General features: G+C 49.5%; 46 protein-coding genes, 1 tRNA gene and 1 riboswitch (1 of these 48 running past the window's edge). Of the genes, 26 read left to right on the top strand and 21 right to left on the bottom strand.

The genetic code is table 11. The features are described 5' to 3' along the window. From gloB to H6G45_RS04840, 3 genes are all read right to left on the bottom strand, one after another. A protein-coding gene (gene gloB, locus H6G45_RS04850) for a hydroxyacylglutathione hydrolase (RefSeq protein WP_190597143.1) crosses the window boundary here: on the bottom strand, window positions 1–300 show its beginning. It extends 474 nt beyond the left edge of the window; 300 of the gene's 774 nt are visible here — the first part of the coding sequence; the start codon lies at window positions 298–300; its stop codon lies beyond the left edge, outside the window. 63 nt (window positions 301–363) lie between these two features. After that, entirely contained in the window at window positions 364–1668 is a 1305-nt protein-coding gene (locus H6G45_RS04845; RefSeq protein ID WP_190597141.1) for a dihydroorotase, read from the bottom strand. A 120-nt stretch (window positions 1669–1788) separates the two neighbouring features. Then, window positions 1789–3117 (bottom strand): ammonium transporter, encoded by a 1329-nt coding sequence (locus H6G45_RS04840; protein WP_190597138.1) that lies wholly within the window; start codon window positions 3115–3117, stop codon window positions 1789–1791. Window positions 3118–3358: 241 nt separating this feature from the next. Here H6G45_RS04840 and H6G45_RS04835 point away from each other — a divergent pair, with 241 nt between their 5' ends. Both H6G45_RS04835 and H6G45_RS04830 read left to right on the top strand, forming a co-directional pair. Then, window positions 3359–4558 (top strand): hybrid sensor histidine kinase/response regulator, encoded by a 1200-nt coding sequence (locus H6G45_RS04835; RefSeq protein ID WP_190597136.1) that lies wholly within the window; start codon window positions 3359–3361, stop codon window positions 4556–4558. Window positions 4559–4611: 53 nt separating this feature from the next. Next, complete coding sequence (locus H6G45_RS04830; protein ID WP_190597135.1) at window positions 4612–5487, top strand: universal stress protein; 876 nt, start codon at window positions 4612–4614, stop codon at window positions 5485–5487. Window positions 5488–5625: 138 nt separating this feature from the next. On the opposite strand, the gene H6G45_RS04825 is transcribed toward H6G45_RS04830, so the two are convergent. Continuing rightward, window positions 5626–6420 (bottom strand): Rpn family recombination-promoting nuclease/putative transposase, encoded by a 795-nt coding sequence (locus H6G45_RS04825; RefSeq protein WP_190597133.1) that lies wholly within the window; start codon window positions 6418–6420, stop codon window positions 5626–5628. 41 nt (window positions 6421–6461) lie between these two features. On the opposite strand from H6G45_RS04825, the gene H6G45_RS04820 reads away from it, so the two are divergent. Then, the gene (locus H6G45_RS04820; RefSeq protein ID WP_242018048.1) at window positions 6462–6629 is read left to right on the top strand and encodes a universal stress protein; all 168 of its coding nucleotides are present in this window, start codon (window positions 6462–6464) and stop codon (window positions 6627–6629) included. Window positions 6630–6747: 118 nt separating this feature from the next. Here the strand turns inward: H6G45_RS04820 and H6G45_RS04815 are convergent, their stop codons facing one another. Then, on the bottom strand, window positions 6748–10950 hold the full coding sequence (locus H6G45_RS04815) for a choice-of-anchor I family protein (RefSeq protein WP_190597131.1): 4203 nt from the start codon (window positions 10948–10950) through the stop codon (window positions 6748–6750). Window positions 10951–11251: 301 nt separating this feature from the next. Here H6G45_RS04815 and cysC point away from each other — a divergent pair, with 301 nt between their 5' ends. From cysC to H6G45_RS04780, 7 genes are all read left to right on the top strand, one after another. Beyond that, the gene (gene cysC / locus H6G45_RS04810; protein WP_190597129.1) at window positions 11252–11785 is read left to right on the top strand and encodes an adenylyl-sulfate kinase; all 534 of its coding nucleotides are present in this window, start codon (window positions 11252–11254) and stop codon (window positions 11783–11785) included. A 311-nt stretch (window positions 11786–12096) separates the two neighbouring features. Next, the gene (locus tag H6G45_RS04805) at window positions 12097–12789 is read left to right on the top strand and encodes a MotA/TolQ/ExbB proton channel family protein (protein ID WP_190597127.1); all 693 of its coding nucleotides are present in this window, start codon (window positions 12097–12099) and stop codon (window positions 12787–12789) included. A gap of 158 nt (window positions 12790–12947) precedes the next feature. Further along, window positions 12948–13757, top strand: coding sequence for a biopolymer transporter ExbD (locus tag H6G45_RS04800; RefSeq protein WP_190597125.1), 810 nt, complete (start codon window positions 12948–12950; stop codon window positions 13755–13757). Between the two features lie 21 nt (window positions 13758–13778). Further along, window positions 13779–15119 carry a 16S rRNA (cytosine(967)-C(5))-methyltransferase gene (locus H6G45_RS04795; RefSeq protein ID WP_190597124.1) on the top strand — a complete coding sequence of 447 codons (1341 nt, stop codon included), beginning with the start codon at window positions 13779–13781 and terminating at the stop codon, window positions 15117–15119. Between the two features lie 161 nt (window positions 15120–15280). After that, on the top strand, window positions 15281–15703 hold the full coding sequence (locus tag H6G45_RS04790; protein WP_190597122.1) for a TerB family tellurite resistance protein: 423 nt from the start codon (window positions 15281–15283) through the stop codon (window positions 15701–15703). Between the two features lie 36 nt (window positions 15704–15739). After that, window positions 15740–16852: a calcium/sodium antiporter gene (locus H6G45_RS04785; protein WP_190597120.1), complete on the top strand. Its 1113-nt coding sequence runs from the start codon at window positions 15740–15742 to the stop codon at window positions 16850–16852. Window positions 16853–17113: 261 nt separating this feature from the next. Beyond that, window positions 17114–18343 (top strand): histidinol dehydrogenase, encoded by a 1230-nt coding sequence (locus tag H6G45_RS04780; RefSeq protein WP_190597118.1) that lies wholly within the window; start codon window positions 17114–17116, stop codon window positions 18341–18343. A gap of 166 nt (window positions 18344–18509) precedes the next feature. Here H6G45_RS04780 and H6G45_RS04775 read toward each other — a convergent pair whose 3' ends face one another. From H6G45_RS04775 to H6G45_RS04750, 6 genes are all read right to left on the bottom strand, one after another. Then, window positions 18510–19217 carry a response regulator transcription factor gene (locus H6G45_RS04775; protein WP_190597115.1) on the bottom strand — a complete coding sequence of 236 codons (708 nt, stop codon included), beginning with the start codon at window positions 19215–19217 and terminating at the stop codon, window positions 18510–18512. Between the two features lie 9 nt (window positions 19218–19226). Then, window positions 19227–20303, bottom strand: coding sequence for an MraY family glycosyltransferase (locus H6G45_RS04770; RefSeq protein WP_190597113.1), 1077 nt, complete (start codon window positions 20301–20303; stop codon window positions 19227–19229). Window positions 20304–20671: 368 nt separating this feature from the next. Further along, window positions 20672–21442 (bottom strand): MBL fold metallo-hydrolase, encoded by a 771-nt coding sequence (locus tag H6G45_RS04765; protein WP_190597112.1) that lies wholly within the window; start codon window positions 21440–21442, stop codon window positions 20672–20674. Between the two features lie 3 nt (window positions 21443–21445). Beyond that, window positions 21446–23710 (bottom strand): adenylate/guanylate cyclase domain-containing protein, encoded by a 2265-nt coding sequence (locus tag H6G45_RS04760; RefSeq protein WP_190597110.1) that lies wholly within the window; start codon window positions 23708–23710, stop codon window positions 21446–21448. Between the two features lie 38 nt (window positions 23711–23748). Next, entirely contained in the window at window positions 23749–24516 is a 768-nt protein-coding gene (locus tag H6G45_RS04755; protein ID WP_190597108.1) for a DUF928 domain-containing protein, read from the bottom strand. A 74-nt stretch (window positions 24517–24590) separates the two neighbouring features. Further along, entirely contained in the window at window positions 24591–25586 is a 996-nt protein-coding gene (locus tag H6G45_RS04750) for an alpha/beta hydrolase (RefSeq protein WP_190597106.1), read from the bottom strand. A gap of 171 nt (window positions 25587–25757) precedes the next feature. On the opposite strand from H6G45_RS04750, the gene H6G45_RS04745 reads away from it, so the two are divergent. Beyond that, window positions 25758–26117, top strand: a complete 360-nt coding sequence (locus tag H6G45_RS04745) for a DUF4870 domain-containing protein (protein ID WP_190597105.1) — start codon at window positions 25758–25760, stop codon at window positions 26115–26117. A gap of 243 nt (window positions 26118–26360) precedes the next feature. Here H6G45_RS04745 and ureG read toward each other — a convergent pair whose 3' ends face one another. Next, a complete protein-coding gene (ureG, locus tag H6G45_RS04740) occupies window positions 26361–26981 on the bottom strand; it encodes an urease accessory protein UreG (protein ID WP_190597103.1) in 621 nt (206 codons plus the stop codon). A gap of 295 nt (window positions 26982–27276) precedes the next feature. Here ureG and rre8 point away from each other — a divergent pair, with 295 nt between their 5' ends. Then, on the top strand, window positions 27277–28722 hold the full coding sequence (gene rre8 / locus H6G45_RS04735; protein WP_190597101.1) for a high salinity-induced biofilm formation responseregulaton Rre8: 1446 nt from the start codon (window positions 27277–27279) through the stop codon (window positions 28720–28722). Here rre8 and H6G45_RS04730 read toward each other — a convergent pair. Both H6G45_RS04730 and H6G45_RS04725 read right to left on the bottom strand, forming a co-directional pair. Then, the gene (locus H6G45_RS04730) at window positions 28706–30235 is read right to left on the bottom strand and encodes a hypothetical protein (RefSeq protein WP_190597099.1); all 1530 of its coding nucleotides are present in this window, start codon (window positions 30233–30235) and stop codon (window positions 28706–28708) included. The genes rre8 and H6G45_RS04730 overlap by 17 nt on opposite strands. 11 nt (window positions 30236–30246) lie before the next feature. Then, a complete protein-coding gene (locus H6G45_RS04725) occupies window positions 30247–32085 on the bottom strand; it encodes an SLC13 family permease (protein ID WP_190597097.1) in 1839 nt (612 codons plus the stop codon). 75 nt (window positions 32086–32160) lie between these two features. Here H6G45_RS04725 and csaB point away from each other — a divergent pair, with 75 nt between their 5' ends. From csaB to H6G45_RS04710, 3 genes are all read left to right on the top strand, one after another. Continuing rightward, on the top strand, window positions 32161–33192 hold the full coding sequence (gene csaB / locus H6G45_RS04720) for a polysaccharide pyruvyl transferase CsaB (RefSeq protein WP_190597095.1): 1032 nt from the start codon (window positions 32161–32163) through the stop codon (window positions 33190–33192). Window positions 33193–33632: 440 nt separating this feature from the next. Next, complete coding sequence (locus H6G45_RS04715; protein WP_190597093.1) at window positions 33633–33836, top strand: DUF2949 domain-containing protein; 204 nt, start codon at window positions 33633–33635, stop codon at window positions 33834–33836. 13 nt (window positions 33837–33849) lie between these two features. Then, entirely contained in the window at window positions 33850–35046 is a 1197-nt protein-coding gene (locus H6G45_RS04710; RefSeq protein WP_190597091.1) for a homocysteine biosynthesis protein, read from the top strand. A gap of 58 nt (window positions 35047–35104) precedes the next feature. Here the strand turns inward: H6G45_RS04710 and H6G45_RS04705 are convergent, their stop codons facing one another. After that, window positions 35105–36352 (bottom strand): bifunctional oligoribonuclease/PAP phosphatase NrnA, encoded by a 1248-nt coding sequence (locus H6G45_RS04705; RefSeq protein ID WP_190597090.1) that lies wholly within the window; start codon window positions 36350–36352, stop codon window positions 35105–35107. Window positions 36353–36501: 149 nt separating this feature from the next. Then, entirely contained in the window at window positions 36502–37884 is a 1383-nt protein-coding gene (locus H6G45_RS04700) for a CHAT domain-containing protein (protein ID WP_190597088.1), read from the bottom strand. Window positions 37885–38061: 177 nt separating this feature from the next. Here H6G45_RS04700 and H6G45_RS04695 point away from each other — a divergent pair, with 177 nt between their 5' ends. After that, window positions 38062–39831, top strand: coding sequence for a R3H domain-containing nucleic acid-binding protein (locus H6G45_RS04695; RefSeq protein WP_190597087.1), 1770 nt, complete (start codon window positions 38062–38064; stop codon window positions 39829–39831). Here H6G45_RS04695 and H6G45_RS04690 read toward each other — a convergent pair. Both H6G45_RS04690 and btpA read right to left on the bottom strand, forming a co-directional pair. Next, a complete protein-coding gene (locus tag H6G45_RS04690; protein WP_190597085.1) occupies window positions 39811–40842 on the bottom strand; it encodes a thiamine phosphate synthase in 1032 nt (343 codons plus the stop codon). The two genes, H6G45_RS04695 and H6G45_RS04690, sit on opposite strands and share 21 nt — an antisense overlap. A gap of 116 nt (window positions 40843–40958) precedes the next feature. Next, window positions 40959–41822 carry a photosystem I biogenesis protein BtpA gene (gene btpA / locus H6G45_RS04685; RefSeq protein WP_190597083.1) on the bottom strand — a complete coding sequence of 288 codons (864 nt, stop codon included), beginning with the start codon at window positions 41820–41822 and terminating at the stop codon, window positions 40959–40961. A gap of 181 nt (window positions 41823–42003) precedes the next feature. On the opposite strand from btpA, the gene H6G45_RS04680 reads away from it, so the two are divergent. The 8 genes from H6G45_RS04680 (at window position 42004) to H6G45_RS04645 (ending at window position 50068) form a co-directional block, all read left to right on the top strand. After that, window positions 42004–42077: transfer RNA gene (locus H6G45_RS04680), tRNA-Arg, on the top strand. Between the two features lie 50 nt (window positions 42078–42127). Beyond that, window positions 42128–42649, top strand: a complete 522-nt coding sequence (locus H6G45_RS04675; protein WP_190597081.1) for a hypothetical protein — start codon at window positions 42128–42130, stop codon at window positions 42647–42649. An 83-nt stretch (window positions 42650–42732) separates the two neighbouring features. Continuing rightward, window positions 42733–43620 (top strand): hypothetical protein, encoded by an 888-nt coding sequence (locus H6G45_RS04670; protein ID WP_190597080.1) that lies wholly within the window; start codon window positions 42733–42735, stop codon window positions 43618–43620. A 33-nt stretch (window positions 43621–43653) separates the two neighbouring features. Next, window positions 43654–44796 (top strand): FAD-dependent oxidoreductase, encoded by a 1143-nt coding sequence (locus H6G45_RS04665; protein WP_190597078.1) that lies wholly within the window; start codon window positions 43654–43656, stop codon window positions 44794–44796. Between the two features lie 124 nt (window positions 44797–44920). Beyond that, a complete protein-coding gene (locus H6G45_RS04660; RefSeq protein WP_190597076.1) occupies window positions 44921–45841 on the top strand; it encodes an RluA family pseudouridine synthase in 921 nt (306 codons plus the stop codon). A gap of 544 nt (window positions 45842–46385) precedes the next feature. Further along, a complete protein-coding gene (locus tag H6G45_RS04655) occupies window positions 46386–47276 on the top strand; it encodes an EAL domain-containing protein (RefSeq protein WP_190597074.1) in 891 nt (296 codons plus the stop codon). A 71-nt stretch (window positions 47277–47347) separates the two neighbouring features. Then, a complete protein-coding gene (locus tag H6G45_RS04650; RefSeq protein ID WP_190597072.1) occupies window positions 47348–48535 on the top strand; it encodes a response regulator in 1188 nt (395 codons plus the stop codon). A 300-nt stretch (window positions 48536–48835) separates the two neighbouring features. Next, window positions 48836–50068 (top strand): cation:proton antiporter, encoded by a 1233-nt coding sequence (locus tag H6G45_RS04645; protein ID WP_190597070.1) that lies wholly within the window; start codon window positions 48836–48838, stop codon window positions 50066–50068. Between the two features lie 99 nt (window positions 50069–50167). Here H6G45_RS04645 and H6G45_RS04640 read toward each other — a convergent pair whose 3' ends face one another. Further along, entirely contained in the window at window positions 50168–52249 is a 2082-nt protein-coding gene (locus H6G45_RS04640) for a hypothetical protein (protein ID WP_242018047.1), read from the bottom strand. 181 nt (window positions 52250–52430) lie between these two features. On the opposite strand from H6G45_RS04640, the gene H6G45_RS04635 reads away from it, so the two are divergent. Continuing rightward, window positions 52431–53753 carry a proton extrusion protein PcxA gene (locus H6G45_RS04635; protein WP_190597068.1) on the top strand — a complete coding sequence of 441 codons (1323 nt, stop codon included), beginning with the start codon at window positions 52431–52433 and terminating at the stop codon, window positions 53751–53753. 110 nt (window positions 53754–53863) lie between these two features. Here H6G45_RS04635 and H6G45_RS04630 read toward each other — a convergent pair whose 3' ends face one another. Continuing rightward, complete coding sequence (locus tag H6G45_RS04630; protein ID WP_190597066.1) at window positions 53864–54313, bottom strand: DUF4278 domain-containing protein; 450 nt, start codon at window positions 54311–54313, stop codon at window positions 53864–53866. 33 nt (window positions 54314–54346) lie between these two features. After that, a riboswitch (Glutamine riboswitch) is annotated at window positions 54347–54408 on the bottom strand. A 94-nt stretch (window positions 54409–54502) separates the two neighbouring features. Between H6G45_RS04630 and H6G45_RS04625 the strand changes: the two genes are divergently transcribed. Continuing rightward, complete coding sequence (locus H6G45_RS04625) at window positions 54503–55627, top strand: ParA family protein (RefSeq protein WP_242018046.1); 1125 nt, start codon at window positions 54503–54505, stop codon at window positions 55625–55627. Between the two features lie 60 nt (window positions 55628–55687). Here the strand turns inward: H6G45_RS04625 and H6G45_RS04620 are convergent, their stop codons facing one another. Beyond that, window positions 55688–57343 (bottom strand): mechanosensitive ion channel, encoded by a 1656-nt coding sequence (locus H6G45_RS04620; protein ID WP_242018045.1) that lies wholly within the window; start codon window positions 57341–57343, stop codon window positions 55688–55690. Between the last annotated feature and the right edge of the window lie 328 nt (window positions 57344–57671).

Here is a 57671-nt window from a genome sequence, read left to right as displayed (position 1 = left end):
AAACTTCAGGCGATCGCCATCTTGGAGAAAAATCGTTTGGCCCGGAATGCGCCCTTCGTCTTCTGCCCCGCCGTAAATTTCTAGGTTTGGATATTGGGCTAATAATTCCCGATTGGCCCCTACATGGTCCCAGTGATGATGGGTGTTGTAAATGGCTACTAAATCAGCCTCCAATTTTTGTAGGTATTCCAATACAGGTTTAGCTACCGCTGGATCTACCACTGCGGCCTGATGCTTCTGGCGATCGTGGAGTAGGAAAATATAGTTATCGGCCAGGACGGATAAGCGATGAATATCCATATAACTTGGGGTTTGCGGACTGAATGGTTATGCCCATCCTAACCGTGCCAAGGCTAACCAAAATTACAATTCCCAAGCCACCACTTTACCCTTGAGGCTGTGGCCCCACCAAGGACTGTTATAGGCAGAAGTTTGCAAAGCCCCCCTCTGTAAAGTCCAAGGCAGACCGGGATCAAACAAAATTCGCGGCGGATTAACCTGGGATAGGCCCAAGCATTGCCGGGGATTGGTGCTCAAGGCCTGCCACAGTTCAGTGGGGGTTACGAGACCCTTTTCCACTAACCCTTGCCACAAACAGGGCAAAACCAATTCGTAGCCGATCGCCCCGGGGGGAGTTTCCGCAAAGGTCTGGGTTTTTTCTTCATAGGTAAAGGCTTGGTGGTCCACCGCAATGGCATCAATGACACCGTTTTTAATCCCGTCAATCAGCGCTAAGCGATCGCCTTCGTTGCCTAGGGGAGGGTCAAAGCGCAAATTAGGATCATAGTGGGGCGTGTGGGGCGGTAAACCATGGGCGATCGCCTCGTTACTGAGCAAAAGATGGTGCCAATTGACGCTGGCAGTGCAGTTTAACCCCTGACTTTTGGCTTGGGCAATTAGTGCTACTCCCCGAGCAGTGGAAATACGCATCAGGTGTACGGGGGTCGGATAATGGGGCAACAATTCCAGCAAACTGGCGATCGCCGCCGCTTCGGACATCACCGGATCCGGTGGCAACCCCAATTGAATCGCCAATGGTCCTTCCCGCATCACCCCATTACCCCGCAGGGAACTATGGAGGGGAACCAGAGCTAGAGGCTTGCCGACCATGGCCCCATATTCCAAAGCCCGCTGTAATAGGCGCCAATCTGCAATGGCCCCCCCATCGCTGAAACCAATTACCCCGGCTTGGCTTAATTCTCCCCACTCAGTTAACTGTTTACCTTGGTTGCCTTGGGTGACGCTTCCCCACCAGTGGCATTGGACTGTGGCCCCATCTTCCCCCTGCTCCTGAGGATGGGCATTTATCCCTGCCATCTGATTTAACCGTTGCTCCAACCACTGCAAAGTTTGGGGTCGGTCCAGGGGGGGATCCATGGTGGGCAAAATGGCAACGTCCCTAAAGCCGCCGGCGATCGCCGTTTGCAGTAATTGGCTGAGGGTTTCCCGGTCTTCGTGGCCAGGCTCACCGCTGTAGCTATACAGGTCTGCCAGACTGGGGGCCAAGAGTAAATTGTCTCCGGGGATCACCACCGCATCCGTTGGTATGGGGTAAGAATCATCCTCTACGGCCACAATGGCCTTGCCCCGTACCATCACCGTCACCCGTGTTTCCGTGCCCTGCATGGGATCTAGGCAACGAACCTGGGGTCGACATTGCGTTTCCATTTAACCTTTTAACCTCGGGGGAACGACGCCACAAAAATCCCCCTAAAATCCTAGCAAAGTTGGGCAACCTTTCCGGATTCTGGGGGTTAACTGTACTTTTTATGCTTGGTCAATCAAAGGCTAGTCTTCAAAGGCGATCTCCACCCCTTTTTCTGTTTGACCATGTTCAACAATATCGAGCCCCACTTTTTCCTGGGACGGTTTTACCCTTAACATGCCCCAAAGGTCTAGTAGGTAGAAAAGGAAAAACATGGTGATGAAGGCCCAAAAGGGGATCACCAAGGAGCCAACGATCTGGGCACTGAGTTTATGTTCAACGTTGGTGCTAAAAATGCCCACGGCAATACCGCCCCAAATGCCGCATAAACCGTGCACAGGCCAAGCTCCCACCCCGTCGTCAATACGTAGACGGTCTAACAGCTTCGTGCCCAGCACTGACAAAACGCCTGCCACCACCCCAATGGCGATCGCCGACCAGTTACTAACGGTGTCACAACTGGCGGTAATGCCCACCAGACCGCCCAAAATGCCATTGAGGGTCACCAGTAAGTTGGCTTTATGTTTAGCTTCCGTAATCCAGTCGAAGGCGAGGGCTGCCAATCCTCCCGCCGCTGCGGACAGGGTGGTGTTCACCGCAATTAACATGGTGGTATTGGTGTTTAGAGCCCCCACAAAGGCCAATTGACTACCGGGATTAAAGCCATACCAGCCCACCCAGAGAATAAACACCCCCAGGGAACTGGAAGTAATCCCCTGGTAACCTAGACTGTTAATTTTGTTGCCCTCAAAACGGCCAATGCGGGGCCCCATCACCACCACGGCGGCCAGGGCAGCAAATCCCCCCACCGCGTGCACCAGAATGGAACCGGCAAAATCATGGAATCCCAATTGATCAAGCCAGCCTCCCCCCCACTTCCAGTGGCCACTAATGGGATAGACCAACCCGGTAATGACAGCGGAGTAAATTAGGTAGGCTTTGAAATACATCCTCCCCATTACCGCCCCGGAGACAATGGTGGCCGCCGTGGCCGCAAAGGCTGCTTGGAACAACCAATCAACTTGGGGGCTGAGGCCTTCAACGTTGTTTGGGGTGTTGGCAATGCCAAAGCCACTCCAGCCAAAAAAGCCACCCAACACTGGGGTTTCTCCGTACATTAGACTGTAACCAAAGAGGAAGTAAAGTAATACTCCTACACAAACATCAAAAGTGTTCTTAAAGAGCACATTAACTGTATTTTTGTGGGAAGACAGTCCCGCCTCCAACATGGCAAAGCCAGCCTGCATGAACAGTACTAAAACCGCTGCGGCCAGTAAGAATAGATTATTAACTGCATAGGTAACTTCTGCAATGGAAATGGTTTCTGTTTGGGCCTGGGCCACCCCGACAAATAAAAATGCCAGCATAGCGCCCAGGGCATAACGGGCAAGGGGAAAAATTTTGAGTTTCATTGCCTGTACTAAATCAACTCCCTGGAAAAAGTGAGATTTTTCTTAAGATTGCATCTTAGGAGGGAATGAATTGTTCACCACCAACTTTTGTCACCGTTTGCCAACAATTTATAAAATCAGGAAAAGCAGTACGCCGATGATATTTGGGTTCCACTCTAGTGAGTAGGGGGAAGTACACGCTAAACTGGGAAGGAGAGGAATTGATCCTCTTCTGCAAAGCTTGCATTGGCAGGAACGCTCTATGGGACCAGCTTCCCTCCTGGTGGTAGATGACGATCCCGATAATTTTGATGTTATTGATGCCCTCCTAGCGGATCGGGGTTATGAGCTTAACTACGCCGACAGTGGCCAACAGGCCATTGACAGTCTAGATACCTTTCAGCCAGACCTCTTGTTGCTCGACGTTATGATGCCGGGGCTGAGTGGCATTGAGGTTTGCCGAGCGGTCCGTGCTTCGGCTCGGTGGCGTGCCCTGCCAATAATTATGGTTACGGCCCTAGACAGTAAACTCAGTTTGGCCAATTGTTTGGCGGCGGGGGCCGATGATTTTATTTCCAAGCCTTTGAATGGTTTGGAATTGCAAGCCCGTATCCAGGCCATGTTGCGCCTGAAGCACCAGTACGATGCCCTAGGGAATTTACTGCAACAACGGGAATCGATGGTGCACATGATTGTCCATGATTTGCGTAACCCCCTCACCAATTTGATTTTGGGGATACAAATTTTGCAGAGGAGCCATTATGATCCTCCCTTGCCCACAGAAAAGCTCGGTCGCCTGCTTCATGCCGGGCAACAAATCCAGCATTTAGTGGACGATATGTTGGTGGTGTCCAAACAGGAGCATGGCAAAATTCGCCTGGACTATCAAGAAGTGGACCTGTTGGCATTGGTTGCAACTGTGCTGGATGATTACGAGGCGATCGCCAGCCAAAAGCAATTGACCCTAGTAAGGGAATGGGAAGACAGACCCCTGGTTGCCAAAATAGACCCCCCCATTTTCCAGCGCATTATCAGCAATTTGCTCAGCAATGCGATTAAGTTTTCCCCTACGGGTGGCAAAGTAGAGGTGGCGATCGTCACGGAGGACAAGAATAAAATCACCATCTGCTTCATTGACCAAGGGCCAGGCATTAAGGACGAACTTAAACTAAAAATTTTTGAGCCCTACGAGGTGGGCACCATCATGCCCAACATTGCCCAAATTGGCTTGGGTCTGGCATTCTGTAAGATGATGAGCGAAGCCCATGGCGGTGCCATCACAGTGCAAGATAATCAACCCAAGGGAGCCATTCTTTCCCTGACATTGCCCCAACATCCTCCGGTGCCGATCGGTTGGGTGCCCCATGGCCAATGGGGGGAAGCGGCGGTCGATAACAGTAAAGAAGGGGGCCACAGGATTACCAAGGTCAACTCCGACCAAGGGCCGGTGGGTTTAGAGTAGATTCACAATTCGACAAACACTAGCAACTATGCCAGCGGAGGGCAGATTTTATTATGTTTAAGCATTGCCTCATTTGTACAGATTTTTCCGATGGACTGCAACGACTAGCGGGCTTTGTGGAAGAACTTTCCCTCTGTGGCATCAGTAAGCTAATTTTTCTCCACACCGTTTCTGTCTGGGAAGATGAGCACCTGGCCAATGTGGATGAAAGTAAGCTCAAGGAAGCCAAAATTTATCTGGAATCCCTAGTGGGTCAGGTGCCGGCAGGGGTGGAAGTGAAGGTGGAAGTATCCTCCGTGCGATACCTAGATTTGGTGAACCAGTTGGTGGAAAGGGAAGCCATTGATGTGATTATTAATGGCATGCCGGTGCGGAGCAATTTGGAGTCAAAGCTTTTCGGTAGCCACACCCTTTCCTTGGCCAAGTCCACCAAGGTACCGGTGATGATCCTACGGCCCCAATTGATCACCACCTACACGGTGGAAGAAATGGCTTTGCGTTGTCAACATCTCTGGCGAAATTTACTGGTGCCCTATGATGCCAGTTCCGCTGGTAACTATCTGGTGGAAAGGTTAAAAACTTCCTTAGAAAAGGCCCCTCCTGGTAAAGTGCAGTCCTGTTATTTTCTCTCTATTTTGGAAGATGGTATCCGTCGTCCAGAACTGATGGAAAATCGTCGTCAGGAAGCTGAGGAAAAATTGGCCATGCTGAAACAGGAATTTAGCTCCCTAGTGCCGGATATTGTCACAGAAGTACGCCATGGTAACCCTGTGCAGGAAATTCTCGACACTGCCTTTGTCAATGATATTACGGCGATCGCCGTGGCTAGTCACCGGACTACGTTGCTGGATTGGACGGTACCTAGTTTGACGGATAACATTTTGAACCGCAGTTGGTTTCCCCTCCTATTTTTTTCCCCTAAAGGTTAGGGAAATGCTCAAAGTTCCCCCTTTAAAAGGGGGATTTTACACTGACCATGTAATTTCCCAAAGAGCATCTAAACAACAACTTCTCCAAATTTCAGACTGGTTTTAAAGAAGAATTGCACTTAAACCAAGCCCCAACCCCTAGTTACCCTGATTAGCAACGAACTGGTTAACCAGAGCTATATCAATGTCTAACTCTTGAGCAATTTCTGTGGTCGTTAGTCCCAGCTTTCTCAGCAGGGGAATAGTTTCCAATTTGCCTTTGAGCAAGCCCCGCTGTTCTCCTTTAAGCAAGCCCTGCTGTTCTCCTTCCTGTAAAATCTCTTGATAAACGGCTGATTCCTTCATAATTTCGCTCCTTAAAATCGTTTTGATAAACTCTGGCGACAGCACAAGTCCTCCAAAAACAGAGGTTGCTGTCATCAGGTTCGCCTTGACTCGACGATCTCTAATCCGGTCCAAAGCCGTTGCCACCTCCTTCAATTTTACTGTCGGGTCAGGGTTTTGGGTCAATATGGCCAGAGGCAATAACCCTAGGCTTTCCATAAATATGTCTGAAGATTGCTCCCAGAGCCGAATAACTTGATAGCGATGTACTGTCTCCCCCAGCTGAAAACTGTCTTGATAAACGAAATCGCTGCTACTAGGTTTTAGATAGACAACAAACTGATACATTGTCTTCCGGGGAAAGCGACGATAAACCCGGACTCGATAGTCCAACATCCGAAAGCCCATATTTTCGTCCGGTTCCGTTTGGAATTCCAAATGCAAAACCAGATCATCAGACTGTTCCAGAATCAGGGAATCAGCCCGAATTGGTTCCAGGGAAAGTTCCGTTGGACTCAGTTTGGTTAATTTGATTGGTCGTCCTAGCAACCAAGCTGCATAGTCTTCGGAAAAAGATTCTGCGAGAAATTTACAGAGGTTGTCAAACACAATCAAGCCAAAACGTCTTTGCCGTTGTCTTCCGGTGTGAGATGGATCCCGTTCAAGAAATACTTGATGCCGCTTTCGTCAATGATATTACGGCGATCGCCGTGGCTAGTCACCGGACTACGTTGTTAGATTGGACGGTACCCAGTTTGACGGATAACATTTTGAACCGCAGTTGGTTTCCCCTCCTGTTTTTCTCCCCCAAAGGTTAACAGTAATTAGAGAAAAACAAAGTCTAGCCAGCTAAATTTTCCTACACACAAATACGAAAAAAAATCCCCACCTCGGCAAAACGAAAGTGGGGATATTACTTGTGGGAAAACTGAGGGATTAAATTGCAGTTGCTCCATTCAGGTCTACACCGAAAATATTAGCTTGGGCGATCGCCTCGGGAGATCCGGCGGCAACAACGCTGGAGGAAAGCCAATTCCAATCGGAACTAGAGTTCCAAATACCAATTTGGTTAGTGTCGAGGTTTTGCCACAGCACTTGATTGATACCCTGTACGGTTTCCGCCGCTAGGGCCTGCCAGTTGCCCAGGTTATTCTCAAAGACTTCCCCTAGGTATTTAATTGGGGTTGTTAAGCCATCCCCGGTTTGGGCGTAGTAATTACCCAGGATGCCTTCCAGCAGACTAACATTGCCCTTGGTTTCCACATTTGTCAGGCGATCGCCTAACAGTCCATCTTCATTAAGGTCAATTTGGAAGGTAACTTCCGCCGCAAGGGTTTTAAAGGAATCAGGAGTCCAGGTTTGAGAGGAAAGCCAGTTCCAATCAGCATCGGCATTCCACAGCCCAAATTGGTCAGTGTCAGAATTTTGCCAGAGGACTTGATTCATTCCGTCCACAGTTTCCGCCTCCAGGATTTGCCAATTACCAAAGGTGCCGGCTACCAAGGGCTGGTCTTCGTACTTCAGGCTCACTTCCATGCCATTGGGCAGTTCAACAAAGAACAAACCATCTTTAGCCACAGTCCCAATCTCGTTGGCGATGGGATCAATTACCGTATCTTCCCGGAAAGCTAGATTTTGAATGCGGGTATCAAATGCCGGGGCAGTGTCCGCTTGGTTGAAAGCAGTGGCGGGGGTATTGAAGTTGGCCGCCAAGTATTCGGCCAGGGCATCCTGTTCAGAGCCATCGGGCGCAAAGGTGGCTAAGCCGGTACGGGGAGCATCGGCAGCTAAGCTCAAATCAACTAAGTTAGCAGATTCGCCACTGGGGAAGGGATAACCATCGCCACCGCCAGCGAGGAAGCCCAGGGTAACCATGCGGAAGGTTCGGCTGGGATCTCCCACCAATTGACCATCTTTAACCACCACATCTAGGTCTTTGCCGGTTTCATCTTCGATCGCCAGGGAAAGAACCCGATTGCCTGGGGCTCGGTTGAGGTCAAAACTGAAAGCAAATCCACTAACTTGGGGAAAACGACCCTGTTGGTTACTACCATCGCTGGCTGCTATGCCGTGTTCCACTAGGGCCAATAACTCAGCGGCGGTTACGGTAATTAGACTTAGTCTATTGTTGAAACTAAGGGCATTGGCAATGTCCGTTTCGGAAATTCCTCCCTCAGGTTTAACCACATTACCATCGCCATCGGTAACCGCTTCGTTGGGTAGTCGCTCCGGTACCCCAGTGCCCCCAGCGGGAACGACAACTCGACCAATATCACCCCGGATGCCGCCGCCATTTTTAAGGGAAATGACCACGGAGGAATCAATGGTTTTGGCGATCGCCAGGTTGGCATCAGCGGTGAGGTTACCGAGGTTGGTTTCCTGTTGGCGAACTGCGGGTCGCAGACCTTCGAGGTAAACATTGGATAGCCCAAAGACATTACTCTCCTTGGCGACGATGACTGTGCGCAATTGGTCCACAATGGCTTGGACTTCTTGATCTATCAGACCGGCGGCATTTAGATCTGCCACCCCTTGGTCATCGGTGGCATAAACTCCACTAATCAGAGGGTCATAGCTTTCGGGAATAATGACCCCCTCCGCATCAAAGTCAATTACGAGGCGGCCGACATATTTATAATTGCCGTCGGTATTAACCACTGCCACAGGGTTACCATCGGCCCCGGTTTTGATGATGGGGTAAATTCCCTGGGCCGTATCCCCCGCCCGCAGGCGATCGTTTTCATCCACCAAGCGGGTATTGGAACCACCGGCCACAATAATGTCCACATGGCTGAGGCGGGAAGCCAATTCCTGCTCAATGGCAATTTGTTGCATGTGGGCCAGCAAAACGACCTTGTTCAGCCCGGGATTAGCCAACAGCAGAGCATCCACATCCGCTTGGATAATAGCCGCGAGGGCATCCAACTCTGCCGCCGTGGGAGTGCCACCAAAGGGACTGGGCAAAACCCCCACATCGCCGGGGCTAGAAATTGTCCTCAGGGTTGGGGTGGTGGCCCCCACAATGCCAATTTTTTCCCCGTTGACAGTGATGACAGTGCTGGCAGCAATTTTGCCAGGGATGGTACTGGCTTCCTGGCCATCCGCTGTGAGCAAAGGGGTTAGATTGCCATCGGTGCTGAAGTCTAGATTACTGCTGAGGTAGGGAAAGTTTGCTCCGGGGAAGTTATCCGCCGGGTCTCCCCCAATCAAGTCGGCGATCAACGCAGTGCCTAGGTCAAATTCGTGGTTGCCAAAGGCGATCGCCTGGAAACCTAACTCGTTTTGAATCAGAATATCCGCCCGACCTACACCGCCAAAGATGTCCTGGGAAGCACTGAAGAACAGACCAGGAATATAGGCATCCCCAGAGGAGAGAATGAGGTTATTGGTAAAACCGGCAATACCGTCATTGTCAATGTCCTGTTGTAGTAAGGCATTGAGCACAGCAGAAAACCGGGGCGCATCATCCAACGCAGGGACTCCCCCTTCCTGGTCAGAGGCATGGAATAACTGCAATTTGAAGGGCTGGGGGGTAGGGACATTAACCTCAAAAATGGCAGTGGTTTGACTCACTTCATTGCTCACCACCAACAGCGGCTTACCGTTGGGACTATCGGCGGCATCGATGAAAATTAACCCTTCTGGGCCGGAATCGGTCAAATTAGACTCCGGATCGACGCTGAAATCCCGGGGATTAATATATTGAATAAACTCGGGGGATTGGGGGTTGGTTACGTCGTAAACCATAACGCCGCCAATGCGTTCTAGTCCCACAAAGGCATAGGTACGGCCGTCGATGGTGCCCACTGTCACCCCTTCTGGCTCAGGCCCTTTATTATCACTGCGGTTATCGAAACTATTGTTGTTGTTGCTGGCATTGAAAAAATCCGGTATGGATTCAGCGACAATCCGTTCAAAATCTTCGCCACTGTCGTAGACCAAATTACCGTTGCTATCCCAAATGGAGAAAGAACGGGCACCAAAAACATAGAGTTCATCAAAATCCCCGTCCCCATCAATATCCCCAAATTTGGTGGTTACGGTCAGACGACCAAGGTTGGCATCTGCCTGTAACTCTACGGCATTGGGAAATGCAGTTGGGTCTAGAATTAAATCCTTAACGCGAGCTTCTTCCAAAAAAATATCCCCTTCTCCATCAAACGGAGAGGGAAAAATATCATCGTCAGAAGGGCGGTTGCGGGCGTCCCCTTCGTTGGCAGTGATGTAATAGGTCTGGCCACCGACGGTAAAGGAAGCAATGCTGTCGGGCATATACATGCCGAAAATGGGCCAATTTTGAATATTAATCCCCCCATCCCGATCGCTCGCATCCAAGCCATTACCAGGCAAGCTGTGGTCCTTGAACCCCAGGGGCAAAATTGCTTCCACTGTGGCACTGGCAATGTCAACCACCGCAATGGCATTATTTTCTTGCAGAGTTACCCAGGCTTTGCTGCCATCTCCGTTGAAAGCAATATATTCCGGCTCCACATCTTCTGCTACGGTGCTATTCCGGACAAAATTACCATTTTCATCAAAAATCTGACCAAAAAGTCTCACCCCAGCGGCCAGTAAGTCGGCTTTTTGGGCATTAAAACTATCAAAAGTAGCAGTCTGGGCAACTAAATTGGTAAAACCACCGGTGATATCGACAATACTTACCGAACCCACGGGGTCCACTGTATAGCCTTCGTTTGGCTCCCCTTCATTGGCGGTTAAAACCTTGGTGCCATCGGGGCTAAAGGTGACCATATCGGGTAAAAAGCCCACCAGCACTTTACCCAGGAAATTGCCAGTGGCTGTATCGAAAAACTGTATTTGACCCGCTTCCTGATTGTTCAAATCATCCCGAATGGCCAAGGATACGGCCACAATCCCTGCGCTGGGGGTACCGGCTTTACCCACCGCCACACTGTTAGGTGCAGGGCTAAAACCGGCGGGTAGGCCGTCGAAATTCAGCGCCAGATCCCCCAGCTTGGTGGGGTTGGTGGGATTGGTTAAATCTAAAATTTCGATCACGGAGCCCGCCACCACAAATAGGCGCTTAGTGCTGGGGTCAAAGGCCGGAATTTCTGCCCCATTACTGCTGGCAAAGCCACCAATTTTGCTTATCAAACTAACGCCGTTGTTAATGGTCATAATTGCTTCGGGAATTTCTCAATCAGGAAAAATGGAGGAAAATTTTGGACTTGGGTTGGCGATCGCCGACGGACAGTTCACCTAGTCCCCGCTACAGTTTTTCACAGACAAATTAAGAAAAACTTATGATTAGGCTATGGAAAGGTTAAGTAAAACGCTTAGTTCAGGATAAGGATTGAAGAAAACCCGCCATTGTCAACGGGGAACGAAAAAGCTAAGCTCAAGGGCGGCGCATTGCCCTGACAATTTGGAGTAAATTCCTCGGCAATATCGATAATTCTGAAAAATCCTTAAACTATCTATGCAACAACGTGGCGTGACAATCTGGTTAACGGGACTGAGTGGAGCAGGCAAAACCACCATCACCCAGGCGTTAGAGAAAAAATTACGGGATAGTGGTTACCGTCTAGAAGTGCTAGATGGAGACGTGGTGCGCACCAATTTGACCAAGGGTCTGGGTTTTAGTAAGGAAGACCGGGATACCAACATTCGCCGCATCGGTTTTGTTTCCCATTTGCTTACCCGCAACGGTGTGATTGTGCTGGTTTCTGCCATTTCCCCCTACGAAGCCATCCGCCAGGAAGTGAAACAGACCATTGGTGACTTTTTAGAAGTGTTTGTTAATGCGCCCTTGGCCGTTTGTGAACAACGGGACGTTAAGGGTTTATATGCCAAAGCCCGCAGTGGGGAAATTAAAGGCTTCACCGGCATTGATGACCCCTATGACCCCCCCAGCAATCCCGATGTGGAATGCCGCACCGATCTAGAAGAACTGGATGAAAGCGTCAACAAGATCTGGCAAAAGTTGGTCGATTTACAATACATCGAAGGTTGAACCAATTGGCCTTTATTTGGGGAACAGGGGACTGGGAATCGATGGGCAATAATCAATTTTTTTCTGAAACAGGGGCCCGTTGCCAAGATGGACTCCCTAATTGTGCTGGCCAAGCTCCCATAGCCCTGGGGGAAATGTGTTGATGGGTTCCGGTGGCAAGGCAATCTTTCTAGGTGGGGGATTCCTTGCGCTAGGATTAACTTTGGTTAATATCGATCGCCAGGGGATTAGGTCTGATTAACCAGACTAGTCCCCCATAAAGTTGAATAATTTCCTAGTCGCAAATCTTGCAATGGAGGCAATGAATAGCAGTGAATCCCATTGAGTTGATTCAAAAGGGCGGCGTGGCCATGTGGCCCCTGATTCTCTTATCGGTGTTGTCCGTCAGTACGATCATCGAAAGGTTGTGGTTTTGGGGGCAAATTCTCCTCAAAAGTTCCCAGACTGCTTCCCGCATTTTGGACACGGCGGCCCGGGATTGGGACACGGCCATTCGGGTAGCCCAGGATAATCGGCGTTTCCCCATTGCTAAATACCTACTGGCACCGTTGCGCTTGCCCCACCCAGACCCGGAGGTTTTTCACTTGGCCCTGGAGTCGGCGGCCGATGACCAACTGGCCCTCATGCGGCGGGGAGACAAAATCCTGGAAGCGATCATTGCCCTTGCGCCCCTGTTAGGTTTGTTAGGAACGGTGTTGGGGCTAATCCAGTCCCTCAGTTCCATCCAAATTAGTGATTTGGGAACCGCTTCCACCGCTGGGGTTACCCTGGGGATTGGGGAGTCCTTGATTTCCACGGCGACGGGGTTAATCGTGGCGATCGTCAGCTTGGCTTTTTATCGACTCTTTCAGGGTTTATGGTTCAACCAAATGCGAGTGTTTCGCAAGGCCGGCAGTGAACTGGAAGTGCTCTATCGTCAACGTTGGTTTGAGGAAGAAATGGCCTACGACGAAAGCATGGCCCCCACCTCGGAAGCGGAAAGCATGCCCCAGGAATCCTACTAGTTTTCCTTGCTGGAGTTGTATCCTTTCCCCATCTGAGGTTGCACAACTTAGTTTCGGTTCCCATTTTGCAGTCGTTAGTATGGTTACGGAGTTCCCCCACCGTTGTGAATCTGTAATCAAAGCCTGTTCTGCCCCTCTCCCCTTTCTCTAAAATCCCCATGGCATCTTCCCCTAAAGTTCCCCGGTCTACCCGTCGGCTCCAGGCCTTGCACCATCCCACCAGGCCCCTTTCCCTCTGGCAAGATAGTCAACATGACCAGGGGGAAGTGCGCATTGAGATCATTCCTTTAATTGATGTAATTTTCTGTATTCTCACTTTCTTCATCCTGGGGGCGGTGGGGCTATCCCGGCAACAGGCGATTAGTTTGGACCTGCCCAGGGCCAGCACCGGGGCCCCGCAGATGCGGGAAATGTTTATGGTGAGCTTGGATGATCTGGGGCAACTGTATGTGGAAAAACAGCCAGTGAGCCAGGAGCAGATGGTCAGTGCCCTGCAAAATTACCACCAATACAATCCCAGCGGTTTGATTGTGCTGCATGCTTCCCGCAATGCTAGTTATAACGATGTGGTGCAGTTACTAGATATTCTCCGCACTGTAGGTGGCGATCGGGTGGCCCTGGCTACCTTACCCGGCGATGGCCAAACTCCCCCAGGCATGAGTCCCAATGGTTTTAATGATCCCAACTTGGGAATGCCGGGCATGACTCCGGGCAATGCTTTCCCCAATAGTCCCACCCCTGGAATGCCCAATTTCAATAATCTAAATCCTGGTGGTTCCGGTGCAGGCACCCCTAATTTTAGTAATACTCCCCTGCCCGGTATGCCCGATGCCAATGGCAATATGTCCCCCAACCCCGGCATGAATCCCGGTTTTCCCGGTGGAGGCACCATGAACCCTGCCCCCAATTCCCAGTCCCCCAATTTACCTGGGATGGGTAACACTACCCCCAATGCCCCCCAACAGTAATTGGTTGAAACTGCATTGTCCATGATTTCGGCTCGACAATTGGCCTTTTTAGTTCTGCGGGACATTGATCGCCGGGATAGTTACACTGATGTGGCCATTGACCGGGCTCTGCAAAAACATTCATTGTCTCCTCCCGATCGCCGTTTATGTACGGAATTGGTGTACGGAGTGGTACGCCGGCAGAGAACTTTGGATTGCTTGATAGAATCCCTTGGCGATCGCCCGATTAGTAAACAACCCCCGGATTTAAGACGGATTGTGCACCTGGGGCTATATCAATTGGGTTATTTGGATCAGATTCCGGCTTCGGCGGCGGTCAATACCAGTGTGGATTTGGCTAAGGCCAATGGTTTAAAGGGATTGAGCAAAGTTGTTAACGGTATGTTGCGGCGTTACCAACGGGGGCAGGAAGGGGGAGAAGAAGTTTTAGACCAGGGAAAAATCAGTTTAGGCGAAAAATATAGTTTCCCTGATTGGTTGGTGGATTTATTTGTACAAACCTGGGGCCAGGAAGAAACGGAAGCTCTGTGTGCTTATTTCAATCACAACCCCTCTTTAGATATCCGCATCAACCCCTTGCAAACCAGTCGGGAAGCAGTGGCCCAGATGTTGGAGTCCATGGACATTACCGCCACCGCCATGGCCGGTTTACCCCAGGGGTTAAGGTTGACCGGAAAAACCGGGGCCATCACCCAACTGCCAGGTTTTACAGAAGGTCTCTGGACTGTGCAGGATGCTAGTGCCCAATGGGTGGCCCAAATCCTCAATCCCCAACCGGGGGAAACTATTTTTGATGTTTGTGCAGCCCCCGGCGGTAAAACTACCCATATGGCTGAGTTGATGGGGGACCAGGGACAAATTTATGCCGGCGATCGCCATGGTTGGCGCTTACAAAAGTTGGCCGTTACCCAACAAAGATTAGGACTAACCAGCATCAAAACCTGGGAGGGGGATTTGATTCAACCAGGGACAAAACCTCCCATGGAGTTAGTAGACCGGGCCTTGCTAGATGTACCCTGCTCCGGGCTAGGAACTCTGCATCGCAATCCGGATCTACGTTGGCGACAAAATCCAGATACCATTGCCACCCTTTTACCCCTGCAACAATCTCTATTAACGGCGATCGCCCCTTTGGTGAAATCCGGCGGCACCCTGGTTTATTCCACCTGCACCTTGAACCCAGCGGAAAATGAAGCGCAAATTAAACAGTTTTTGCGAGACCATGAAGATTGGCGGGCGGAAAACTTTACCTGGATTAGTCCATCGGGAGATCCCCAGGCCATTACTGACGGTATGCTGACTATTCTTCCCCACCAACATCAGCAAGACGGATTTTTCATCGCAAATTTAAAGAAAGCTTAACAATCCTAACGGCGATCGGCCCTTCCCCCCACAATAGGAATAGTGAATCAAAATTCTGGTTAGGGAGTTAATGTCCTAAAAACAATACATGGGACTTATTGCTTGACCGGAAACTTTAGCTGAGTTAACTGTACCATTCCATCCCTGGGGGGTAATGCGCCATGACGAAAACCGCTAAAACTAAACAACTACTCAAAATTCTGATTGGGGCCGCCTGGCTAGATGGGGTAATCCAAGTGGAAGAAAGGCAATATCTACGTCGCTTAGCAGCGGAATACAAAGTAGAAAATGATCCGGAATTACAGGCCCTTTTATCAGAACTAAAATCCGTGGAAGCGCCCCAATGCTATGCCTGGGTGAATGAATATTTGGGGGATTATCCCAGTGAAGAGGAATATTCCGAATTGCTAGAAGCATTGAGTGGCTTGCTCTACAGCGACGGTGATATTCAAACCCAAGAAGCCCAGTTACTAGCTTCCCTGCAGGAATCCGATCCTGGCCATGGCCCCCCCAAATCATCCCTGGATAAATTTCTCGGCAAGGTTCAGCGGCTTTACCGTCGTGCCCTCCAAAAAGCTAGCTAAATTTTTGCAACTCTGGGATTTTCGGGAGAAAACATGATGACTTGGATGACGATCCCAAGCTTGGTTCTGGGGTTGGGAGTTTTGGTGGTGGGGGCAGAAATATTAGTTAAAGGGGCTTCCCGCATTGCCCTAATGTTCGGCATTTCCCCTTTGATCATTGGCCTCACCATTGTGGCCTATGGCACCAGTGCTCCGGAGTTAGTGGTGAGTTTGCAGGCGGTCTTTGCCGGCCAGGCCGATATTTCCATCGGCAATGTGGTGGGTAGTAATATCTTCAACATTTTGCTGATTTTGGGTGTCTGTGCCACCATTACTCCCCTGGTGGTGGCCCAACAACTGATTCGCTTAGACGTACCCATTTTAATTGCCGTCTCCGCCCTCTTAATGTTCTTTGCCCAGGATGGTCGAGTTAACCGTTTGGATGGATCAATTTTTGTCCTGGGGGCAATTCTCTACACCACTTTTTTGATTTTCCAGAGTCGGCGGGAAAAAAATCCGGAAATTGCCGAAGAATATGCCCAGGAGTTTGGCGAACCTGTGCCCAAAACTGGCCAGCAAATTATCAAGCAAGCTGCTTACATTGGGGCAGGCATGGGGCTATTGATCTTTGGTTCCCGTTGGTTAGTGGAAAGCTCCGTGGACATTGCCCGGGCCCTGGGCATTAGTGAGTTGGTCATTGGGCTAACTTTAGTTTCCTTGGGCACATCTCTGCCGGAGTTAGCTACTTCCGTGGTGGCCAGTTATCGGGGGGAGCGGGACATTGCTGTGGGGAATGTGGTCGGCAGTAATATTTTTAACATTCTGGCGGTGCTGGGTTTTGCGGCTAGCCTTTCCCCCACGGGGGTGGCCATTGCCCCGGCGGTGATTAAATTTGATTTGCCTGTGATGTTTGCAGTGGCGGTGATCTGTTTGCCGGTTTTTCTGACCGGAAGACTAATTTCCCGTTGGGAGGGAATCCTCTTTTTGGGCTATTACTTCTCCTATGCCACCTATTTAGTGTTAAGTGCCACTAGCAACGAAAATCTCTCCCTCTTCACCGATATCATCCTGTTTATTGTCATTCCAGCAACGGCGATCGCCTTGGGGCTGTCCATTATTCCCAATCTGTTCAAGGGCACCAAAACGGCACCGAAATCAGATAGCGACTGAAGTTTGTTGAGTGTCAGACAAATTAAGAAAAAACACTACATTGCTGGCTAGCAATCATACCAGTGGGGGCAAAAATTACCCCATAGACAAAATTGGCTTGCCAGGGAAAATAATTTACCTTGGGCGAGATGCTCCCATTCCTTTAAGCAAATAGATTAGGGGGAATGTTCAACACAGGGAACTTCATGGGTAAAAACGTTAAGCTAAAACAGAACTGGGCGCTCTGCCTGGGGTTGGCTGTTTGGGAGCAAATTGTTTGCCATGTTACGTCTCATCACCCAGTCCGGTGACATTGTTCAGGAGTTGCGACGTTTACATCATCGTCCCGTCCTTTCCCCCTGGCCGGTGATGGCAAAGGTGGTGGCGGCGATGGAACATTGGGCTACCGTTAGCCAGGATTCTCCCCCCAGGGTTAGTGGGGCTGAGTTGGATGCGGCCTATCAACGTATTAGCCAGGAAAAATTGTTGGTGATTCGCCAGGCTTGCAACGCCCTAGAGCAGGTTTACCGTCCGCAATTGCCCAAGGCCCAAGTGAGCTTTCCGGAAGATGGCACAGTGCGGGGGCAAAGGTTTTACCCGGTGAGAAGGGCTGGTTTTTATCTGGAGACCAAAAGGGGTGATGCCCTGGGCAATTTACTCCGCCAAGGAATTTTGGCCAAGACTGTGGGGGTAGGGGAACGGGTTTTGGTGACGGAAACCATTAGCCCGACTATTTTGGTGGCGGCCCAGGAAATGGGCATTGAAGAAATTTATCTAGCTGCCGGGGTGCCGGCGATCGCCATGTTGACCTGGGGGGCAAAAAATATTGCTCCGGTGGAGTCCATTACGGGGGCAGGATCTCCAGAGGTAATGGCGGCCAAACAATTGGTGAGTGGTGTGGTGACCATTGACCAAACCCTAGTCAGGACAAATTTGATGGTGCTAGCGGACGGTGAAGCCAACGGGCAATGGCTAGCCCTAGATTTGTTGGCCCATGCCGAACAATATCCCAATGCCAGCGCAGTGCTACTAACCGATCGCCTGGAGTTGGGGGAAGAAGTCATCCAATCGGTGAATCGCTATTGTCGGGAGCAGGAACATTCTGTGCATACGGAAAAGGCCCTGGCCCATTATGGCCTAGTGGCGATCGTGGAAGACCTGGAAGCCTGTGGAAATTGGGTCAATGAGTTCAGCCCCCATATTTTACTGTTGGCCATGGTGGACCCCTGGACCATGGTGGAAAAAGTCCAGCGAGCCAGGGAAATTTACATCGGCCACCACAGTCCGAGCATTTTGGGTCATTACCTAAGTGGGGCTGCCCGTCTGCAAACCCAGGATGGGGGCGTGGCCTCAGCTAGTGAACTGGCTTTCCATTGTTTTCTGCGCTCCAGTCAACTACTAGACTACGGCAATACTCTGCCACCTCCGTGGTTGAAGGATTTAGTTAATTGGCAGGGTCTAACGGCGATCGAAGAACGTTTGGGGCAACTGGATCGACTCAATGAGGATTAGGTAAAGCAAATTTTACCTAGACTTTTTCAGTTCTGGAACCATAAATTCCATCTATTGCCCTGCGCCAAGACGGAGTAGTAAAGACTGCAAACCTTGCCCTGCTTGGCAGTTTTTGGGAAAGGAAACCTACTTGCCCAAGTTTAACCATAGGAACCATACTGCTTGATTAGCCAGGATCTTCAAACTTATAGCCCAAACCGATCACCGTTTTAATAAAACTAGGATTAGCGGGGTCCGGTTCAATTTTCTTACGCAGTCTGCGGATATGGGTATCCACCACCCGTTCATCGCCAAAAAAATCATCGCCCCACAACTTTTCAATTAATTGGGCCCGATTCCAGACCCGCCCCGGATAACTCATAAACGTGGCCAATAAATTAAATTCCAACCCTGTCAACTCCAACTCTTCCTGGCGATCGCCTTGATAGCGACTAGCCTGATGTTGGTCTAAATCCACCTGAAAATGGCTTGTACGATAAATTTGTCCCACTGGTTGCCCCTGGCGCAATTGCCGCCGCAATAGGGCCCGCACCCTGGCTACCAATTCCCTGGGACTGAAGGGTTTAACCAAGTAATCATCGGCCCCAGTGGAAAGGCCAATAATGCGGTCTATTTCCTCCCCTTTGGCGGTCAACATTAGAATATAGGGGTCCTTATTGCCTGGTTGCTGGCGAATGCGGGTACATACTTCCAGCCCATCCAATTTAGGTAACATCAAATCCAACACAATGAGGTCCGGGGCCTGTTCCTGAAAAATTCTTAGACCCGTTTCCCCGTCATTGGCGACAGCGCAGGTAAACTGTTCCCGTTCTAGGGTTTCCCTAATTAACTGGGCTATTTCCTGGTCATCTTCTACAATCAAAATATTGGGCATGGCAATGAATCAATCCTGTTCCTCCACACTGCGACTATTGCGCCACACCTGCCAACCCAAATAAATCAACAGCAGAGTGGCACCAATGGCAAAGCCCCAACCACTGGGAATATTGGAAAATCCCAAAGCTAAGCTACCGGCCCAGAGGGTCAGGGCATAGATAAACAGCACCGTTAGACGGTGGGAAATGCCAGCATTGATCAAGCGGTGGTGCAGATGACCCTTATCAGCCTTAAAGGGAGATTTCCCCTTAATGACCCGGGAGAGAATAACCACCGACATGTCCAAAATGGGCACCGCCAGCACCAGATAGGGCAATAAAACCGCTGTCACCGCCACCGTTGCCATGGCTGCTACTTTAACCAGGCCAATCACCGCTACGGCCCCCAGGGTAAAGCCCATAAAGTAAGCTCCCCCATCCCCCATAAAAATCTGGGCCGGATTGAAGTTGTAGCGCAAAAATCCCAATGCTCCCCCGGCCATGGCCGCCGCAATTAAGGCCGCCTCCGACTGTTCCATAAATAAGCAGAGCACAAACAGCACCACCGCCGCAATGCCACACACCCCCGCTGCTAAACCATCCAAACCATCAATCCAGTTAATGGCGTTAGCCAAACCCACCAACCAAATCACCGTGATGGGCAAACTTAAAATGTCTAGGTACACCAAGTTTCCCAGGAAAGGTAGGGTAAAAAAATCAATTCTCACCCCCATATTCCACACCACCGAGGCGATCGCCACCTGGGCCAATAAACGGGAAAAAGGACTCAGATCGAACAGGTCATCAAATAAACCAATGCCAAAAAAAGCTAAACCCCCCAGCACTACGCCCCAGACTTCCCATTCTCCCTTGGTGCTCATGGTACCGAAGGCCCCAAGGTTCCACACCACCAACAGAGCCACCAAGCTACCGAGGAAAATGGATACTCCCCCCAGGCGCACCATGGGTCGATGATGCATTTTTCGAGCACTGGGCTGGTCTACATAGCCGGCCCGTCGCCCCCAATGATTGATTAACGGTGTCGTGAACCAAACCACAATCACCGCCAAAATAAATGCAATGAGATAATATTGACCGCCGAGCATGGGCAAAGATGGGATTGGGAAGGGTTCATGGTAAAGTTTACCCCATATTTGTAGGGTGCTTAGTCACTGTTACCCAGGCAGTGGAGGCCGCAGGCCAAAACCCGATGGTCTAAGGTCACGGCGAACTATTTCAAGCTGACTTAGTGTGCAGAATCGGTTTACGAATCCATTGGTAATGGGCGGGGGGAAGACTATCAGGTTCCCCTATGACAAGCACCTTGCTTTCACCTTATTTTCTTCACCTTTCCTTGGGCAATTAACCGTGACGTACCCGTGCTGCATCAAAGATGATAGCGTGGGTTTTTCCCTTCACTTAAGCTAAAACTCCCCAAAACGGACTCTAGAATTTTCCTCCGGTGCTGGAGGTGTCAAACTAGATCAAACCTTTGACCCCGCTTCACAAAGCCGAGAAAACCATCTTCCACTGCTGGAGGTAAGGGGCCCGGCTGGTAGCCATAGAGCCACATTTTTGCTTTGATGGCGGCGGGCAGTTTCCGCAGCTCGTTGTAATGGGCGTGGACAGGGCTGGGATAGGGAGAAATTTCGCAATCATGGAAAATAACATCGGCCCGATGGAAATAGTCCTGCAGGCGATCGTAGCTAAATTTAGTGTCGTTGCTAAAGAAAACTTGGGAGTGATTGACCGTGAAAAAAAGACCATAGGCAGGCATTAACATTGCCCCCGTATCCACATGGTTGAGCTTGATCAACTGAAAAGTGATCTTCTCCCAGGTAAACGTTTCCCCTGGCCCTAAAGCATGGACTTGAAAATAATTATCAACTTTGGTCATTCCCCCTTCAATGGCTTCCATACCTCCAGCGAGGGATCTTTCCCATAAATCCGCCGCAATGTCCTGGCTCAAATATAAATTTGGTTTACCACAGGTGGGATCAAACATAGTGGTAAAGCCGACGTACTCCAACCCCCCCACGTGGTCTGAGTGGAGATGGCTAACGTAAATATCTGTGATATCCCGGTGGTTAAGACCAAGGGCATGGAGGGAAAAACGAATGTCGGTGCCACAGTCAATCAGGAATTTTCTGCCGTTATCGAGGGTGAGAATGGCATTGGATTGAAAATTATCCGCCCCCACCGTGAAGGCAGAACCGGAGCCAAGAAAGGTTAGGTTAGCAGCCACGATCTAGCCCCCCTGAGCGGCAGCAATGGCGGTGGGCTGGGCCAGTGCTCCTTGATAAAGTTGACGAAAACGCTGGGCGATGTCGGTGGGCATTGCAGAAAAGTGGACGTAAAAACCGTGGCTCTCCCCCGGAACTGAGTCTAATACTTTGGCGTAGAGTGCCGTCGATGGCAACCCTGGCCCCCTCAGGTTAATTTTAATATTGGTTAGACTGTCTGGACAGTGTTGATCTGGAGAAATCTGGATAAACCCACCTTTAGCGGAGATTTCCCGCAATGTACCGGGAATTACTGCATCGGTAATGTGTTTTCCTTCTAGGCAGACGTATTCTAATGATAATGGTTCTGGAATGGGTAGATATTTTTGTTCTTCTACAGCAAGGGAAAGATTATAGGGGTCTCCCACGCCCGCCACGTCCCAAATGACCACTGGGTCTTTAACTCCTTTGGGTTGCACTGTTCTGTGACCGTTGACTTGGACTTGATCGCCAGCGGCCTCTAGGGTAGTGGCGGAAATAAAAATTTGTCCCCCGGTGGTGTAGGACTCAATGCGATAGGTGAGGTTGACCTGGGCCCCCACCACGCCATACTTGGTGCGCTTTTCAGAGCCGATGTTTCCCACCACCACTTCGCCGGTATTGATGCCAATACCCATTTCCAGGGGTTGTAAGCCCAGCCCTGTCACCTGTTGATTGACTTCCCGTAGGGCCAGTTGCATTTCCACCCCACAGGCCACCGCCCGCAGAGCATCACCATCCTGGGAAGTGGGGGCTCCGAACAAAACGAGAATACCATCACCCATGAATTCGTCAATGGTGCCGCCATGGTTGGTGATGACATCAGCCATTTTGCCAAAGTAGATGTTGAGCACCTTAACCACTTCTTCGGGGTTGAGACCTTCGGAGGTGCTAGTAAATCCCCTTAGATCTGAGGTGAGGATGGTGATTGGACGGCGATCGCCACCCATTTTGAGACCTTCGGGGTTTTCCAGTAGGGTGGCCACCACCTGATCGGTTAGGTAACGGCCAAAGGTGTTGCGCACCTGCACCCCCGCCCGGGCCATCCAGGTGACAATAAATACTCCTGACCCCAATAAGCCCAACATCGGTGGAATAAACGGCAGCCACCATCCCATCACCAAGGCCCCATAGGTAATGGCCAGTAACGCCCCTAAACTACCCACAATGGCGGCGATCGGCAGCCACTGCCCTCCGGAACGCCGAGTGGCATAGCGCAACTGCCAGGTAATCACCGCCCCCAGGAAAGACCAGAGCCCGACCCAAAGCCATTCCAGCGGCTCAGACCAACTTTTGAGCAACGGTTGACCATCAAGCCCTGCACTAATGATTTGGCTAATAATATTGCCATGGATCTCCACCCCTGGTATGGCACGAGATAGCCCAAACGTATTGCTATTGGGGGTGAAATATAGGTCCTTGAAGCTTTCCCCCACCTTACCCAGTAGGATGATTTTGCCTTTGCCCCAGTCCGGCGGCAATTTATCGGTCAACACATCGGTGAGGGATACTTGGGGAAAATTAGATTGGTAATCAATCAGTAATTGAAAGCCCCCGTCATCAGCCCGGATATAACCACCGCTATCGGCGTGGAGAGGGGAAAATACCACCTGATTTAAACGGAAGTCGTCACTGCCTTCACTGATGGTCTCCGGCGCAATTCCGACGTTATCAAGGAAGCGTAAAGCCAAATGTAGCCCAAAGCTGTAGTGGGGCTCCCCGTCTCTTACTAGATAAATAAAACCCCGGCGGACAATGTTATCAGCGTCGATAATTAAATCATTGGCGCCCACCTGGTTATTTTCCTTTAATAACGGGGGGGGATTGACGGTTTCAATGCCTGGTTTGCCCGCTACTTTTTCAATGCCTACTAAATTGGGAGTGCTGGTGAATACCTCTGCCAACTCTTCTGTACCCGGTGGCAGGGGCAAGTCTCGATAGAGGTCCAGCCCGATCGCCGCTGGTTGTTGTTGCTTCAGCTTGGTGAGGATTTTTGCTAGCAATTGGTCGTCAATGATCGGAGTGTTGAGGTAGGTAACGTCCTGTTCATCAATGCCCACAATGACAATGCGATCATCTTCGTGCCTTGGTAAAAGCCTTACCCCCGCATCGTAGCTCTGCCATTCCAACACCTGTAAAATGCCGGTGAAGCGGAACAAAATTACCAGGGCCGTCACCGTGGGGGTCGCAATCCAAATCCCCCGAGACTGCCAAAGAAACTTTTTCCAAGCTGACGGTATGGTCCAACCCATTAATATTCTCTGGTATTTCCTTTGATTTTCCCCTGGGGTCAGTTAGCCAAGGCGGACGTATTGACCATTTGGCAACATTCCACCACCGGAGCTTCCGCCCAGGCCGCAAATCCCCCCGATTCTAGAAATTCCTGCCATTCCTGGGGTTCCTCCTTGGCGATCGCCGCTAGGGCATTGAGGGCATCTAACCATAGACCCTGTTCGGCATAAAAGGCTGCCTCTGCTAGGGAGGAATCGGCATTGGTGGGGGCTTGGTCCAGGGGAGTGTAGTTCACCGTCAACTCCACTGTGAGATTGTCTTCGGTGTTCTTAGCATCACAAATTAGGGTCAAGGTAACGTTATAAAAATCGTCCTCCATGGCATTATCCGGCAAGCTAACGGGAAAACGAACAATGCCCCCTTCCTTGGGCACAGTGAAAGTTGTTTGGTTTTGCTCCTTGGTAATGGGATCCGCCAACTGCACCTGGGCTGTCAGTCCTGGTTGGGGCGGCAGATAGGCGTAAATAAAAGTTTCTTTGCTAGCGGTGTTGTGGAAACCGCTCCCTTGGTTATAGTCGCCAGGAATTAAAAGCTGAAAGGGTAATTTAGCCTTGGTTAAACAACTGCCACCGCTAGTTTGCCTGACTCCCCCACCGCCACTGGTGGCCGTTTGTCCCCGGTCACTATTAGCCTGGGGAAATTTTAGGGCGATTAACTGGGCAGAAGATTTGGGCGTGGAGCCATGGGAGGGGGAGATGCCAAAGGGAAAAGCGAGGGCCAAACCCATCAAACCGGCAAAAAGCAACTTTCCTGGGCGGTTAGACATAATTAACGCTTCCTGGGCAGGGCAAAGGGCAAAAACGGAGTTATTTTCCCCCAAGATAACAAATTATTTTCCGCTTACTGTTGTAAATGCCGGTTAAAAAATTGGCTCAGTTCCCCAAAAACTTCTGCCGATTCCGGTGTGTCAAATTGGTAGAGATATTCAGCATGGGAAAGTCCTTCAAATAGTTGTAAATCTACTACCCCATTGTTTTGCCGCAGTTTTCTTTGCAGTCTAGCGGTATCGCTCAAGATTAAATCCCTGGTGCCACTAATGAGCAGAGTGGGGGGCAAGGCTTCTAAATCGTTATAAAGGGGGGAAATAAATGGATGATCAAGGGGCAATTTTCCCGCATAGAGTTGAGCTAAACCTGCCAGTAAACCGCCGTAGCTAATGGCGGTGCGGTCAACATATTCATTGGTGAAGTAGGTATCTCCAGTTTTGGTCAAATCCACCCAGGGGGACAGGGGGGCGATCGCCGCTGGTAGAGGTAAATTAAGTTGCCGCAGTTGACAAACCAAGGCTAGCAATAGGCCGCCTCCAGCAGAAGTACCAAACAGACCCATGCGACTAACTTCGTAGGTTGTTACCAACTCCCGCCACACAGCCAAAGCATCCTCCAGGGCAGCAGGAAAAGGATGGTCTGGGGGTCGACGATAATCGATGCTAATCACTTCAATCTGGCCATAATGGGCCGCTAAAATTGCTTCCCCGCTCCCCAACTCCCCTCCAGCGAAAGCATAGCCCCCGCCATGGAGATGCACCAAAATTCTTTGGCCATTGGTCGGACTAATTACCGGGGGAATCACTCGATAAACATTTACCCCGGCGATGTTTTCCTGGGTCAAGGTCACTGGAAATTGTTGCCTTAGTTGTTGAAATAAAACTTCGCTGGCTTGGTCATAGCTATTAATCAAGTCCTGCCAAGCTTGCCTATCTTCCAGGGCCGGCACTTGTTTGATCGCTTCCATGGCTCCCTGCAACGGTTGGGCGATCGCCTCTTTCAATGCTGGGCTAACGGTGGCTGGTACGGGGAGTGAACGAGGGGGCAAGGGGCGGGAAGAGTAGGCCATAGTCTGGGAAAGGGGGGATGGGAACAATAAGGCTTTTGTGCTTAGTCAAATCGATAATTAGTGGGAAATGATGGAGAAATTTAGGCTCTGGGCAGACTTAACCTTTACCATCAAAAAATCTCTGTATACTGGACTTGATCTTAGCCGACTATACGCAGTGGGGTACTAATCATGACCAATCAACCTAACCAAGTCGATCCAGAAAGCAGAAACTGGGCCATGATTGCCCATTTGAGCACCTTTGCGGGTTACCTGGTGCCATTCGGTAACATCATTGCCCCGTTGGTGGTGTGGCTGATGAAGAAAGATGAGCTGGAATTTGTAAATGATCAAGCTAAGGAAGCGTTAAATTTCCAGATTAGTATTTTGATTTATGTGATTGTTTCCGGCATTTTAATCCTGTTATTAATTGGTATCCCTCTTTTGATTGCCGTTTTAGTTTTTGATTTGGTAGTAACGATTATGGCGGCAGTGAAAGCTAATGAAGGAATTCGATACCGCTATCCGCTCAAAATCACATTTATCAAATAAGAATTTAGCGGACTAATAAAACTATTTGTTAATTGGTCAAGATCATCTATATTTCTTGTAAATTAGTTTGAAGTCAGCAAATAAAAATAGTATTTTACCCAACAATCATTTCTTCTGAGCCGAGGCGACTCCGGTTAGCAATCAGTTTGTCCAGTGGATTAAATGGTCGTTAATTCTCGCTAATTTCCTTGGGCAAAGGAATCGGTTTGTGTGTGCAAAAAATTATTTTCAATTAAACTTTGATTAACTTACTAACACTTTGCTTGGCAAATAATGTTCAATAAAATTCACCACTGTGCTTAGTCCTGTAGCTGTTTTTAAATTAGTAAATACGAAGGGTTTTTCCCCGCGCATTTTTTTTGCGTCCCGGTCCATCACCTGCAAATCTGCTCCCACCATGGGTGCTAAATCTATTTTATTAATCACCAATAAATCTGATTTGGTAATTCCTGGGCCGCCCTTACGGGGAATTTTATCCCCCGCCGCCACGTCAATCACATATAGGGTTAAATCTACCAATTCTGGGCTAAACGTAGCCGCTAAATTATCTCCCCCACTCTCCAAAAACACCATATCCAGGGGCATAAAACGGGCTTCTAAATCAGCGATCGCCGCTAAATTAAGGCTGGCATCTTCCCGAATCGCCGTGTGGGGACAGCCCCCCGTTTCCACCCCCAGGATGCGATCGGGGGTAAGGGCTTCTGCCCGGACTAGAAATTGGGCATCTTCCTGGGTATAAATGTCGTTAGTGACCACAGCTAACTGGTATTTTTGCCTTAAGGCTTTGCAGAGAGCTTCCAAAAGGGCCGTTTTGCCAGAGCCCACAGGGCCAGCAATGCCAATGCGGAGGGGAGTTTGAGCCATGGTACTAACAGGAAAAAAAGATCAAGGGCGATTTTCAGTGTAACGCCTAATTTATTTTTCCTTCCGTTAATTTACTGGGGCGGAACCGGTTTGGCCGGTGTTAGAATTTGTCCATCAGCAAAAGTTCTGCGGCTCTCTCAATGCTTGATCTGATGGGCTTTTAGCCCCTGGGAGAACCCCGGCAATATTGAACTCTCTAAGCCCAAGCATCAGATAATGTCAGCGCACTTAGGAAGTTCTCCGCCCGCCACCATTGTCTTAGTTAATCTCTACCTCAGAATATCTGTGAATTTTTGTGACTTTTTGCCAGCGAAGACTGCAAATTTTACTGATTGAAGATCAGCAATGCCAGGTAGAATTGCTCAAGATTTTGCTGGAAAGTCAATCTTTTTTTGCGGTACAGCTCCAGGTGGCCCGGACCCTGGCTCAGGGTATTAATCGACTCCAGAGTGGTATTTTCGACACCGTTTTGCTGGATTTATTTTTACCGGATGGTCAGGGCATTCCCGCTTTAACCACCATACAAAAATTTGCTCCCCATATTCCCATTATTGTACTGACGACGGCCACAGATTTAAATATGGGTTTAGCGGCACTACAAAAGGGGGCGGAAGATTATTTAGTGAAAGAATACCTGCGGGAAAGTCAGATCGCCAAAGCAATTATCTATGGCTTGGAAAGAAAGAAAACTAAACGGCAATTGCAGACACAAATTGAGCGGGAACGACTAATGGGTCGTATTTTGGAAGAAATTCGGCAGTCATTGGATTTATCGGTTATTTTGCAGACCACTGTGGACGAAGTTCGCAAATTTCTCCAGGTTGATCAAGTGGTTATTTACCGTTGCTATTCCCCCACTGCGAGCAGAATTCTAGTAGCAGCACCTAGTTCATCTCTGCTAACCAGTGGCGATCGCCGTCATAGTCCCCAGCGGGGGCCGGATTCCAACGGGGAACCCACGGAGCCGATTCCCTGCCAAACCATTAACTCTCTCCACCCACTTCCCATTGCTCCAATCACCCTAGGACCGAGGGCTAAGGATGGAGTGCTCTTAGTCCCCATCTGGCAGAAAAAGCCCCATCAAGAAGATCGTCTCTGGGGGCAACTGGTGGTCCGGGTCGGAGACCAACAACGGTCATGGTTACCCTGGGAGATAGAATTTTTGTGCCATCTCAGCAGTCAAGTGGCGATCGCCATTCAACAATCGGCCTTATTCGCCCAGGTGCATTACCTGGCTAACATGGATGGGCTGACGGGCATTGGCAACCGCCGTTATTTGGATCATTTCTTGGAACAACAATGGCAAAAATTAGCTAAAAGCCATCAATATCTCAGCCTAGTATTGTGTGACATCGACTTTTTTAAACAATACAATGACACCTATGGCCATCTCCAGGGGGACGAATGCCTCAAACAAGTGGCTAAGTTGATGGAAAGAGTGATCAGGCGGGGTACTGATTTAGTGGCCCGTTATGGCGGGGAAGAATTTGCCTTGGTGTTACCCCAAACTAATCATCAGGGTTGCCAGGTCTTGGTAGCCCATCTGCAGACAATTTTTAAGCAGGCTCAAATCCCCCACCGTGGTTCCATCATTCAACCCCATCTCACCTTGAGCATTGGCAGCACCACCATGGTGCCATCCCCAAATATGGTGCCTACAGAATTAATTAACCAGGCAGATCGGGCCCTATTTAAAGCGAAAAAGGCCGGTCGTAACCGTCACTTTAGTTTTGCCGATTAATTTGGTAAAGATAATACTGCTCCTCTTGGATAAAACTATGACGAAATTCTGCCAAGGGAGTGATGGTTAAGCCAGGCTGGGTTACCCCTAAAGGATAGTTTAAAATCAGAATTACCGGTGGAGCGAGCTTAAGCCCTAATTGTTGATCAATTTGTTGCAAAATTTGCTGTTGATCCACTTCCTGTCTTTGGGCTGTAAAAATCACAAAACTGCCCAAGGCCTGGCTTTCTGGATAATAAATCTTTCTATTGAGGTGGGCGGCAATGGGGCTAACCATAAAATCATTACTCCCCACTAAAGTTGCTTCTTGAAGTCCTTGATTGACTAAATAATCTGCCACTGCCCGACTGGCGGAATAGGGTAAAAGTAAATCCCTGGTATATCCCACTAAACCCCCAATTAATTGACAAACTAAAATTAAACTAAATAAATAGGGGACTAATTTCTGACTCCATTGCTTCAGTCCCAACCAAAATTTTTCTCGCAACAGGGGCGTGGGAGATAGGTAAAATTTTAACCAATAGCTAGCAATTAGAACCAAATAAAGGCTACCGAAATGTCTGGGGGCACCTAAAAATCTGCCGTAGGTGAACAATAAAATTCCCCCACTACCTAACAAATAAAAAAGGAAAATCAGCGGATAATCACTGAAATATAATGACCAAATCAGCAAAAAAATCAGGGAAAACAGACTAAAAATTCCTAAGTCCAAAGGTCGGCGATCGGAAGGAACTAAAATTGTGATGTAACCATTCCAAACTCGGCTCAAAGCCTGCCCTAAACGATACCAATCCCATTGCAAAATCCATTGATCCGCCCCGCCATGGAGGGTGCTGTCCCCTGGTTGCACCATTACCATCACCGACAGGGCCACGGCCGCAGTGAAGAACAAAACACTTACTGCCCTGTCCCACCAAGGAGCCTGGAGCGTAACCCCCAACGGTTTTCGGCAAATCCATTCTATCCCCAAGGCGATCGCCAGGCAGACACTGATCATTAAGGCATAGGCGTTGCTGTTGGCCATGAAGGCTAAACAAAAAGCCAGGGGGAGATAGGTCTGTTGGCGGCGGGGAAACAGGGCACAAAAGGCGAACAGTCCCAGTATGCCCAACGCATAGTTACGACTAATGAGGAGATATTCATAAAAAGGCAAATAACCGAGACAGAAGATTAACTTTTGCCAGCGGGGAAAGGGACTATAACGCAAAAAAATGGCGATCGCCACCATGGCCAGAGCGAGGTGAAATAACTGCATGGCCAGCAGGTTAGGGGTCAATTGGTTTAATAACCAGAGCAACCCGTACCACAGCAGGGGATGACCTTCGTAGCGCACATTGCGCCAAAAATCAGCAAAATCAACACTATCCCGGCCAATTAACCAGCCATTGACCTCATCTCGCCAAGGAGCATGGTTTAAAGTTCCTATCAAACCCAGACAAAAAATGCCCAACCAGAGCCACCATTCAAAGTGCGGCAGGCGATCGAGACGGCGGGCAAGGTTCAGTTTGGCCATGGAAAAGGGGTTTAATTTGTTTGCTGGACACCGTAAATCAGCATGACCAATAGGGGCGTAGCCAGGGTGAGAATAACGGTCAAGGGGGCACCAATGCGGGCAAAATCTGTGAAGCGATAGCCACCGGGGCCATAAACCATGGTGTTGGTTTGGTAGCCAATGGGAGACATAAAGCTATTGGAAGCGGCAAAGGTAACCACAAACATAAACGCCAAAGGGTTTAAGGCCAAACTTTGGGCCACCTGGAAAGCAATGGGGAGCATGAGTACCACGGTGGCATTATTGGACAAAATTTCCGTTAGCAGGGCCGTAGCTAGGTAAAACAAAAGTAGCAGAGCGTAGCCGGAAAGGTGCCCCCCTGTGTCGGCCAAAAAACTAGCGAACCAGGCGGTGGTGCCGGAATTTTCCATGGCGGTGCCCAAGGGAATTAAACCTGCTAAGAGAAAGATCACATCCCAACGAATGGCCCCGTAAATTTCCCCCGGCTTCAGGCAACCGCTAATCACCATGGCCATTACTCCAGCCCAACTGGTGACGCTAATGGGCAAAATATCTAACCCCGCTGTGATAATTACCAAAGCGACAATGGCGATCGCCGTTTTGGCCTTATCTAGGCGGAGATTATCCAGGGGTTTTTCCTCCAACACCAATAGCTCCCTGGTGGTCTGCAAACCAAGAAAACTTTCCCTAGGGCCCTGGAGCAGTAATAAATCTCCAAACTTTAGGCGCACTTTCCCTAAACGCTGGCGGATTAATTCTTCCCCCCGACGAATGGCAATGACCGTAGCGTTATAGCGTTGCCGGAAACGTAAATCTTTCAGGGTGGAACCAATGAGGCGGGAGTTGGACAGAATCAGTACCTCCGCCACCTTTTCCTCCGAGGATTCCAGGGGCCCTGCCTGGCTAGTTTCAGCACCGACAAATTGCACATCGGCCAGGATTTCAATGCTCCGTTCATCCTTAATTCTGAGTAAATCTTCCCGTCCAGCCCGCACCAATAAAATATCCCCCATGGTCAAAACCCGGTCCGCCAAGGGTTGGGGGAAATGGGTGTCGTTGTGGATAATTTCCAGCACGTCAATGTCAAATTTGCGTTGAATTTCACTCTGTCTGAGGGTTTGGCCAATCAGGCTAGAACGGGGGGGAATAATAATTTCGCTGACGTAATCCTTAATTTGATACTCCGCCGCCACATTGCCATCGGACACACTGCGCCTTGCTGGTAACAGGGCCGGGGCCGCCAGCACAACATAGGTCATACCAAGGCTAAAGGTAAGTAAGCCCAGGGGAGTGAACTGGAAAATGCTGAACCCCTGCCCGGTGAGTTTCTCCGCCAAACCACTGGCCAAAATACTAGTGGACGTTCCCAGGAGGGTAATCATGCCGCCCAAAATAGTGGCATAGGAAAGGGGAATTAATAACTTGGAAACGGAAATCTGTCTTTGCCGAGCCCACTCTTCCACAATGGGCAAAAAAATGGCGACGATCGCCGTGTTGTTCAGAAAGGCGGAACTAGGCCCGACGATCAGCCCCATCAGTAGCAGTTGCCGCCGTAAACTATTGCCCCCAAATTTGATTAAACTATCCCGAATAACCTGGATGATGCCGGTGCGGGTGATGCCGTAACTTAAAATGAACATGGCCATGATGGTGACGGTGGCGGAACTGCTAAACCCCGCTAAACCCTCCGTGGGGGTGACTAAACCCAACACCATTAAAATCACAGCCACGAGAATGGCGGTGGTGTCGATGGGCAACCACTCCAGCACAAACATCACCAACGCAAAAACAATAACTGCCAGAGTGAGGGGAATTTGATAGTCTGCCAGCCAGGTTTGCAAAAAGGCCATAGTTATCCCAAAAGGTAATTAAACAAATTCTTCCCCATTGCCAGCGAGTTCACAAGAGGAAATAGTCCGATAACAATGCGTGTCATTCTGTGCGGTTACTACGGTCAAGATAATGCCGGGGATGAAGCCCTTTTGGTCTGTTTACTGCAAATGCTTCCTGCTACGGTGGAGCCAGTGGTGCTATCTGCCAATCCCCAGGTCACTAAGGAGAGATACGGCGTTGAAGCCCACTACAACCGAGATTGGGGTAAAATTTGGCAACTTTTAGGACAATGTGACGGTTTTGTCTGGGGGGGAGGCAGTTTAATGCAAGATGTGACCAGTGTGGTTAGTCCCCTCTATTACGGTGGTTTGATGGCGATCGCCCAGATGCGGGGTTTAAAGACCATTGCCTGGGCCCAGGGCATTGGCCCCCTCCAAAGGCCACCGTTGCGCTGGTTTACCCAACAGGTACTGCGGGGTTGTAACGGCATCAGCGTGCGGGATGAGGCCTCTCTCCGGCTGGTGGAAAGATGGGACTTAAAGGCTTTTTTAGCTGCAGACCCTGTGTGGTCTCTAGCCGCTGAAAATGCGTCTCCTTCCCCTAGTCCTTTGCCCATGGTGGCGGTGAATTTGCGAGCCCATCGTCTATTGACCTTGGAACGTTTGGCGATAATCACCCAGGCCCTCAAAGACTTTCAACAACAGACCCAAACCCATTTGCGGCTCATTCCCCTGCAAAAATCCCAGGATTTAGCCATTGCCGAGGCGATCGCCGTGGAACTGCCGGGGAGTTATGAAATTCTTTACCACCCAGACCCCAGGGAATGTAAGGGATTATTCCGGGGGGCGGAATTCACCATTGGGATGCGACTCCACAGTTTAATTATGGCGGCAGCTGAAGGCAGTGCCTGCTTTGCCCTTAGTTATGACCCCAAAGTTAGTCGTTTGATGGCAGAGGTGGAAATACCGGGTTGGGAACTGGCTAATTTACCCATGGATAGCAACGAACTCAGTCAAATTTGGCAGAATCATTTCCAGCAACGGCAACCTTGGAAAGGGGCGGAGCCATTACAAAAATCTGCCCTCCAACATCAAGCTTTATTGCAAAAAATTTTTGTCGGCTAGCTTTTGGGGTGGGAGTGTGGTAAGAATAGTAGCCCGAGGGAAACGATTCCTTGTTTCGCCAACGTCATTGCGGAACCTTAAGCTTTATTTAACTATTGCCCCGGTTCCAAAGCCCAAATATATCGCAAGATAGATTGCAAGCAGACAAGACTGTCCTAGGCTGGTACATAATCTGTGGCCTGCCTAAATTTGTCTACAGGACTTCAGTCCTAGAATGGTTGCAAAGTTTTGGCTGTTTGGGCTGTGTCCCATTGTTGCCCCCTGGCCAAAACCTCCAATATTTGGGTGTGTGGAATAAAAATTTAGTCCTTCTGTCCATTATCATTTAGCGACGATGGAGCCGGGAGGATTGTTGCAATGGCCGTAGCGAAAATTTTGGTTGCATCCAGCCAGCCAAGCCGAAATAGAGACCAAATTTTATAAAATTTTTTCCGTCCCCCATGAGTCAACCCAACTATTATCAAAATCTTTTAAATTTTCTCCGCCAAGACCTTTCCCTGCCGGCCGAATCCCTGGCGATCGCCGAGCGCACCGCCTGTAACGCCATCGACAACAGCAACAATTTACCCATCATTCTTTGGCAGTATGGGTTGATCAGTTTGGAAGAATTAGACCGAATTTTTGACTGGCTAGAAAAGTTTTAGTAGGGCCATCGCCATGCGGACGATCGCCGAAATTAACGATAAACTCAGCCGGGGACAAGCAACGGTTTGGACAGCGGAGCAGGTCAAAGCTCAAGTGGGGGAACTGGGGATTGCCAAGGTAGCAGCACAGGTAGATGTGGTCTGCACTGGAACTTTTGAGCCAATGGAATCCTCCGGGGCGGTGATTAACCTCGGACAAACGGATCCCCCCATTAAAATTCGTCAATGCTGGCTAGATGGCATTCCGGCCTATGCAGGCTTTGGAGCGGTGGATTTATATTTAGGCGCAACGGCGGCGGCGGACATTACCAACACTGGCGATAACCTCAACGAAGGAGAAGGTCTGGCGGAAAGGGGCGGTGGCCATATTATTGAAGACTTAATTGCTGGTAAAAGTCTGCCCCTGCGGGCTGTGGGCCAGGGCACCGACTGTTACCCACGTACTACCTTGGAAACGGTAATTAGCACCGACCGCATCAATCAGTTTTACCTCTACAACCCCCGCAATCTTTATCAGAATTTCATTGTGGGTGTGAACGGTGGCGATCGCCTACTTTATACCTACCTAGGCCCTCTGCAACCCCGCTTGGGTAATGCGGTGTACTCCAACCCCGGCGCCATTGGCCCCCTGTTTAACGACCCCCTCCTCCAGGCGATCGGCATTGGCACCAAAATCTTCCTGGGGGGTGGCGTGGGTTACATTGCCTGGGAAGGCACCCAACATTTTCCTCTGCAGAAACGTCTGCCCAACCACACTCCCATTGGCCCGGCAGCCACCCTAGCCCTAATTGGTGATGCCAAACAAATGGATGCTTATTGGGTAAGGGGTTGTTATCTGAAAAACTATGGTCCCTCTTTGATGTTGGGGGTGGGGGTGCCCATTCCTGTGTTGAATGAACAGGTAATTGAGCAATGTGCCGTCACGGATGAAGACATTGTGGCTCCGGTGGTGGATTTTTCCATTCCCCGTCGGGTCAGGCCCACCTTTGGTTTAGTTACCTACGGCCAGCTCAAAAGCGGCAAAATTACCATTGAAGGCAAAACCGTGCGGGTGGCGCCCCTGGCCAGCATTGCCCGTTCCAGGGAAGTGGCGGAAACCCTCAAAGCTTGGCTGGAGGCTGGCACCTTTTCCCTCACGGAACCAGTGGCTTCCCTGCCTACTGATCGCATGTTCCTTGCCCAGGATCCCGTCGGGAATCTGTCAATTTAGGTTAAGCCTGGTTCGATGAAACCCAATTTTTCCTAGGCCATACAAATCCTAGTCGGCATTAGGAATGGACCACCCGATGGTCGGGGTTAATGAGGCGGAAAAATTTCTGCTTCAACTGGCGATCGAACACTTCCCATTTCAGCTTGGTATATTCCGCTTGGTCATTACATCCCGTTAGGAAACCGACGGGAATTTCAAACCCCCCGGCCATGTCCCGGCCACCACCGTAGTAACGTCCAGCGCCGTCCATCCCCAAGCTATCTTTTAAAAATTCATCGGGGTCTAAAGTCAGCTTATTGGTACGGAGGGAACCAATGACCAACTCAATATCATTGGCCCGGTCATGGACAATGCCGTAAACCAAAGCGGTGTGTACGTTTTCCTCCGTAGCTAAAAAGTCCGCGGCCTGGGGAATGGCATCCCGTTCCTCGTAGCGGAGATAACCCACCCCTGCCAAGGAAAAGTTATTTTGTACGACTCGATTTTGTAAAGACCGCTCAATCACTTCCATCACCCGTTTGGATCGGGCCGATTGCAGGACTGCATTGAGTAACTGGGCATCATAGATGCGACTGAGGTAGGCCGCCGCCATGAACTCCGCTTCCTGGGCCTGGAGCAAGTTAATGGTGTCGGAGCGCAGGCCATGCATCAAAGCGGTGGCGCATTTAACGTGGGTGGGGTTACTGCTATTGAAATCTAACGTGCCCCCCTGGAGATATTCAGTCAAAATGGTGGCGGTGGAACGACTGCCTGGACGGATATCCACAAAAGCATTTTCCGCTTCTACTTCCTCTTGCTGGCTATGGTGGTCGATAATCACCACAACGGGAATATCTGCTTCTTGTACTAAAGGCATCAGTTGACTATTGGTGCCCTGGCTATCAACCAATACACAGCCTTGGTAATCGGAGAGGTCAATATCCTTGAGCATTTGCGGGCCCCAGCGTTTGGCGGGCAGGCCGGTCAGCTTCACCAAAGCAATATTTTCCTGGTGGGAAAGGGTGCCAGCATAAACAATTTCACACTGGATTTCGTACTGGGCCGCAATCAGTTGAAATGCCCAGGCACTGGAGAGGGCATCGGGGTCAGGAAAATCTTGAATTACCAAAATAAACCGTTGGCCCCGGTGTCCTTCCAGATGGTGCTGGAGTTTGATGATTTGAGCTGTGTTAGCAGCGGGAATACGGGGAGAAATGGCGTCCGGAGAGGCAATACTCCTCTGGGCACTGATCTGTTGGGGGGAGGGAACAGTGCTGGATTCTGGGGCGGAAAGACCGTTACTGGGCCGGGAGGAAACAGAAGCCATTGCCAAAAAATAGGATAGGAGAGGGTGTTAAATAGATCATAACATTGAGTCTAAGCGCACCCCTCTATGGGTGGAATTTACCAAGCTTCCACCTGGAGTAACAAAGGGTACTGCCAAGAACTTAATGGATTACCGGTGCTCACCAACGCTTACCAAGGACTACTAAGCATCGTGAAAGATGCCCAGTAGTAGGGAGCCGAAAAATCCGTTTGCCCCAGATCAATTAGGGATGGTGGCAGGGCGATCGCCCCCCGAGAAATGCCCGACTGTTCCAGTTCAGAGGTCAATTCTCCCCGGAGCATTTTTAGTTGGGCCTGGCGTAGGGCTTCGGCTTTAGTGGTGGTTTGACCCAATTGTCGGTAGAACTCAGTCATCAGTACCAATGTCGCCCCGTCATCCACATTCCAAAAGCTAGCTAAGGCCGATTTAACCCCAGCCTTGAGGGCTAGGCCAGCAAAACCTAGTTCTGCTTCGTCATCCCCCAGAGCAGTTTGGCAAGCACTCAGTACCAATAACTCTAAAGTTGAGGACGGCCAATTTATTTGGCTCATTTTGTCCAAATTCAACTTATCGTCCCAAAACTCAATGTAGGAGTTACTGGGTTTACCGGAACGAAAAAAAGAATGGGTGGCCAGGTGAACTATGTTTGGTTGCCTTTCGGCCAACTCTGTCTGGAAACGATCAATGGTGAAATCCTGGTTAAGAAAAGTTTCCCCCTGCCAACGTTTTTCGTCTGTACGATCCATGGTCATTGCCCAAAGAACATTGTCCAATTCCACTGGCACTGCTGGCAAAGGACTTTGGTCAGCAAACTCCGATGCCCCCATGGCCAAAATATTGCCCGGGTGAAGTGGTTTGTAGTTACTATCAATCAAATTAAAAGCAGGGATATTGGTCAGACTATATTTCTCCAGGAGATATTCTTGGCCATCAAATAGGGCGGCCATGGGTAAACCCCGCACCCCATTACCCAAGCAAAAGAGCAAGGTGTCGATGCCTTGGGCTTCTAAGGTTTCAGCATAGGGGGCAATAATCCATTGGTACAATTGCTGGGCCGATTCCCGGCGATTGACGTTGACGGTTTGGGATAGTTGTAATTCCCGCTGAAAGGTGGCCACTACCGGTCTTAACACCGCCTCCGGTACGTCATGTAAATCCACCACAATGGGGTCTAGGTCAGGGGTAACTAGTACCAAATGTAGAAATTCCTTTTCGGGAATGATCCATAACACGGCGGGTTTTTTGCCCGTTTCTGCAGCAATTTTTTGCAGGGTGAGGGCAATATCCTCTGGGGTTTGGGTCACTTCGGCCAGACTTTCGCCAAAATAGGCGGCGAATTCCTGTTCCCGGGCCTTTTCCATGGCGACAATTTTTTCGCTCATGGTTTGGGCAAAGGCAGGGGCCACACCGAAACTAGCCAAGGTCAATCCCAGGCCCACTGCCATCATTTTTTTAACTAAAGACCTGGACAAACTCCGGCGATCGCCGAGGGATAATGGGCGGATAACTCTGCTGTATATGGTGGTTGTCATTTTTAGTCCCCTTGGTTTGGGGCGATTCCCGGTCAAGAATTTCTCTGATTGCGGTGGGAACCGCTGCCCTTCAACGTTACTAGTCGATTTTGGCAGAAATCATCCCAGTTTTGCAGATTACTTTGTTATCTTCGTAGGTAATTAGAAAATTTTATAAACTCAGCCCTTACCACCATAATGTCGGAACTTAGCCTGGCCCATCAGGATTACCCCGTTGACGACCTCGAACAGCTATTAACCATTCTGCCCCGTTCTATTCAAGCCATCATCGCTGATCACCCCCAGCGGCAACAGTTAGTGGAAGTGGTCATGGACCTAGGGCGATTACCGGAGGCCCGCTTCCCCGGCACCGCCGTCTATTTGGGGGATAGTCCGATCGCCAGGGAAGATTTGCAATATGCCATCGACCGAGTGGGGCTGTTCAGTAGTGATAACCGAGCGGGTATTGAAAGAACCTTGCACCGCATCAGCGCCATCCGTAACCGCACCAACGAAATTATCGGCTTGACCTGTCGGGTAGGCCGGGCGGTCTTTGGCACCATTAACCTCATCCAAGACCTGGTGGAAACTGGCGAATCGCTACTGCTGCTGGGGCGACCTGGGGTAGGCAAAACCACTGCTCTGCGGGAAATTGCCCGGGTGCTGGCAGATGATTTGCATAAACGGGTGGTGATCATCGACACCTCCAACGAAATTGCCGGGGACGGGGACATTCCCCATCCGGCGATCGGTAGGGCCCGGAGAATGCAGGTGGCCAGGCCGGAATTGCAACATCAGGTGATGATTGAGGCAGTGGAAAACCATATGCCCGAAGTGATTGTCATTGACGAAATTGGCACGGAGTTGGAAGCTTTGGCCGCCCGCACCATTGCCGAACGGGGAGTGCAGTTGGTCGGTACAGCCCACGGTAATCGTTTGGAGAATTTAATCAAAAATCCTACCCTCTCAGACCTAGTGGGCGGCATTCAAGCGGTCACATTGGGGGATGACGAAGCCCGGCGACGGGGTTCCCAAAAGACTGTGCTGGAAAGGAAAGCTCCCCCCACCTTTGCCATGGCAGTGGAAATGTTGGAGCGGCAAAAATGGACTATCCATAGTGATGTGGCCCAAACCATCGATAATCTGTTGCGGGGCCGCCCTCCGGTGGAACAGTTACGGTATATGAATGAGCAAGGGGAGCTACAAATCGAAACGGTGGAAGCCCAATCCCAGGAAAAAACGCCCCAACCGCCCCCCTATTTTTCTTTGGGGTTAGTGGACGATCGCCAGTTGCGGCCAAGACCCACAGGTTTACGTTCCACTGGGCGGATGAAACCCCAAGCCCCCCTCCATGCCAACGCCGATCAAGTGCGGGATTTTGAGCGGTTACTGGAACAGTCCTGGCAACAGTGGGAGGGGGATGATGAACCCAAAGTCAGGGTACCAGGGCCCAACGGTGAAGATTTGCCGGTTTATGTTTACCCCTACGGCGTCGGGCGATCACAGTTAGACCAGGTGATTGAAATTTTGCAGTTACCAGTGGCTGTCACCAAAGATGTCCACCAAGCCGATGCGGTGTTGGCCCTGCGCTCCCATGTCAAAGGCAACCAAAAATTACGACAGATGGCCAAGGGTATCCAGGTGCCCGTCTATGGGGTTAAATCCAACACCATTCCCCAAATTAGCCGGGCTCTGAAACGGATTTTGGGCATGGACGAACCCCACAAAGCTGAGGCGGCCGATCTGCGTTTATTTACCCGCAGTGGCAGTAACGATGAGTTAGAAGCCCTGGAGGAAGCCCGTTTAGCTGTGGAGCAGATTGTTATTCCCACAGGGCAACCGGTGGAACTGTTACCCCGATCGCCCCATGTACGGAAGATGCAACACGAACTGGTGGAACATTACCGTTTGCAGTCGGATAGCTTTGGGGATGAGCCGAACCGTCGCCTAAGGATTTATCCCGCCTAGCTGGGTCAACAATTGGGCTGTGGCCTGGGTGGGATCTGGGGCTTCCATAATGGCCCGGACGATCGCCACCTGGTTGGCACCGGCTTCCATAACATTCCCCAGATTTGTCCCATCAATCCCCCCAATGGCAAACCAGGGCAGCGGGGAGTTGGCGGCCGCATACTGTACATAATCCAAACCAGCGGGCTTTTTCCCGGCTTTAGTGGGAGTGGCATACACGGGGCCCACACCAATGTAATCCGCTCCCTCGGCGATCGCCTTGGCCATTTCCTCTGGGTTAGTGGTGGAACGGCCAATGATTTTATCGGGGCCCAGTAGATGACGGGCCACAGCAATGGATAAATCTTGCTGTCCTAAATGGACTCCATCAGCATCCACTGCTAAAGCTAAATCCACCCGGTCATTGACCAAAAATAAAGCTCCGTACTGGGTACATAATTGCCGCAAATCCTTCGCCCGTTGCCACCGTAACTGGTCTTCCGTGTCTTTATCTCGATACTGGACTAGCTTCAATCCCCCTTGGAGGGCCGCTTCCACTGTAGCCAGTAAGTTTTCCTGGGGAGAAGTGACCAAGTAAAGGGAACATTGCCTTAATTTTTGCACTAGTTTAGCCCCCAACAACCCGCTTTCCAGGGCATAAACCCGGTAGCGTAACTGTTTACAACAGGCTCCCATGGCCGGATCTCGCAGTTTACCGTATTCCTCCAGCACCCTTAACGCTTCTTGCACCCGACAGAGATTGGCCTGCAACAGCGCCCGCACATCAGTCCGTTGGCTTTCCTGGGGATGGGTCAACCGGGTGCCCACATCATTGGGGGTGTCCCTCGCCGCCCGCAGATCGTCTTGATGCCAGGGAGCCAGGGCTTGCCGCAGTTGTTTACATTCCTCTGCCCAATGCTGATGGTTCAGACCAAAACGACACCATTCTTCCACCGTCCGTAACCCTTCCCGGGCCCGGTTTAAATTGGCATCCAAAATTCTGGCGATCGCCATGGGGGAAGATTGTTGCATCTGTTTAGCTCAGATAGGAAAAAACGGGTTTTTCGCCACATTTACTCCCCAAGTTGATGCTAGGGAAACTCATTTGGCTAAATCCAGCAAAATTTTGTAATTAAACGACAACATCCTCAACAAACCACTGATTTTGTCCCCGTGGGAGCATCCACCCCTGTCGACTTAGTGGGCTTGGCCTTTAACCCCTCGGCCATGGCTTCAATGAAAGCGGAGACTCGGATGGGGTCAATGGCTTCGTTAATATTGCCGTGGCGCTTGAGGGAACTGGCCACAATTACCCCGTTGGCCGCTTGGATCAACTGGCCAATATTGTCTTCGTCTGCCCCACTGCCAATGAACACTGGAGTGCCTTTGGCGGCGTTGGTGGCCAGTTCCAAGTCTTCTAGATTGGGGGGACTGCCCGTGGCCCAACCAGACAGGATAATACCATCGGCCAAACCCCGCTCAATGGTATCCGTTACAGCGGTGGTCAAATTGGGGGTACCCAAGGGTCGGGCATGCTTGACTAGCACATCGGCCAGGATGGCCACGTCACTGCCCAATTCCCGCCGATAGCGCAACAGTTCGTGGGCATTGCCTTCAATCAAGCCCTGATCCGTGGCCATGACCCCCGTGAGCACATTAACCCGGATAAATTTTGCCCCCACGCAACTGGCGATCGCCAAAGCACTATGGGCATCGTTACGCAGGACATTGATCCCCACCGGGGCCACCACCAAATTTTGCAGGCGATCAACAATTAAGGTCATGGCGCTGACCACTGCCGGATCTACCCTTTGTTTGGGGAAAGGGGCATCGAAAAAGTTTTCCACAATAATGCCATCCACCCCCCCAGCGGCAAGGGCCGTGGCTTCTTGTTCTGCCCGTTCAATGACGGCGGTGAGATTGCCCCCCCAACGGGCCGACGTTGGCAATGGTAGGAGGTGTACAACGCCAATAACAGGATTATGGGTCTGAAAAGTTTGAAATAAATCCACTGCACTCGATCCTAAACGCCCCTGGGTACCGGTCGGGCCCTCGTTGTCCAAGACAGGCGGGTTGTAAATTAAACAAAGCTAAGCCAATTAAGAATTGTACCCTACCAGGGAAATTGACCGGGGGCCGGTTTCACCGCTCAGGGTATGATTTAGGGGATATGGCAGAATAAGTTGTTGACCTGAGGTTGTAGCTCAGACGGATAGAGCAAGCGCCTCCTAAGCGCTGGGCCGCCGGTTCGACTCCGGCCAACCTCGCTTCCTATCTACCATTTTTCCCTTTGCTGTCAACACTCACCCCCCTAACCATGAGAAAAAGACTCACCCGCTTCCTTTCCCTCACCCTGGTGCTGGGCCTACTCTGGTTTGGCACCGCCGCCTGCGCTAGTCAACCCCCTTCCCAGTTTGACCAGGCCCAACAGGAAAGCACCCAACGGGGCGCTGAGGCAGTCACCAAGGAATCCTCCAAAGGGGGAGAGTTCAATGTCTTTTTCCCCCAAGCTGAAGGGGAGTATGAACGGGTCTTTGCCCAGGAAAAGCAGGGCTTTGCGGAAATTAAACTCAAACAAAATGGTCAAGATGTGGCGGTAATGTCCATCAATGACGTCAAAAATAATCCCACCGCAGCGGATAAATTTAAGGCCAGCACCCAAGCGATTGATGGTTTTCCCGTAGTGCAACAGGGTACCACTGGCACGGCTTTGTTAGTGGGCGATCGTTATCAGGTCAAGGTTTTATCCCGATCGCCGTCTTTCACTCCCCAGGAGCGGGAAGCTTGGCTGGCTAAGTTTGATCTCAAGGGGCTAGAAAATTTGAGCGCCAGGAATTAACAGGAAATTAGAAAAAAAGTTAAAACCGTTTAGTTACCAAAGTTCCCAACCCATAGTCCACCGATCAAACAGGAGTTTTTTGCGTGAGTAAGCCAATTTTTAAGTTAGTGGATGACCTACCTACGGGCGGGTTGACGGTGATGTTGCTCAATTCCCTGGATTTTGTTGTGCCGGGGCAATGGGAAAATTTGGTTGGTTTTGAAAATACAATCAAAAAAGTGACTGGGGAAACCGATCCTGCCTTGGTGAAACAAATTGGCGATCGGGCAGTGTGGTTGTTTAACGATAAGTCCCAGGGTTATCAAAATGCCCTCTGGCTCTACCAAACCGTGGACTCCACCGACAGTGCTCTGGGAGCGGCGGCCCTGGCCAATAAGGTGGGAGAAAGTATTAATTTCCTCGGTTTTTTAAATAAAATTACCCCCAATCCCCAAAAAGCCCAGGCCATTGACCTGTCCATTAAATTGGTGGCGGAATTGGTGGCTTTCTGCCAAATTAACGGCATTCCCGGCAATAGCATTGGGGATTTTGTCCGTTCCCTGACGGATTACAGCGGTGAGTCCTTGATGCGCATGGCCGCCCTGATCAGTTTTGACGGCATCATTCCCTTTGGTCCCAGTTTTGTCCTGACCACCATGGATTTTTTGGAAAAGTTGACCCCCAAGGAGTTGGAAGAAAACAAGACTTTTAACAAAATTAAGCCCCTCATTCCCGGCAATAGCACCAGCAGTCAACTGGATTTTATCGGTGAAAGTTTTGGTTCTGTGCAGGGCTGGATGACCGGCTTTGTCGGCGATCGCCAGCTTACTAGGGAGAAAGTGTTGGGCAAATTGCGGAATTTCATGGAGGTGACGGAGGATAAAATGGATTATCTGGCCGCCTTCATTGACATGTCCACCAATTACTACGAGCACACGGGCATCCAAACCCTAGCCCACCGCTTAATCGAACGGGCTGTGGCGGAAATTTAATGCGCCTAATGCTGATCTGGTTGATCAACAAAAATGGCCAAGAAACTACTGCTGGTGGGGGGAGGCCATAGCCATGCCTTGGTGCTCAAACATTGGCGTCGCCATCCCCTGGCCGCTGTGGACCTAACGTTAATCAGCGATGTTAGCCAAACTCCCTATTCCGGTATGTTACCGGGGCATGTGGCGGGCTTTTATTCCCATGCTGAAAGTCATATTGATTTACCCAGGCTGTGTGCTTCAGCGGGGGTTAACTTTGGGGAAGATAAGGCGATCGCCATTGACCCAGAACGCAATTTACTAACTACCCAGGAGCGGGGACAGTGGAGGTTTGATTACCTTTCCCTTGACATTGGCAGCACCCCCTTTATTGACGATATTGCCGGGGCAGAATATGGCATTCCCGCTAAGCCGGTGCCCCAATTTTTGGCCGCTTGGCAAGCCCTGTTGCAGAACATTGACCAAAACCGACCGGAAAAATTCACCTTGGCGATCACCGGGGGAGGGGCCGGGGGCTTGGAGTTGGCTTTTAATGTGCAAGCTCGTTTAGTGAAGCTTTTCCCCGCCATGGCTTTGGATGTGCAAATTTGGCAACGGGGCGCAACCCTGTTATCGCACCATAGTGCCCAGGGCAGAAAACTGATTGAGAGATTGTTGGCGAAGCGAAATATTACCGTGGCACTAAATCGTCCTCTCACCACCATTGAGCGCGAGCTTTCCCCCGATGATAGTCGATTAACCTGTTACAAACTTGGGAGTAATGACCATTGGCGATCGGTTAACGCTGTGTTTTTAGTAACCCAAGCCAGCCCGGCCCCTTGGTTCGCCCAATCCGGCTTAAGTCTAGATGGCCGGGGCTTTATCTCGGTCAAACCAACCTTACAGAGCTATTCCCATCCCCATATTTTTGCGGCGGGGGATGTGGCCACCATGGTAGACCAGCCTCGACCCAAGGCGGGGGTATTTGCTGTGCGCCAAGGAAAGCCACTGTTCGACAATCTGTGCAGATTTGGCCTAGGCAAAGACCTAAAACCATTTATCCCCCAGTCCCAATACCTGAGTTTGCTGGGCACCGGAGATGGCAAGGCGATCGCCCTTTGGGGGCCTTGGGCTAGTTGCGGCCAGTGTTGGTGGAGGCTTAAGGACTACATTGACCGTCAATTTATGGAACAGTTTTGACCCAAAATGGGCAGTTAGTAGAATTAAAGTTACCCAGTCATATGTCAATGATCAATAAAATATCAATAGACTTTATTCAATGCTACTGGGTGACACTATGTTGAGCAAAATGAGGAGCAATTGATTGGGAAATAAGCTTAATCAAGGTTGGCTTTACACTGACCGGATCAATGCCAAAGGAGCAGGTCAAACAGTGTTGGATTTCTACAGTCAACGCTATGGCCACTCCGATCGCCAAACTTGGCAAGAACGCATTGAACGGGGACAAATTCAGCTCAATGGTCAGCCCATCAATCCCCATCACCCTCTGCAATCAGGACAAATTCTCACCTATTGGCGATCGCCCTGGGCTGAGCCGGATGTGCCCCTAAGCTTGTCGGTGTTGTACCAGGATGAAGACATCTGGGCCATTGATAAGCCAGCGGGATTACCGGTGTTACCGGGGGGAGATTTTGTTTACCACACCGTCTTAGAACAATTAAAAATTCAGTTTCCCCAGGAATCATTGTTTCCCCTGCATCGCTTGGGCACCGGCACTTCAGGGCTTTTATTGCTTGGTCGTTCTGCTCTGGGGAGGCGGGAACTCAGCCGTCAATTTCGGGAACGTCGTTGCCGCAAAATTTACCGCACTCTCATCGGTCCCTGTACTTTGCCGGAACAATTTGAATGTCACCAGGTGATCGGGAAAATTCCCTATGCTCCCCTCGGTTATCTCTATGGGGCCACCGTCCATGGCAAATCAGCCCACAGTTACGGCCGCATTTTAGCCCGATCCCCCGAAAAAACCTGGCTAGAAGTGGAAATTACCACAGGCCGACCCCACCAAATTCGCATTCATCTGGCCAGCTTGGGCTACCCTTTGCTTGGCGATCGCCTCTACGACCCCGGCGGTGTCCCTTTCAACCATCAAACCAACGCCCGGCCAAGTGACAGTGGCTATATTCTCCACAGCTACCAACTGGGTTTTCTCCATCCCCGTACCCAAAAAAACATCACTCTAACGGCTCCACTCCCCCCCGACTTAAGGCTCAAAGGTGATAGTTGATACCGACCATTGCGAACCGCAGTGAATAGAATAAACTCAATTCAACTTTCTAAAACCATTACCTAAACAAATACAACGGCCCAACCCCACTCCAGCTTTGACATTAATGACCCTCTGTTCGTGTTTTGCGGTCGAAGTCAACCCTTAAATGCAAATAACGCAATTTTAAAGTAACTTTTGTGCATGTTACTCCCCTTTCAAAGGGCAAAGGTGCTGAATGTTACGGACTATCGATCGCCAGGCTAGCTACCATCTGCTCCAGTTAATTTAGATTTATCCACAAAGCTTGGATTCTGTCTGGCCTGGCAAGAGGATTAAATCGATTGGCTGATTGTTTCTATCCTGAGACTCTGTTACAATTCTTAACACTGGCTTAACAATCCCTTAAGAATCTTAGTGTAAAGTCTTAAGAAAATCTTAAGATTTCCCTTCCTGAATCCCATGTATTGATTCTGTCCTGTGCCTAGACCTAGACCTCCAAAGAGAGTCCGCCGGTCGCCAAGTTCCTCCCCTGGAGCCATCCCTATTGAATCCTGGAAAATCTATGTTTATATTTCCACGCTTTCCCCTGTCCTTGGCTGAGAATAGTTTTTCTCAGGCTGAGATTGCCACCCCAGCCTCCACTGATCGCAAGCAATATATTAAGCAGGCCCTAGCTAAGGCGGTAACAGAGCGTGGATTCAGGCTGGATTTTCAACCCCAATGGGATGGGCAGGGAATTAATTTGGTGGGGGTAGAGGCCCTGGTCCGTTGGCAAGATCCTAGGTTGGGTAATGTTTCCCCGACAGAATTCATTCCCATAGCGGAGGAAGCGGGACTGGTAACGGCCATTGGCGAGTGGGTCCTAGGGGCCGCTTGTCGTCAATATAAAATGTGGCAAGCCCAGGGAGTGCCTCCTTTTTTGTTGGGAGTGAATTTATCCTTGCAGCAGTTGCAGAAAGCTGATTTTGCCCAGACGGTCCAGCGGATTCTGGAGGAAACTGACATGCCCCCAGCCCAACTACAGTTGGAGGTGACCGAGGGATTAATTTTTAAAGATTTACAGCACACCATTGGGGTTCTCCGGGACCTACAACGATTGGGGGTATATTTGGCGATCGATGATTTTGGCACTGGTTACTCTTCCCTATCAGTGCTGAAGGAACTACCCGTCCACACATTAAAAATTGACAAATCTTTTTTAGCGGATTTGGAGACGCACCAAAAGGCGGAAGTTATCCTCGAAAGCATTATCAACCTTGGTCAACGTTTGCAATTGATTGTGGTGGCAGAAGGTGTGGAAACAGAAAGCCAACTCCATTTACTTCAATCTTTGCAGTGTGATGTGCTCCAGGGTTTTTTCTTCAGTTGCCCCCTGAACGAAGACAAGATGACCCATTATCTCCACCATTGTTGTTCCACCAAAACTTCGAGCAAGGCGATCGACGCCCATTAGGTTTTTAAAATTGCGGGCATCGGCTCCGTTGTTTATCTTTAGCTAAATCAATAACTAAATCAAAAATTTTTATGACCGCTTTGACCCTGCCCTTTTCCGAGGATCGTGCCATGGCTAATCAATTGCAGCTCCCTAGGCTCCAAAAATCTCAAGATAATGAGATTAAACGGGCGATTCCTCGGGAGCTATTGGAGCAGTTAATGGCCGAGCAGTTCACCGGTCAACTGGTTATCCGCAATCCCTTTGATGAATTTGTTGATTGGCAAATTTACCTGGGTAACGGCAAAATTCACTTCGCTAACAGCGCGGTGGGTAATGGGAAGCGTCTGAATTATATGTTGGGCAAGTTGTTCCAGCAGGGTCATCTGCAACTGCCCGCCCAGTTGGATAGTGACTATAACTATATCTGTGAGCTATGGAAAAAAAAGTATTTTTCCTTTCAGCAAACTCGGTCAGTATTAACCCAGTTTACCCAAGAGGCTCTAGTCCAGGCCCTTTCCCTACCTAAAACTGAATATCGCCTAGATCCTAACAACAAATTAAGACATCTTTTCTTGAATCTGAATTTGGAGCAGGCGGTGGGCCCCATTGAGAAGAAAGTAAATTACTGGTGGGAATTACGTTCAGAAATTAATTCTCCCTTTCAACGGCCTTTGGTGCAGGATGTCCGGAAGTTGCAGGGGACTTTAGCAAAGGCTAATTTCGAGACCACAGAAGAGTTCTGGAAAGCTTTTCAACAGAGTTTGGAGAATTTGAATTGTCTTTATGACATTGCCAGTGCCACCAAATTGAGCACTCTCCAATTGGCGATCGCCATGCGAAATTTAATCAAAGCTGGGGATATTACCATGCTCCCCTACCAGGAAATTGCCATTGATAACCGTCCTTTGGTGGTTAGTGTGGACGAAAACCAAACCCATCAGCACGTTGTCGAATATACCCTAGAAAAAGGTGGCTATCGAGTTAACACCATTACCGACCCATTTAAGGCTTTGGCTTCCCTCCAAGGTCAAAGTCCTGATTTAATTTTGATTAATGCTGACATGGAAAAAATGGATGGCTACCAGTTAGCTTCTCTATGTCGTAAATCGCCCCAGCTTAAACAGGTGCCCATTATGTTAATGGTGGAGAATGACAATTTAGTCCATAGCATCAAGGCCAAAATGTCTGGGGTGAATGATAATCTGCAAAAGCCTTTTTTACCCCAGGATTTATTACTAAAAGTCAAAACTAATTTGCGGGAAGTGGCCCCCGCCTAGGGGTGGGCATGATCATAAAATCACTAAGTTGTTTTTGATATTTTAGCCTGGCCAGAAGTCCCGTTTTTCTATCACTAGAATCCCAGTTTACACAAAATTAAAGGGACTACCTATAACCTGTTGTAACTGATGTCAAAGGGAGTTACTGCTCTTTACTGAACAGACTTGATCTGATAAACCTGGGGCAGTAGTTAGTAGTTCATCATCTACCTTGGTATCTGGTATATTGTGCTTTTCGCAGGATATTGTTTTTCCCAATCAAACTTTGGGAAATCAAGGCCTGGATGGGTCACAACAACCATGGACACCAATACTCTACTGCTAATTCTTGCCAATATCGTTGTGATTATTGGCTTGGCTCGCCTGATCGGTCTGCTGTTTGCCCGCTTTCAACAGCCCCCTGTGATCGGGGAAATTATTGCGGGGATTATGTTGGGGCCTTCTCTCCTCGGTCTGTTGTCCCCTACCCTAGAAAAAAGTTTTTTCCCCGCCACTACCCAGCCATTTCTATATTTGCTCTCGGAAATTGGCTTAATTTTTTATATGTTCTTAGTGGGTTTGGAGCTTAATCCCCAACATCTGCGGCAAAAATTAAAAGTTGCCATTGTCACTTCTAATGTCAGTATTTTCTTTCCATTTGTGCTGGGGGTAGTGCTGTCTTTTTTTGTCCTCTACTCCCTCAATCAACCCAATAAAACCAGCTTTATTCCCTTCGCCCTCTTCATTGGAGCCGCCATGTCGATTACGGCATTTCCGGTGCTGGCGCGTATTTTAAAGGACACCGGCCTGGATAAAACCCCCCTCGGGACCCTGGGTTTAACCTGTGCTTCGGTGGATGATATCAGTGCTTGGTGTTTATTGGCGATCGCCATTGCGGTGACCCGTACGGACAATATTTTCGGTGCCTTACCCACCCTATTGGGCATCGCTGTTTATACCGTTTTTATGGTGACCCTGGGACAAAAATTATTTAAATATATTCTTCGTAATTATGGCCAAACTAATTACCTCAACAAAGGATTATTAACTTTTATTTATATTATGGTTGTTCTCTCAGCTATGATCACGCAGTGGATTGGCATTGATGTGATTTTTGGTGGCTTTATTCTGGGGGCAATCTTACCTAAAAATACAAACCTAAACGCAGAATTAACCACTAAAACTGAAGATTTTGTTTCCACATTTCTTTTACCTATTTTCTTCGCCTATAGTGGATTAAGTACAGATCTTGGTTTGCTAAATAAACCCTATCTCTGGGCAGTGTGCGCCTTAGTGGTGGCGGCGGCGATCGCCGGTAAATATTGGGGGGTTTATGTGACTACCAGGGTAATGGGAGTGGAAAAACAAGAGGCTAAAGCCTTGGGCTGGCTAATGAATACAAGGGGTTTGACGGAATTGATTATTCTCAACGTGGGTCTAACACTAGGTGTAATTTCTCCGGTAATTTTTACCATGTTTGTGATCATGGCAATTATTACTACCATTATTACCTCTCCTTTGGTAGTCAGAATTTATCCTGCACCAGCCCGCTAAAAGCTTTGATTGCCTTTGCTTTAATCCAGCTCAAGTATTGATGATTCTTCCACAAGCAATGGTTTAAGTTTTGAAACTGTTCTGTTGCCATGGCTATTGCTAAATGGATAAATTTTCCGCCCGTTGAATAATATTTAAGAGCCTACCCACCTGTTCTGTGCCCCGCACGCTAATTTCACTGTGACAGAGTACTAATTTTTCCGTTACCCTGGCTAATAAATCCCGCACGATGCGCTCAAAGCGTTCCTGGTCCCACTGTAATTGTTCTGGTTCCGTCCAGGGCTTTGGTTCTCGATGGCGTAGTAACAGTGGCGATCCAAATAGCTGGGATGCTCCCCCCATTTCCCAGAGGCGATCGCCAGCATCCAGCCAAAAGTGCCAGCGGTGTTGGCTACGGAGGGAACGGTATTGGTAAATGGTGGCCAGGGTAATGGCCGGTGGTGGGGGTAGCCAATCGGGAATATCCGGTCGGGGTTGGGCTGTGACCGTGCCTTGACTAAGCAGTTGCAAAAATAGGGCCAGCTTTTCCCGTATCTGGGGCAGGTTTTCCCCGTTGGGGTAGGAATTACCCTGGAGTTTGCTTTGTACGCGCCAAAAGTGCTGGAGAGTTTCCATCAATTCCCGCAAAGAAGTCAATTCCCCATAGGTGAGGTGATGTTCCGGGGGCAGTTGCTCACGGATAGCTCTATCCAGCATGGTGACTGGTGATAGTGTCTCCTGGGCCAAGGCTTGTTTTTGCTGGCTTAACCAATCCCGTAAAGCGCCATAGGCTTGGCTAGCTTGGTAGCCGAAACGGTCCCAGCGGGGATATTGCTCTATGGGCATCAAAGCCGGGGCTTGGGGATTAATGGCGTAGCAGGTATCCGCCAATAGCCCTGCTCGCACGGGATCGATCGCCAGAGTGGTGTGGGTTCCAGAGCGTCGTTCACTCAGCATTACCAACATTTCCGCCACCTGTTCTCGGCGGGCCCATTCCCCCAGGTCATACACCAAGGCCAACAGGGTTAATAAACTGCGAATTAAGGGGGCACTACTAAGGGGGCGTTGCTCATTGAGGGCGATGGTGTCAATGCCAGCTTTACTAAAAATTTCCAAAAAACTGTAGCGGGCAATTTCGTCCAGACCGGGGGCGATGATGGCAATGTCCTGGGGCCTAATTTCCCCTTGGTGCACTGCCGCAATAATCTGATCTGCCGTTTGTCGCAACAGTTGGGCCCGGGAAAAGGTTTGCAGAGTCTGCACTTGAGGCGGCAATATATCCGGCGATCGGGGGTCTTTGAGCAGAGTCAACACCTGGGCCGATAATTGGGGCACAATGCCCGTTGGTCTTTCTAACCGTTCCACCTTAGCCCCCTGGGCCAGCACCGTCAAAGCATCGGGATCGGCATTTAACCCCAAACGCACCTGACCGTCTGGATTAAAGCTAAAGACAGCCCAGGAACAATGGGACCGCAACTGACTAAATAAATCCACGGCGATCGCCGGATAGTCGTCCACGTCATCAGCAAAAATTGCGTCGTAGCGTTGTCGTAAATATTGCTGATATTGAGGTTTTTTCAGTAAATATTGTCCATAACAGTGAAAAATCAGCCCGTAGGTCAAAAATCCTTTTTCCAAACACCATTGCCGCCAATGTTGCCAAAAGGCGATCGCCTCTTCTGGGGTAATTTCCCCTGGGGTTACCCTGATTTCCCCTGCTGTTAATCGTTCCCACACCTGGCGATCTTGCCAACCCGCCGCCCCCGCCAACTGACCCAAATCCAACAAATTACGGACTAACCTAGACCTCTGGGCTGCATTTAAGGAGCTATCCCGCCCTGGATATTGACTCTGCCATTGCTCCACCGCCAACCATTGTTCCGTTTCCGGTCGCAACTGGGTAGGGAAAAGTTGCCGGGTAATCCCTTCCTCTAGCAATAGTGGCCAAAATAAATGCACATCCTCCCTCATCAGTCCCAGGGGGGTTTTGCCCATTACCGGTGCGTCGCCGCCGATTTCCCGCTCCAAACTACGGCTTAAGCGCCGTCGGGTTTGGCCATTGGCCGCCAATACCAAAGCCAATGTCGGTTGATCCAGACCCCGGTGAAATTCTAAACTTTGCCACCACTGGCCATATAACTGGGTTAATTGATGGGTTTTGCCGCTGAGCGATCGCCCTTCTAGCCAGATTATTTCTGCCAAATCTTTTACCCCTGATAGTTCCCGTTGGTTCTGCTAAGATTCCCTGTATTGCTCAATCCCAAAACCTTACGGGTCAAACCCTAGGCCACCGTAGTTTGGGCAGCTTGAACGGAAACCAAAACTTTATCAGACAACCTTATCAAACAACATCTTAGCTGTTTTTTCACCCAATCATCAGTCAATGGATTTAACAAATTGGTGGCAAGGGGCAACCCAGTGGTTTGGCAGATCTTCACAAAAATCCCTGGAGCAAGCCTTCCGGTCTGCACTAAAAATAAAGGAAATTGAAGATCAATACTTTCAAGGCAAAAAAATAGGGCCAGAAAATTGCGATTACAGTGCCGACACCGTCACTTATTTTGCCAACCAAATTCAACGGCATCTGAGGAAAATAGAGCAGGAAATTTACCACCTCAACAGTGACCAAGAATTTGTCAAAATTCTGAGTCTAGATCCGGCGGTTAAACAGGATCCAGAAACGGAATATATTCTTGACCGACTGCAATTTATTGATGACATATTACAGCGCTACGATGGCGAACTCCCCCAGATTCATCCCCCCAAGCAAATTGCCAATGGTGGGGTGCTAGATTTACCTGCCATAGCTGTTAACAAACAACGACAAGTCAGCAAAAAACGTCGGGAAGGTTTTCAATACATTCGGCGGGAAGATACCCAACAAAAGGTCGACACTGCTACCCAGAAGTCGGGTGTTTTACCCCGTTCCTTTTTACGTACCATCGACCGTTTGAAGCAGGAAATGGACCCCCAGTCCAGCGACACAGAGCAAAAGGTGCTCAAACAGTATCGCAATTCCCGCTATAAAACTGCCCTCTCCATTAAATTTATTTTAACTTTAATTATTGTGCCTCTTTTGGCCCACCAATTAACTAAAACATTTTTTCTTTTGCCTTCAGTGGAATCATTTTTTGAGCGCAATAATGAAATTGTGTTCATTAACCAGAGTATGGAAGCAGAAGCCTATCAGGAATTGAGTCATTTTGAAGAATCCCTCCGCTTTCGAGAACTGTTGGGCTTTGGCAACAAACTTTCACCGGCAGAGAAAGAGGAAAAGCTAGCGGAAAAAGCCAAGGAAATTTCCGAAACCTACCGCCAGGTTAGCACTAATGCGATCGCCAACATTTTTGCTGATATTTTTTCCCTGGTGGCCTTTTCGGTTGTTTTGATTAATAGTCAACGGGAAATCGAAGTTTTAAAAGAATTTATTGACGAAATTGTCTATGGCTTGAGCGACTCAGCTAAAGCATTTTTGATTATTCTCTTTACGGATATGTTTGTTGGTTTCCACTCTCCCCACGGTTGGGAAGTGATTTTGGCTAGTATTGCCCGTCATTTTGGCTTGCCGGAAAATCAAGATTTTAACTTTCTTTTCATTGCTACTTTTCCGGTAATTTTAGACACAGTCTTTAAATATTGGATCTTCCGTTATTTGAACGGCATTTCTCCCTCCGCCGTGGCGACTTATCGCAACATGAATGAGTAACTTGGCAAAACAATTCCCCCAAGCGCAGTGCCCAAGGGGGAAATAGAATAATTGAGGCGACTAATTAGTAGGTAAGAGTAACTAACTTGGGCCCCGAAAGTCAAATTAAACTAGCTCATGGCCACGCCTTGACTGGCATAGTCGGAACGAAAATTAGCCAAAACTTTACCTTGGATGCGGACAGCACTGTTGACAGCTTGGTCGGTGTTCAAACCAATTTCCTCAGCTAAACGTACCAACAAAGATTGCTGGCGTTTTTTAATGGCCTGGGTTTTGCTGTGCAGACGGGCCCGGACCCGGTCCTGGAAAGAAATTTGGCTGGGGGCCGCAGCAACTTCCACTTTTTTGGTGGCAGTGTACAGTTCGGGCTGCAAATCCCGAGCGGGGTTAAAGGAAACTCCCCGGTAGGTTAGATTGACGTTAGGTTGAATGACGTTTTTGGCGGTGGTGCGACGGAAACGATAGTCCAAACCACGGTAACTGCCGGCCAGCCCCAAAACTTCGGTTTCCACTTTGGGGGGATTGTAGTCGTAACTGACTCCACGGTAACTTAATTGCATAGTGCGCTCCTAATTGTTGTTGAAGGTAGAGGAGGCGCGTTCCTTCAGGAATATATCCCTACTTCCGTCTTCTTCAAAAAGAGAAGATGAACGATTTACTTTCTGTATCCATTTTTACGTTTTTGCAAAATTATGTCAAGGTTTACCGAGTTAAGTGAGGACTTCTTAACATTTGCTTAAGGGTTGTCCATGGCACGCCTAACAGCCATTGGCCAAGGTTTGGTCCAACTTCATCGTCTTTATGGCGGCTCGGCTTGGCATAGCTTCCACCTATGGGATCAAAGAAATCCATTGATTTTTTATTTGATTGCTGGGCTGGAACCTCGGACCGGGAGTGCCCTGTCTGCTAGAAGGGCTACCTACCATGGCTCCCCTTGCCTGTACCATTGCCAAAGTTTTTCATTACTCCTATTGCCCATGGCCAAAATCATCAGCACCGTCAATATGAAGGGAGGAGTTGGCAAGACCACTTTGACCGTTAACCTCGCCACCTGCCTGGCCAAATATTTTCAAAAACGGGTTTTGGTGCTGGACTTGGATTCCCAAATTAGTGCCACCCTCAGTTTGATGGCGCCCCATGATTTTGCTGGCATCCGCAAAAAAGGGAAAACCCTCAGTTATTTGTTGGGTAATGCTATCCAGCCCAATCCCTACAGTAAATTAGATATTTTCGATATTATCTGCCCAGAAATTTGTCAGATTGAGGGTTTGGAACTACTACCCGGAGACATTGAACTTTACGATGAATACCTGGTTTCGGAAAAGCTCCACCAAGCGGCGATCGCCACGGAAAATCCGAACTTTGAGACGGTGTGGAATAAGTTTGAGGGGACGTTGATCAAGGAAATGTTAGCGCCAGTGCTGGAGGAATACGATTTTGTCATCCTCGACTGTGCCCCTGGTTATAATCTGCTGACCCGCAGTGGCATTGCGGCCAGTGATTTTTATTTGTTGCCAGCCCGCCCGGAACCTTTATCGGTGGTGGGGATGCAGTTACTAGAAAGAAGAATTGAAAAACTGAAAGAAAGCCATAAAGCGTCTGATGATCCCCTGAACATCAACCTAATTGGAGTGGTATTCATCCTCTCCGGTGGCGGCCTGATGAGTCGTTACTATAACCAAGTAATGCGGCGGGTGCAAACGGATTTCACCCCGGGGCAACTTTTTCAGCAGTCCATCCCCATGGATGTCAATGTGGCCAAGGCGGTGGATAGTTTTATGCCGGTGGTCACTTCCATGCCCAATACGGCGGGGTCTAAGGCTTTTATCAAGTTAACCCAGGAATTTTTACAAAAAGTAGAAGCCTTTGGCTAAGAAAAAGCCCCCATCATTATTTAACGGGGACTGGGTAAATACTGATTTGGTAATGTGGCTCTATTTCTCTTCATCAAAGGAATCCAGCCATTGGCGAAGTTTTTCCCCGGCCACTTCCCGACCCCCAAGCCCAAACGCTAAGGCAATCGCCACGGCAATACCACCAGTCAAAAGACCAAAGGCTAAATTAACAATATTGGGGGCAATGCCCATTTGTTGCAGAGCCATGGCCGAAACCAATACCAAAATGGCAATACGGGCGGTGTGACCAAGTAAACGGGATTGACGGGTGCCGGTGCTGGTAATCAACTTAAACGCCAAGTTGGCCAGATAGAGACCAAAGGTGAAAATCACCAAGCCAATTAACACCTGGGCCGCCACCTGGAGAATGACCCCCATCACCGTGGTGAGGGCGGCAATTTGCAGAATATCCACCGCCGTCAGGGTCGCCACCAACATGATGCCCACTAGGACAATGATGCCCCCCAACTGGGAGGGAGTTTTCAACGCCACACCGGACGGAAGGTTTACCTTGGGTTCCCCATCTACTTCAACGGATTGGTCAACGGACTCTTGGGGACTATTGAGATCAAAGCCAAGCAGTTCAAAGAGATTGTCAAAACCAATGGAACTCAACAGGCTACTAACTAGGTTGGCTACGTACTGACCCGCCACAAAGGCTAAAACCATCACCACACTGGCGGCAAAAAGTTTCGGTAATAAAGCCATTACCTGGTCAAGCATAGCCGTAGCTGGCTCGGAAATGGCGTTAATTTGCAGGGCGTCTAGGGCCGTGATGGCCACTGGAATCAAGATTAATACATAGACAAAAACACCGAGAATATCGGCCAAATTTTGGCGACCTTCTCCTCCCCGCAGTCCGAAACGCTCCCCTAAGCTATCAATGCCGATGCCATCGGCCAAATTAGTGACCACTTGACTGACAATTTTAGCCACCACCCAGCCCACGGTGCCGATAATGACTGCGCCGAGGACGTTGGGCAGTACCAGCAGGATTTGGTCTAACAATCCCTGCACTGGCTCTAAAGTTCCCTGTAATCCCAAGGTGTTGAGAATTGAAGGTAGGAACAATAGAAAAATAAACCAGTACAGGGCATTGCCGATGGTTTCCCCCAGGTTATTGGCGGCGTTGCTGGCTTGTTCTGAGTCATCGTCCTCGGATGTCAAACCCAGTTTTTGGGATAAACCCGATTCCCCCAGGGCTTTGCTGGAAACAAGCTTCACCAAGGTGGCGATCGCCCAGGCTAAGGCACCCAAAATTAAAGCTCCAATAATTCTGGGGAAGAAAACAGTAATTTGCTCAAGTAGGCCGTTCAGGGGTTCCGATACTGCTTCTAGATCCAGAGCATTAAAAAAAGCTACTAGGGTAAATAGGAGCACAATCCAAAAAGCAAAGTCCCCCAGCCATCGCTCCACGGGGGGAGTTTTAGCTTCGTCGCTATCGAGAAATTTAGCGGCAAGGATATTGTCCAAATGGGTTTTTTGGAATGCTTTGGTTGTGATACTCCGGCAGATATTGGCCACCAGCCAACCGACAATTAGGATTACCAGGGCTTTACCCAAGCCAATGAGAGATTCCGTTAGATTTTCTCCGGCTACTCCGGCAATATTTGGCATGTCACCGGAAATTTGACCAAGCAATGGTGCTGTCTTGGTGATTATTGGAAGTTCCAGAAAAATTTCTGATCTGAACATTTTCTATTAAAAATTAAGGCTAACAAGTCCCTTGGATAATATCTAAATATTTAAAACAAGACAAATTTTAAGTTAAGAAAAATTAATTTTATTAACTTAATCGATTTAATTAATACGGCAGATTCTGTGACGAGGTGGTACAATGAGGGACAAATATTCAGGGGAGTTCATCGAAAAGTAAAATGCCAGCTCTATCAGTTGATCTAAGAGAAAGGATAGTCAAGACCTATGAAGGTGGTGGAACCTCAATTAGAAAAGTAGCAGAGCAGTTTCAAGTAAGCAAAACGACCGTTCAGGATTTGCTTAAATTGAAACGAGAAACGGGACA

The organism is Synechocystis sp. FACHB-383, from assembly GCF_014698605.1.
Classification (GTDB): Bacteria; Cyanobacteriota; Cyanobacteriia; order Cyanobacteriales; family Microcystaceae; genus Synechocystis; species Synechocystis salina.
This window is presented reverse-complemented; position numbering and strand designations above follow the sequence as displayed.

What these genes read in the sequence shown, in the direction of transcription:
- H6G45_RS04845 (WP_190597141.1), bottom strand. Translation starts at nt 1,668, where the DNA reads ATGGAAACGCAATGTCGACCCCAGGTTCGTTGCCTAGATCCCATGCAG.
- H6G45_RS04840 (WP_190597138.1), bottom strand. Translation starts at nt 3,117, where the DNA reads ATGAAACTCAAAATTTTTCCCCTTGCCCGTTATGCCCTGGGCGCTATG.
- H6G45_RS04835 (WP_190597136.1), top strand. Translation starts at nt 3,359, where the DNA reads ATGGGACCAGCTTCCCTCCTGGTGGTAGATGACGATCCCGATAATTTT.
- H6G45_RS04830 (WP_190597135.1), top strand. Translation starts at nt 4,612, where the DNA reads ATGTTTAAGCATTGCCTCATTTGTACAGATTTTTCCGATGGACTGCAA.
- H6G45_RS04820 (WP_242018048.1), top strand. Translation starts at nt 6,462, where the DNA reads ATGGATCCCGTTCAAGAAATACTTGATGCCGCTTTCGTCAATGATATT.
- H6G45_RS04815 (WP_190597131.1), bottom strand. Translation starts at nt 10,950, where the DNA reads ATGACCATTAACAACGGCGTTAGTTTGATAAGCAAAATTGGTGGCTTT.
- cysC (WP_190597129.1), top strand. Translation starts at nt 11,252, where the DNA reads ATGCAACAACGTGGCGTGACAATCTGGTTAACGGGACTGAGTGGAGCA.
- H6G45_RS04800 (WP_190597125.1), top strand. Translation starts at nt 12,948, where the DNA reads ATGGCATCTTCCCCTAAAGTTCCCCGGTCTACCCGTCGGCTCCAGGCC.
- H6G45_RS04795 (WP_190597124.1), top strand. Translation starts at nt 13,779, where the DNA reads ATGATTTCGGCTCGACAATTGGCCTTTTTAGTTCTGCGGGACATTGAT.
- H6G45_RS04790 (WP_190597122.1), top strand. Translation starts at nt 15,281, where the DNA reads ATGACGAAAACCGCTAAAACTAAACAACTACTCAAAATTCTGATTGGG.
- H6G45_RS04785 (WP_190597120.1), top strand. Translation starts at nt 15,740, where the DNA reads ATGACTTGGATGACGATCCCAAGCTTGGTTCTGGGGTTGGGAGTTTTG.
- H6G45_RS04780 (WP_190597118.1), top strand. Translation starts at nt 17,114, where the DNA reads ATGTTACGTCTCATCACCCAGTCCGGTGACATTGTTCAGGAGTTGCGA.
- H6G45_RS04775 (WP_190597115.1), bottom strand. Translation starts at nt 19,217, where the DNA reads ATGCCCAATATTTTGATTGTAGAAGATGACCAGGAAATAGCCCAGTTA.
- H6G45_RS04770 (WP_190597113.1), bottom strand. Translation starts at nt 20,303, where the DNA reads ATGCTCGGCGGTCAATATTATCTCATTGCATTTATTTTGGCGGTGATT.
- H6G45_RS04760 (WP_190597110.1), bottom strand. Translation starts at nt 23,710, where the DNA reads ATGGGTTGGACCATACCGTCAGCTTGGAAAAAGTTTCTTTGGCAGTCT.
- H6G45_RS04755 (WP_190597108.1), bottom strand. Translation starts at nt 24,516, where the DNA reads ATGTCTAACCGCCCAGGAAAGTTGCTTTTTGCCGGTTTGATGGGTTTG.
- H6G45_RS04750 (WP_190597106.1), bottom strand. Translation starts at nt 25,586, where the DNA reads ATGGCCTACTCTTCCCGCCCCTTGCCCCCTCGTTCACTCCCCGTACCA.
- H6G45_RS04745 (WP_190597105.1), top strand. Translation starts at nt 25,758, where the DNA reads ATGACCAATCAACCTAACCAAGTCGATCCAGAAAGCAGAAACTGGGCC.
- ureG (WP_190597103.1), bottom strand. Translation starts at nt 26,981, where the DNA reads ATGGCTCAAACTCCCCTCCGCATTGGCATTGCTGGCCCTGTGGGCTCT.
- H6G45_RS04730 (WP_190597099.1), bottom strand. Translation starts at nt 30,235, where the DNA reads ATGGCCAAACTGAACCTTGCCCGCCGTCTCGATCGCCTGCCGCACTTT.
- H6G45_RS04725 (WP_190597097.1), bottom strand. Translation starts at nt 32,085, where the DNA reads ATGGCCTTTTTGCAAACCTGGCTGGCAGACTATCAAATTCCCCTCACT.
- csaB (WP_190597095.1), top strand. Translation starts at nt 32,161, where the DNA reads ATGCGTGTCATTCTGTGCGGTTACTACGGTCAAGATAATGCCGGGGAT.
- H6G45_RS04715 (WP_190597093.1), top strand. Translation starts at nt 33,633, where the DNA reads ATGAGTCAACCCAACTATTATCAAAATCTTTTAAATTTTCTCCGCCAA.
- H6G45_RS04710 (WP_190597091.1), top strand. Translation starts at nt 33,850, where the DNA reads ATGCGGACGATCGCCGAAATTAACGATAAACTCAGCCGGGGACAAGCA.
- H6G45_RS04705 (WP_190597090.1), bottom strand. Translation starts at nt 36,352, where the DNA reads ATGGCTTCTGTTTCCTCCCGGCCCAGTAACGGTCTTTCCGCCCCAGAA.
- H6G45_RS04700 (WP_190597088.1), bottom strand. Translation starts at nt 37,884, where the DNA reads ATGACAACCACCATATACAGCAGAGTTATCCGCCCATTATCCCTCGGC.
- H6G45_RS04695 (WP_190597087.1), top strand. Translation starts at nt 38,062, where the DNA reads ATGTCGGAACTTAGCCTGGCCCATCAGGATTACCCCGTTGACGACCTC.
- H6G45_RS04690 (WP_190597085.1), bottom strand. Translation starts at nt 40,842, where the DNA reads ATGCAACAATCTTCCCCCATGGCGATCGCCAGAATTTTGGATGCCAAT.
- H6G45_RS04675 (WP_190597081.1), top strand. Translation starts at nt 42,128, where the DNA reads ATGAGAAAAAGACTCACCCGCTTCCTTTCCCTCACCCTGGTGCTGGGC.
- H6G45_RS04665 (WP_190597078.1), top strand. Translation starts at nt 43,654, where the DNA reads ATGGCCAAGAAACTACTGCTGGTGGGGGGAGGCCATAGCCATGCCTTG.
- H6G45_RS04655 (WP_190597074.1), top strand. Translation starts at nt 46,386, where the DNA reads ATGTTTATATTTCCACGCTTTCCCCTGTCCTTGGCTGAGAATAGTTTT.
- H6G45_RS04650 (WP_190597072.1), top strand. Translation starts at nt 47,348, where the DNA reads ATGACCGCTTTGACCCTGCCCTTTTCCGAGGATCGTGCCATGGCTAAT.
- H6G45_RS04645 (WP_190597070.1), top strand. Translation starts at nt 48,836, where the DNA reads ATGGACACCAATACTCTACTGCTAATTCTTGCCAATATCGTTGTGATT.
- H6G45_RS04635 (WP_190597068.1), top strand. Translation starts at nt 52,431, where the DNA reads ATGGATTTAACAAATTGGTGGCAAGGGGCAACCCAGTGGTTTGGCAGA.
- H6G45_RS04630 (WP_190597066.1), bottom strand. Translation starts at nt 54,313, where the DNA reads ATGCAATTAAGTTACCGTGGAGTCAGTTACGACTACAATCCCCCCAAA.
- H6G45_RS04625 (WP_242018046.1), top strand. Translation starts at nt 54,503, where the DNA reads ATGGCACGCCTAACAGCCATTGGCCAAGGTTTGGTCCAACTTCATCGT.
- H6G45_RS04620 (WP_242018045.1), bottom strand. Translation starts at nt 57,343, where the DNA reads ATGTTCAGATCAGAAATTTTTCTGGAACTTCCAATAATCACCAAGACA.